50 protein-coding genes, 1 tRNA gene and 1 pseudogene (1 of these 52 cut by a window edge) are annotated in these 56,806 nt (G+C 71.3%); 26 read left to right on the top strand and 26 right to left on the bottom strand.

What is annotated here, in order from left to right; translation table 11 throughout:
- The 4 genes in view from ACWC0C_RS36080 to ACWC0C_RS36065 are tightly spaced (each overlapping or abutting the next) and all read right to left on the bottom strand, a layout consistent with a single transcriptional unit that may run on beyond the window.
- Positions 1-520, bottom strand: partial view of an NAD(P)H-dependent flavin oxidoreductase gene (locus ACWC0C_RS36080; protein ID WP_450868481.1) — the 5' end (the start) only. It extends 542 nt beyond the left edge of the window; the window shows 520 of its 1,062 coding nt (coding positions 1-520); its start codon is at positions 518-520; its stop codon lies off the left edge, out of view.
- On the bottom strand, positions 517-1,299 hold the full coding sequence (locus ACWC0C_RS36075; RefSeq protein WP_450868479.1) for a CoA-transferase subunit beta: 783 nt from the start codon (positions 1,297-1,299) through the stop codon (positions 517-519). Before ACWC0C_RS36075 ends, ACWC0C_RS36080 begins: the two co-directional genes overlap by 4 nt.
- Complete coding sequence (locus ACWC0C_RS36070; RefSeq protein WP_450868477.1) at positions 1,296-2,147, bottom strand: CoA transferase subunit A; 852 nt, start codon at positions 2,145-2,147, stop codon at positions 1,296-1,298. The genes ACWC0C_RS36075 and ACWC0C_RS36070 overlap by 4 nt, the downstream gene beginning before the upstream one ends.
- The gene (locus tag ACWC0C_RS36065) at positions 2,148-2,891 is read right to left on the bottom strand and encodes an enoyl-CoA hydratase family protein (RefSeq protein ID WP_450868476.1); all 744 of its coding nucleotides are present in this window, start codon (positions 2,889-2,891) and stop codon (positions 2,148-2,150) included.
- Positions 2,892-2,978: 87 nt separating this feature from the next.
- Here ACWC0C_RS36065 and ACWC0C_RS36060 point away from each other — a divergent pair, with 87 nt between their 5' ends.
- Together ACWC0C_RS36060 and ACWC0C_RS36055 are read left to right on the top strand one after the other, a co-directional pair.
- Positions 2,979-3,752 carry an SDR family oxidoreductase gene (locus ACWC0C_RS36060; RefSeq protein ID WP_450868475.1) on the top strand — a complete coding sequence of 258 codons (774 nt, stop codon included), beginning with the start codon at positions 2,979-2,981 and terminating at the stop codon, positions 3,750-3,752.
- Between the two features lie 23 nt (positions 3,753-3,775).
- The gene (locus ACWC0C_RS36055) at positions 3,776-4,681 is read left to right on the top strand and encodes an SDR family oxidoreductase (RefSeq protein WP_450868474.1); all 906 of its coding nucleotides are present in this window, start codon (positions 3,776-3,778) and stop codon (positions 4,679-4,681) included.
- Positions 4,682-4,706: 25 nt separating this feature from the next.
- Here the strand turns inward: ACWC0C_RS36055 and ACWC0C_RS36050 are convergent, their stop codons facing one another.
- The gene (locus tag ACWC0C_RS36050) at positions 4,707-5,189 is read right to left on the bottom strand and encodes a MarR family winged helix-turn-helix transcriptional regulator (protein WP_449195993.1); all 483 of its coding nucleotides are present in this window, start codon (positions 5,187-5,189) and stop codon (positions 4,707-4,709) included.
- A gap of 124 nt (positions 5,190-5,313) precedes the next feature.
- On the opposite strand from ACWC0C_RS36050, the gene ACWC0C_RS36045 reads away from it, so the two are divergent.
- Positions 5,314-6,753, top strand: a complete 1,440-nt coding sequence (locus tag ACWC0C_RS36045; protein WP_450868473.1) for an MFS transporter — start codon at positions 5,314-5,316, stop codon at positions 6,751-6,753.
- A 31-nt stretch (positions 6,754-6,784) separates the two neighbouring features.
- Here the strand turns inward: ACWC0C_RS36045 and ACWC0C_RS36040 are convergent, their stop codons facing one another.
- Both ACWC0C_RS36040 and ACWC0C_RS36035 read right to left on the bottom strand, forming a co-directional pair.
- Complete coding sequence (locus ACWC0C_RS36040; protein WP_449195991.1) at positions 6,785-7,666, bottom strand: hypothetical protein; 882 nt, start codon at positions 7,664-7,666, stop codon at positions 6,785-6,787.
- A 58-nt stretch (positions 7,667-7,724) separates the two neighbouring features.
- The gene (locus tag ACWC0C_RS36035) at positions 7,725-9,488 is read right to left on the bottom strand and encodes a glycoside hydrolase family 35 protein (RefSeq protein ID WP_450868471.1); all 1,764 of its coding nucleotides are present in this window, start codon (positions 9,486-9,488) and stop codon (positions 7,725-7,727) included.
- Positions 9,489-9,652: 164 nt separating this feature from the next.
- On the opposite strand from ACWC0C_RS36035, the gene ACWC0C_RS36030 reads away from it, so the two are divergent.
- The 8 genes from ACWC0C_RS36030 to pyk all read left to right on the top strand — a co-directional run bounded on the left by ACWC0C_RS36030 (position 9,653) and on the right by pyk (position 20,265).
- Complete coding sequence (locus ACWC0C_RS36030) at positions 9,653-10,570, top strand: helix-turn-helix domain-containing protein (protein WP_450868470.1); 918 nt, start codon at positions 9,653-9,655, stop codon at positions 10,568-10,570.
- A 5-nt stretch (positions 10,571-10,575) separates the two neighbouring features.
- The gene (locus ACWC0C_RS36025) at positions 10,576-10,920 is read left to right on the top strand and encodes a chorismate mutase (RefSeq protein ID WP_449195988.1); all 345 of its coding nucleotides are present in this window, start codon (positions 10,576-10,578) and stop codon (positions 10,918-10,920) included.
- A 145-nt stretch (positions 10,921-11,065) separates the two neighbouring features.
- Positions 11,066-13,579: an aminopeptidase N gene (gene pepN, locus ACWC0C_RS36020; protein ID WP_450868469.1), complete on the top strand. Its 2,514-nt coding sequence runs from the start codon at positions 11,066-11,068 to the stop codon at positions 13,577-13,579.
- A 111-nt stretch (positions 13,580-13,690) separates the two neighbouring features.
- Positions 13,691-14,521, top strand: a complete 831-nt coding sequence (locus tag ACWC0C_RS36015; protein ID WP_450868468.1) for an NAD(P)H-binding protein — start codon at positions 13,691-13,693, stop codon at positions 14,519-14,521.
- Positions 14,522-14,694: 173 nt separating this feature from the next.
- The gene (locus tag ACWC0C_RS36010; protein ID WP_450868466.1) at positions 14,695-16,071 is read left to right on the top strand and encodes a pyridoxal phosphate-dependent decarboxylase family protein; all 1,377 of its coding nucleotides are present in this window, start codon (positions 14,695-14,697) and stop codon (positions 16,069-16,071) included.
- On the top strand, positions 16,068-17,477 hold the full coding sequence (locus ACWC0C_RS36005) for a lysine N(6)-hydroxylase/L-ornithine N(5)-oxygenase family protein (RefSeq protein ID WP_450868464.1): 1,410 nt from the start codon (positions 16,068-16,070) through the stop codon (positions 17,475-17,477). Before ACWC0C_RS36010 ends, ACWC0C_RS36005 begins: the two co-directional genes overlap by 4 nt.
- 51 nt (positions 17,478-17,528) lie before the next feature.
- Positions 17,529-18,677 carry a GDSL-type esterase/lipase family protein gene (locus ACWC0C_RS36000; RefSeq protein WP_450868463.1) on the top strand — a complete coding sequence of 383 codons (1,149 nt, stop codon included), beginning with the start codon at positions 17,529-17,531 and terminating at the stop codon, positions 18,675-18,677.
- Between the two features lie 151 nt (positions 18,678-18,828).
- Positions 18,829-20,265 carry a pyruvate kinase gene (gene pyk, locus ACWC0C_RS35995; protein ID WP_450868462.1) on the top strand — a complete coding sequence of 479 codons (1,437 nt, stop codon included), beginning with the start codon at positions 18,829-18,831 and terminating at the stop codon, positions 20,263-20,265.
- A 76-nt stretch (positions 20,266-20,341) separates the two neighbouring features.
- Here pyk and ACWC0C_RS35990 read toward each other — a convergent pair.
- Positions 20,342-20,416: transfer RNA gene (locus ACWC0C_RS35990), tRNA-Leu, on the bottom strand.
- 100 nt (positions 20,417-20,516) lie between these two features.
- Between ACWC0C_RS35990 and ACWC0C_RS35985 the strand changes: the two genes are divergently transcribed.
- Positions 20,517-21,173 (top strand): ANTAR domain-containing response regulator, encoded by a 657-nt coding sequence (locus ACWC0C_RS35985; RefSeq protein ID WP_450868461.1) that lies wholly within the window; start codon positions 20,517-20,519, stop codon positions 21,171-21,173.
- A 69-nt stretch (positions 21,174-21,242) separates the two neighbouring features.
- Here the strand turns inward: ACWC0C_RS35985 and ACWC0C_RS35980 are convergent, their stop codons facing one another.
- The 9 genes from ACWC0C_RS35980 to ACWC0C_RS35940 form a co-directional block, all read right to left on the bottom strand.
- On the bottom strand, positions 21,243-21,959 hold the full coding sequence (locus ACWC0C_RS35980) for an ABC transporter ATP-binding protein (RefSeq protein ID WP_449195980.1): 717 nt from the start codon (positions 21,957-21,959) through the stop codon (positions 21,243-21,245).
- Positions 21,956-22,939 (bottom strand): ABC transporter ATP-binding protein, encoded by a 984-nt coding sequence (locus tag ACWC0C_RS35975; RefSeq protein WP_450868459.1) that lies wholly within the window; start codon positions 22,937-22,939, stop codon positions 21,956-21,958. The genes ACWC0C_RS35980 and ACWC0C_RS35975 overlap by 4 nt, the downstream gene beginning before the upstream one ends.
- 5 nt (positions 22,940-22,944) lie before the next feature.
- Positions 22,945-24,786 carry a branched-chain amino acid ABC transporter permease gene (locus ACWC0C_RS35970; RefSeq protein WP_449195978.1) on the bottom strand — a complete coding sequence of 614 codons (1,842 nt, stop codon included), beginning with the start codon at positions 24,784-24,786 and terminating at the stop codon, positions 22,945-22,947.
- Between the two features lie 5 nt (positions 24,787-24,791).
- Positions 24,792-25,724: a branched-chain amino acid ABC transporter permease gene (locus ACWC0C_RS35965; protein WP_449195977.1), complete on the bottom strand. Its 933-nt coding sequence runs from the start codon at positions 25,722-25,724 to the stop codon at positions 24,792-24,794.
- Positions 25,725-25,835: 111 nt separating this feature from the next.
- The gene (locus ACWC0C_RS35960) at positions 25,836-27,074 is read right to left on the bottom strand and encodes a branched-chain amino acid ABC transporter substrate-binding protein (RefSeq protein WP_449195976.1); all 1,239 of its coding nucleotides are present in this window, start codon (positions 27,072-27,074) and stop codon (positions 25,836-25,838) included.
- 313 nt (positions 27,075-27,387) lie between these two features.
- Positions 27,388-28,023, bottom strand: a complete 636-nt coding sequence (locus tag ACWC0C_RS35955; RefSeq protein WP_450868456.1) for a Tat pathway signal sequence domain protein — start codon at positions 28,021-28,023, stop codon at positions 27,388-27,390.
- On the bottom strand, positions 28,020-28,445 hold the full coding sequence (locus ACWC0C_RS35950; protein WP_450868455.1) for a hypothetical protein: 426 nt from the start codon (positions 28,443-28,445) through the stop codon (positions 28,020-28,022). The genes ACWC0C_RS35955 and ACWC0C_RS35950 overlap by 4 nt, the downstream gene beginning before the upstream one ends.
- Before the next feature lie 53 nt (positions 28,446-28,498).
- Complete coding sequence (locus ACWC0C_RS35945; protein ID WP_449195973.1) at positions 28,499-28,990, bottom strand: hotdog fold thioesterase; 492 nt, start codon at positions 28,988-28,990, stop codon at positions 28,499-28,501.
- Positions 28,991-29,051: 61 nt separating this feature from the next.
- On the bottom strand, positions 29,052-31,364 hold the full coding sequence (locus tag ACWC0C_RS35940) for an FdhF/YdeP family oxidoreductase (RefSeq protein ID WP_450868454.1): 2,313 nt from the start codon (positions 31,362-31,364) through the stop codon (positions 29,052-29,054).
- Positions 31,365-31,543: 179 nt separating this feature from the next.
- Between ACWC0C_RS35940 and polA the strand changes: the two genes are divergently transcribed.
- A complete protein-coding gene (polA, locus tag ACWC0C_RS35935; protein WP_450868453.1) occupies positions 31,544-34,270 on the top strand; it encodes a DNA polymerase I in 2,727 nt (908 codons plus the stop codon).
- Positions 34,271-34,934: 664 nt separating this feature from the next.
- On the opposite strand, the gene ACWC0C_RS35930 is transcribed toward polA, so the two are convergent.
- Complete coding sequence (locus tag ACWC0C_RS35930) at positions 34,935-35,855, bottom strand: DUF4184 family protein (RefSeq protein ID WP_450868452.1); 921 nt, start codon at positions 35,853-35,855, stop codon at positions 34,935-34,937.
- A 314-nt stretch (positions 35,856-36,169) separates the two neighbouring features.
- Here ACWC0C_RS35930 and ACWC0C_RS35925 point away from each other — a divergent pair, with 314 nt between their 5' ends.
- The 3 genes from ACWC0C_RS35925 to ACWC0C_RS35915 all read left to right on the top strand — a co-directional run bounded on the left by ACWC0C_RS35925 (position 36,170) and on the right by ACWC0C_RS35915 (position 39,247).
- Entirely contained in the window at positions 36,170-37,930 is a 1,761-nt protein-coding gene (locus ACWC0C_RS35925) for a lytic transglycosylase domain-containing protein (RefSeq protein WP_450868450.1), read from the top strand.
- A gap of 161 nt (positions 37,931-38,091) precedes the next feature.
- Positions 38,092-38,226 carry an SPW_0924 family protein gene (locus ACWC0C_RS35920; RefSeq protein WP_449195968.1) on the top strand — a complete coding sequence of 45 codons (135 nt, stop codon included), beginning with the start codon at positions 38,092-38,094 and terminating at the stop codon, positions 38,224-38,226.
- 28 nt (positions 38,227-38,254) lie between these two features.
- Positions 38,255-39,247, top strand: coding sequence for a DUF3068 domain-containing protein (locus tag ACWC0C_RS35915; protein WP_450868448.1), 993 nt, complete (start codon positions 38,255-38,257; stop codon positions 39,245-39,247).
- Here the strand turns inward: ACWC0C_RS35915 and hrpB are convergent.
- Together hrpB and ACWC0C_RS35905 are read right to left on the bottom strand one after the other, a co-directional pair.
- Positions 39,237-41,762 carry an ATP-dependent helicase HrpB gene (hrpB, locus tag ACWC0C_RS35910; RefSeq protein ID WP_450868447.1) on the bottom strand — a complete coding sequence of 842 codons (2,526 nt, stop codon included), beginning with the start codon at positions 41,760-41,762 and terminating at the stop codon, positions 39,237-39,239. The genes ACWC0C_RS35915 and hrpB overlap by 11 nt on opposite strands.
- Before the next feature lie 70 nt (positions 41,763-41,832).
- Complete coding sequence (locus ACWC0C_RS35905) at positions 41,833-42,669, bottom strand: class I SAM-dependent methyltransferase (RefSeq protein WP_450868533.1); 837 nt, start codon at positions 42,667-42,669, stop codon at positions 41,833-41,835.
- Positions 42,670-43,042: 373 nt separating this feature from the next.
- On the opposite strand from ACWC0C_RS35905, the gene rpsA reads away from it, so the two are divergent.
- Positions 43,043-44,533 (top strand): 30S ribosomal protein S1, encoded by a 1,491-nt coding sequence (rpsA, locus tag ACWC0C_RS35900; protein WP_023551529.1) that lies wholly within the window; start codon positions 43,043-43,045, stop codon positions 44,531-44,533.
- A 111-nt stretch (positions 44,534-44,644) separates the two neighbouring features.
- On the opposite strand, the pseudogene ACWC0C_RS35895 reads toward rpsA, so the two are convergent.
- Positions 44,645-44,781 (bottom strand): annotated as a pseudogene (locus ACWC0C_RS35895) (right-handed parallel beta-helix repeat-containing protein); the annotation flags it as partial.
- A gap of 113 nt (positions 44,782-44,894) precedes the next feature.
- Here ACWC0C_RS35895 and ACWC0C_RS35890 point away from each other — a divergent pair.
- The 3 genes from ACWC0C_RS35890 to ACWC0C_RS35880 are packed head-to-tail and all read left to right on the top strand — an operon-like array spanning position 44,895 to position 46,921.
- Positions 44,895-45,833 (top strand): PAC2 family protein, encoded by a 939-nt coding sequence (locus tag ACWC0C_RS35890; protein ID WP_449195965.1) that lies wholly within the window; start codon positions 44,895-44,897, stop codon positions 45,831-45,833.
- 45 nt (positions 45,834-45,878) lie between these two features.
- On the top strand, positions 45,879-46,490 hold the full coding sequence (gene coaE, locus ACWC0C_RS35885; protein ID WP_449195964.1) for a dephospho-CoA kinase: 612 nt from the start codon (positions 45,879-45,881) through the stop codon (positions 46,488-46,490).
- Positions 46,491-46,540: 50 nt separating this feature from the next.
- The gene (locus tag ACWC0C_RS35880) at positions 46,541-46,921 is read left to right on the top strand and encodes a tetratricopeptide repeat protein (protein WP_449195963.1); all 381 of its coding nucleotides are present in this window, start codon (positions 46,541-46,543) and stop codon (positions 46,919-46,921) included.
- A 64-nt stretch (positions 46,922-46,985) separates the two neighbouring features.
- Here ACWC0C_RS35880 and ACWC0C_RS35875 read toward each other — a convergent pair whose 3' ends face one another.
- Positions 46,986-47,282, bottom strand: coding sequence for a DUF6343 family protein (locus tag ACWC0C_RS35875; protein WP_450868445.1), 297 nt, complete (start codon positions 47,280-47,282; stop codon positions 46,986-46,988).
- Between the two features lie 86 nt (positions 47,283-47,368).
- On the opposite strand from ACWC0C_RS35875, the gene ACWC0C_RS35870 reads away from it, so the two are divergent.
- The 3 genes from ACWC0C_RS35870 (at position 47,369) to ACWC0C_RS35860 (ending at position 49,629) form a co-directional block, all read left to right on the top strand.
- A complete protein-coding gene (locus ACWC0C_RS35870) occupies positions 47,369-48,304 on the top strand; it encodes an acyltransferase domain-containing protein (RefSeq protein WP_450868443.1) in 936 nt (311 codons plus the stop codon).
- Between the two features lie 97 nt (positions 48,305-48,401).
- Positions 48,402-49,085: a class I SAM-dependent methyltransferase gene (locus ACWC0C_RS35865; RefSeq protein WP_450868441.1), complete on the top strand. Its 684-nt coding sequence runs from the start codon at positions 48,402-48,404 to the stop codon at positions 49,083-49,085.
- A 103-nt stretch (positions 49,086-49,188) separates the two neighbouring features.
- On the top strand, positions 49,189-49,629 hold the full coding sequence (locus ACWC0C_RS35860) for a DoxX family protein (protein WP_449195959.1): 441 nt from the start codon (positions 49,189-49,191) through the stop codon (positions 49,627-49,629).
- Positions 49,630-50,043: 414 nt separating this feature from the next.
- Here the strand turns inward: ACWC0C_RS35860 and ACWC0C_RS35855 are convergent, their stop codons facing one another.
- Positions 50,044-50,826: an RNA-binding S4 domain-containing protein gene (locus ACWC0C_RS35855; RefSeq protein WP_450868440.1), complete on the bottom strand. Its 783-nt coding sequence runs from the start codon at positions 50,824-50,826 to the stop codon at positions 50,044-50,046.
- Between the two features lie 162 nt (positions 50,827-50,988).
- Between ACWC0C_RS35855 and ACWC0C_RS35850 the strand changes: the two genes are divergently transcribed.
- Positions 50,989-51,684 carry a uracil-DNA glycosylase gene (locus ACWC0C_RS35850; protein ID WP_450868439.1) on the top strand — a complete coding sequence of 232 codons (696 nt, stop codon included), beginning with the start codon at positions 50,989-50,991 and terminating at the stop codon, positions 51,682-51,684.
- An 86-nt stretch (positions 51,685-51,770) separates the two neighbouring features.
- Here ACWC0C_RS35850 and ACWC0C_RS35845 read toward each other — a convergent pair whose 3' ends face one another.
- The gene (locus ACWC0C_RS35845; RefSeq protein WP_450868438.1) at positions 51,771-52,232 is read right to left on the bottom strand and encodes a GNAT family N-acetyltransferase; all 462 of its coding nucleotides are present in this window, start codon (positions 52,230-52,232) and stop codon (positions 51,771-51,773) included.
- Positions 52,229-52,648 carry a RidA family protein gene (locus tag ACWC0C_RS35840; RefSeq protein ID WP_450868437.1) on the bottom strand — a complete coding sequence of 140 codons (420 nt, stop codon included), beginning with the start codon at positions 52,646-52,648 and terminating at the stop codon, positions 52,229-52,231. Before ACWC0C_RS35840 ends, ACWC0C_RS35845 begins: the two co-directional genes overlap by 4 nt.
- Before the next feature lie 472 nt (positions 52,649-53,120).
- Between ACWC0C_RS35840 and ACWC0C_RS35835 the strand changes: the two genes are divergently transcribed.
- Together ACWC0C_RS35835 and ACWC0C_RS35830 are read left to right on the top strand one after the other, a co-directional pair.
- Positions 53,121-53,927, top strand: coding sequence for a nucleotidyltransferase domain-containing protein (locus ACWC0C_RS35835; RefSeq protein WP_450868435.1), 807 nt, complete (start codon positions 53,121-53,123; stop codon positions 53,925-53,927).
- Between the two features lie 437 nt (positions 53,928-54,364).
- Complete coding sequence (locus ACWC0C_RS35830; RefSeq protein ID WP_449195953.1) at positions 54,365-54,502, top strand: hypothetical protein; 138 nt, start codon at positions 54,365-54,367, stop codon at positions 54,500-54,502.
- Positions 54,503-54,546: 44 nt separating this feature from the next.
- Here the strand turns inward: ACWC0C_RS35830 and ACWC0C_RS35825 are convergent, their stop codons facing one another.
- Positions 54,547-56,613, bottom strand: coding sequence for a DUF2075 domain-containing protein (locus tag ACWC0C_RS35825; protein WP_450868433.1), 2,067 nt, complete (start codon positions 56,611-56,613; stop codon positions 54,547-54,549).
- Positions 56,614-56,806 lie beyond the last annotated feature (193 nt).

The raw sequence follows: 56,806 nt of genomic DNA, 5'->3' as shown, positions 1-56,806 counted from the left end.
CGAAGAAGCCGCCCGCCGCCACGACCGGGATGTCCACCGCGTCCACCACCTGCGGCAGCAGCACGCTCGTCGCCACCTCGCCGGTGTGCCCGCCGCCCTCGCCGCCCTGCACGATCACGGCGTCCGCACCCCACGCGGCCACCTTCTCGGCGTGCCGGCGCGCCCCGACCGACGGGATGACGACCACACCCGCCTCCTTCAGCCGGGCGATCAGCTCGCGCGAGGGGGCCAGGGCGAAGGAGGCCACCCGGACACCCTCCGCCAGCATGATCTCCACCCGGTCGGCCGCGTCGCCCGCGTCGGCCCGCAGATTCACCCCGAACGGCGCGTCCGTACGGGACCGCACCTCCCGTATCGCCTCGCGCAGCCGGTCCGGTGTCATCGTCGCGGAGGCCAGGATGCCGAGCGCGCCCGCGTTCGCCGCCGCCGAGACCAGCCGCGGGCCGGCCACCCAGCCCATCCCGGTCTGCACGAGCGGATGACGCACCCCGACCAGCCGGGTGAGCGCGGTCTCCCTCACTTCGTGCTCACCCCCTCGGGCACCTCACGCGCCCGCACCCCGTCCGGGTCCAGAACCTCACGGATCAGCCGCAGTTCCTCAGCCCCGGGCTCCCGGGTGCGGGGCACCTCGTCCGCAACCGCCAGCTCGAAGCCCGTCGCCTCGCGCACCTGCCCCACGCTCACCCCCGGATGCAGCGCGGCGAGCCGCATCGAGTGGTCGGGCGTGGCGAAGTCGAAGACGCCGAGGTCGGAGACGACCCGGACGAGGTGGTGGAACCGGGCCGTGGCACCCAGGCCGGCCGCCCGGTCGTACCCCACCCCGCACACCATGTCCACGCGCTCCACGAACACCCGCCGCGAGTGTCTCGGGATCCAGTAACTCGTGGGGTTGTTCAGCGTGTTGAGCGGCGCCCCGCGCACCCCGAGCAGCTGCCGGCGCGGGTGGGCCCAGTCACCGACGCAGGAGATGTTCTGGTTGCCGTAGCGGTCGATCTGGCTCGCGCCCATCATCACGTGCCGCCGCCCGCCCGCCACCAGCTCCAGATGCTGCCGGTACGGCAACCAGCCCTCGGGCGTGCCGTCCGGGCGGACCAGCAGGGCCTCGCCGTCGGTCAGCAGCAGGTCCGGCGCGAAGGTGAGCCGGGCCAGCCGCGCGCCCAGGGAGGGGATCAGACCCATCGGACTGGCCAGGATCTCCCCGGCCCCGCGCCAGGCTTCGGCACAGGCGATCACGCAGTACTCGGCGCGGGTGGGTGGGCCCAGCGGGGCACGGGGCGCCGTCGTCTCCGGGATGCTCATTCCTCCTTCTCCTTCCGCCAGTCCCGCACCGCCGCCCGGTACGCCTCCTCGTCCCCGCCGAGGAACCGCCCGGCGAACTCCGGCCAGGGCGTGGACGCGTACAGCCGTTGGAACTCCTCGTCCCTGCCGTAGTCCGGTGCGCAGGAAGTGAAGTGGGCGCCGTTCGGGGCCTCCACCACGCCGGTCACCGTGAGCCGTCTGAGGAGCAGTGACTGCGGGGGCGCCTCCTTGGTCAGCTCGGCCGTGTCCACGATCCGTTCGCAGGAGACGTAGGCCGCGTCCGCCGCCTCACAGAACAGGTCGTCGAAGTACGGATCCGGGCCCAGATACCGGCCGTTGCCCAGCCGGTCCGCGCGGTTGACGTGGACCAGGGCCGCGTCCAGCCGCAGGGCGGGCATGGCCACGAACGTCTCCCCGTCCGCGTACGGCGAAGTGACCGTCCGCAGGTCGGGGTTGACCCGCATCACGTCCGAACCGAGGCCTGCCCGCACCGGCAGGAAGGGCAGCCGGTGCGCCGCCGCCCGCAGGCCCCACTGGAACATCCCCTCGTCGATCTCCGTCAGTTCGAACCCGGCCCGCTCGCGCGCCGCCCTGTAGTGCGGTTCCAGCGGGACGGAGTCGAGGGTGACGAAGGCGGTGACCAGTCTGCGGATCCGGCCGGCCGCGGCCAGCATGCCGACGTCCGGGCCGCCGTACGACACGACCGTGAGGTCGCTGATCCCCGTCCGCAGCAGCGCTCTGACCAGCGCCATCGGCTTGCGCCGGGAGCCCCAGCCGCCGATGCCGAGGGTCATGCCGCTCTCCAGGCGGGAGACCACCTCGTCGGCGGGCATCGTCTTGTCGCCCATCTACGCGTCCTCCTTCCCGAACGTGTCGCGGACCCGGCCGGCCAGTCCGCTGAGGTTGGCCTCGAACGTGAAGCCCTGCTCGAAGCGGTAGCTGCGGCGCACGTCGACCGGATCGATGCCGTTGATGGCGGCCTTCGCCATGCGCAGCAACCGCCCGTCCTTGGCGGCGATCTCGCGGGCCAGCTCCAGCGCCGCCGCCCGTAACTCCACGCGCGGCACCACGCGCCACACCGAGCCGTGCCGGTGCAGCTCCTCGGCGCTCGCCGTGCGTCCCGTGTAGTACAGCGCGCGCATCAGGTGCTGGGGGACCAGCCGGGCCAGATGGGTCGCGGCACCCAGCGCGCCACGGTCCAGCTCGGGCAGCCCGAAGACGGCGTCCTCGCTCGCCACGATCGCGTCCGCGTTGCCCACCAGGCCTATCCCGCCGCCCAGGCAGAAGCCCTGCACGGCCGCGACGACCGGGACCGCGCACTCGTAGACCGCCGAAAAGGCCTCGGCGCAGCCGTGGTTGGCGCCGATCAGCGCCTCCTGTCCCCGCGCCTGTATCTCCTTGATGTCCACGCCCGCGTTGAACCCGCGGCCCTCGCCGGCCAGCACCACGCACCGGACATCGGCGTCGCGGCCGGACTCGCGCACGGCGCCGGCCAGGTCGAACCAGCCGGACACGGGCAGCGCGTTCACCGGCGGGAAGTCGACGGTGACCACGGAAATCCCCTTTTCCGGGGACGAACGGGAGACACCCATGGGCGCATCAGCTACCTTTCCACCAAACATTTGTTAGGTGCGTGAGACTTCGAAGCTAGCAGTCGGCGCAGACAAGCGGGAGGCCCTGTGGATAACCCGACGGCGGCACGCCCTGTGGACGACGTGCCGCGCGACAGGACCGTGGTCGTCACCGGCGGCACCCGGGGCGTCGGGGCCGGGATCGCCCGGGCCTTCGCCGAGACCGGCGCCCGGGTCGTGGCCTGCGCCCGCCGGCCACCCGAACAGCCCCTGAACGGCGTCGAGTTCATCCCGCTCGACCTGCGCGACCCGCCCGCCGTCCGGGCCTTCTTCGGCGCGCTGCCCCGGCTCGACGTGCTCGTCAACAACGCGGGCGGCACACCGTACCGGCGGCTGGCGGACGCCGACGCCGAACGCCACGTCAGGGTCATCGAGTTGAACTTGATCACCCCGCTGACCGCGTCCCTCGCCGCGTACGAGCTGTTGCGCCGCAGCCGGGGCTCGGTCGTGATGGTCGGCAGTGTCAGCGGCGGCCGGCCCTCGCCCGGCTCGGCCGCCTACGGAGCGGCCAAGGCGGGCCTCGCGAACCTGGCCGCCTCCATGGCCGTGGAATGGGCGCCGGAGGTCCGCGTCAACACGCTCGTGGTCGGCATGGTCCGCACCGAGCTGTCGCAGCTGCACTACGGCGGTCCGGACGGCATCGCCGCCGTCTCCGGCACCGTCCCGCTCGGCCGGCTTGCCGCCCCCGCCGACGTCGGCGCCGCCGCCGTCTTCCTCGCCTCCGACGCGGCCGCCTACATCAGCGGAGCCAGTCTGCACGTGCACGGCGGCGGGGAGCGGCCCGCCTTCCTGGATGCCGCAACCGTCAACCAGGAGAAGTGAGATGAGCGGAATGGAGAAGTGAGATGAGCGGAATCTGCGCCGGCCGGGTCGTCGCCGTCACCGGAGCCGGCCGGGGGCTCGGCCGGGCCCATGCCCTCGCCTTCGCGGCCGAGGGCGCCCGGGTCGTCGTCAACGACCTGGGTGTCGGACCGGACGGGGCGCGCGGCGCGGAGAACCCGGCCGAGGACGTCGTGGCGGAGATCCGGGCCGCCGGTGGTCAGGCGGTCGCGCACGGCGGTGACATCGCCACGACCGACGGCGCCGCCTCCCTGGTCCGGACCGCCCTGGAGGCGTACGGCCGGCTCGACACGCTCGTCAGCAACGCCGGTTTCCTGCGTGACCGGATGCTGGTCAATCTCGACGAGGACGACTGGGACGCGGTGATCCGCGTCCACCTCAAGGGCCACTTCCTGCCCCTGAAACACGCCGCCGCGCACTGGCGGGCCGAGGCCAGGGCCGGGCGCGTCCCGCAGGCCCGGATCGTCCACACCGGCAGCGGGGCCGGGCTGCTGGGCTCGGTCGGGCAGGGCAACTACAGCGCCGCCAAGGCCGGGATCGTCGGGCTCACCCTGGTCGCGGCGGCCGAACTGGCCCGTTACGGCGTCCAGGTCAACGCCGTGGCGCCCGCCGCCCGTACCCGCATGACGGAACGTACCTTCGCGGCGGCCATGGCGGCGCCGGCCACCGGTTTCGACGCCATGGCGCCCGAGAACGTCTCCCCGCTCGTGGTCTGGCTGGGCTCGGCCGCGAACGCGGGCGTGACCGGCCGGGTCTTCGAGGCGGAGGGCGGCCGGATCACCGTCATGGAGGGCTGGCGGCCCGGCCCCACCGCCGACAGGGGCATGCGGTGGACACCGGCCGGGGCGGGGGAGGCGGCCCTGAAGCTGCTCGCCGAGGCGGAGGCGCCGGGGCGGGTGTACGGGGCGTAGGGCGTCGTACGACGCGAAGGGCGCCCTATGACGTCAGGCGGGCGGCGGCCTTGCGCTGCTGCTCGCTCATCACGGACAGGAACCGGATCACGGTGCGCAGCTCGTCCGTGCTGAACTCCTCGCAGGCCTCGACGATGTCCCGCGCCCAGTCCTCGAAGAACTCGGCGAACTCGGCGATCTTGTCCTCGTTCAGCTCGACCAGCACCCGGCGCTTGTCCGTCGGGTGCTTGATCCTGCGGACGAAACCCTTGGCCTCCAGCCGGTCGAGCAGCCCCGTCACGGAGGCGGGGGCGAGCCCGGTCAGTTCGGCGAGTTCCTTCGCGGTGAGCGGGCCCTGACGCTGGAGGAAGTCGAGGGTCTTCTCCTCCGTCGCGTTCAGCCCCTGCTTCGCGGCGACGGCCGAGTGGAACATGACCGTGACCCCGCTGTGCGCCCGGCCCACCGCCATGAGCTGCTCCAGCACCTCGGACCGTGCCGCCTCGTCCCGCTTCTCGTCTGCCTTGGCCATGTCCCCAGGCTAACAAAAATTTCGTTCGGTCGAACTAACGACTTGCGGAGACAGTCGTGTCGGTGCAACTCTTTCGTTAGGTCGAACGAAATAAATCTGGAGCCGAGAAGCCGAGGAGACCTCCATGTCCGCAACGCTCACCGAACCCGCCGGCACCACGGCGGAACCCCATCCGCGCCGCTGGGCCGCCGCCGTCGTGATGATGATCGCGGCGCTCATGGATCTGCTGGACACCACGATCGTGAACGTCGCCGTGCCGTCCATCAGCCGCGATCTGCACGCCTCGGCGAGCGACCTGCAGTGGGTGGTCTCCGCCTATCTGCTCGGCTTCGCCGCCGCCCTGATCGTCTCCGGCCACCTCGGCGACCGCATCGGCCGCCGGCCGCTCTTCCTCGCCGGTACGGCCGGTTTCGGGCTGGCCAGTCTGGCCTGCGGGATCGCCCAGTCACCGGGACAGCTGATCGCGGCTCGCGCCGTGCAGGGCGTCCTCGCGGCCGTGCTGGTACCCCAGGTGATCGGCTCGTTCCGCACCCTCTTCCAGGGCAAGGAACGCGGGGCCGCCTTCGGGATGTACGGCGCCGTCGCCGGGTTCGCCTCCGCCGTCGGGCTGCTGCTCGGCGGGGTGCTCACGGACGCCGACCTGTTCGGCTGGGGCTGGCGCTCGGTGTTCCTGGTGAACGTGCCGGTGGCCGTGGCGACCTTCACCGGCGGGCTCCTGCTGGTCCCGGCCACGCGGGAGCGGTCGGCGGGGCGGCCCGACGTCCTGGGCAGCCTGCTGCTGGCCGGCGGCCTGGCGGCGATCGTGCTGCCGCTGGTGCAGGGCCGGGAGAACGGCTGGCCGCTGTGGGGCTGGGTCTGTCTCGGGGCGGGTGTCGTGGCCGTGGTGGGGCTCGGGGTGTACGAGGCCCGGCGGCACCGGCCCGGGACCGTACCGCTGCTGCCCGCGCTTGCCTTCCGGCTCCCCGCGTTCTCCGTGGGCGTGCTCGTCCAGCTGCTGTTCTCCGTCGGCATGCAGGGCTTCTTCCTGGTCTTCGCGGTCTGGCTGCAGGCCGGTGAGGGGTACACGCCGATGCAGGCCGGGCTGGTGACGGTCGCCTTCTCGGCCGGTGGTTTCCTGACCGCGCCCGCCGCCGACGGGCTCGCCGTACGGTACGGGCGGCTGGTGCTCGGTGCCGGGGCGCTGATGATGGCGGGGGGCTTCGGCTGGGTCGCGGCGGTGGTCGACGGCGCACCGGCCGCGCACGTCGGGGCGTGGCCACTGGTGCCGGGGCTGCTCATCGCCGGGGCGGGGCTTGGTTTCCTGGTGGTGCCGCTGGTGAACGTGGTGCTGTCGGCGGTGCCGGGGGAGTTGGCCGGCGGGGCGTCCGGGATCTTCTCCACGGCCCAGCAGTTCGGGGGAGCGTTGGGGGCCGCCGTCGTCGGCACCGTGTTCTTCGGGCGGGTGTCCACGGGGATGACGGGCGCGCTTGTCAGTGCGATGCCGTGGGTTGTGGGGGCGTTCGTGGTGTGCGGGGGGTTGTGCGTGGCCCTTCCCCGGCGGGCGGTGTCCGAGGAACTCGGCTGAGGCACAGAGCCCCCGGCGCGGTGCCGTGAACCTACGTGTCGCACTCCAGCACCGTGCGGCACAACCCGCACCGCGCCCGTACCCGCCCCCTCACCGGGACCCGGATCCGCTGGTGACAGGTCGGGCAGGGGAAGGAGACGCGGAGGTGGCCGGCGGGGTCGGGGGTGAAGGTGTAGGGCGCGTCCGGCAGAGCCGAGGGCGCGTGCCGGCGGTCGTGGGCATAGCGGCGTCGGCCCGCCCAGCCCGCCCCGGTCAGCGGCGGCTGCTGCTCGTCCAGGCGGGCCCGGGCCATCCCCTTGACGTACGCGTCGTAGGCCTGCGGGCTGGTGAACCACACCGAGGGGTCCTCATGGAAGAGCAGCGCCCGCTTCGCCAGGACGTAACCGAACTCCTCCGGGGTGAGGTAGCCGAGCTTCTGCGAGGAGACCCTGTCCTCCCGGAAGGCGTCCAGCAGCAGCCAGCCCGCGCCCAGATACGTCGTCACCGTGTCCGTCAGGATCTCGTTCTCCGCCGTCGTGGGGAAGGCGAGGTCGAGGCGGTGCAGATAGACGTGGGCCACCTCGTGGGCGAGCGCCGCGCCGATGTCCCTGCGGTGGGTGCGGAAACGGTCGTTCAGTTCCACGAAGTACTCCGGCCCCGCCGCCAGTTCGACATTCGCCGCGTGGGTCATCTCCCGGAACCCGACGATCAGCCGCGCGTCCGGCAGCCGGAAGTGCCGCACGATCTCGCGGGCCACCCGCTGCGCGCCCAGATGCAGATCGTCGGTGTCGCAGAAGGCCGCGTCGGCGGGGGCCAGGCTGGTCGAGAACGTCTGGACGGTGTCGTAGGACAGGCGCTTGTACAGCGCGGTGATGGCGGCCCGCACCGTCTCCAGGTGCGGGTAGCCGTGCTGGACCGGTCCGCCGTTCGCCACGTCCGCACCCCCAAAGACGCCGGAACTCCTCTCCACTGTAGGCGGGAAGGGCGGCTGGTCACACGGGCAGGAGCCGGGGCGCCGGGTGGTCCGGGTCCGTCTCCTGGAGCTCCAGCACCCACACCTCGTTCTCGCCCTCGCGCAGCACCGGGCCGGGGACGTACAGGGACCGTTGGGGGCCCACCGACCAGTAACGGCCCAGGTTGAAGCCGTTGATCCAGACGAAGCCGCGCGTCCGGCCGGGCAGCTCCAGCCGGGCGTCCCCGGCCCCGTGGACGATCACGGTCCCTCGGTACAGGCCCGCGGCGCCCGCCCCGGGCAGCGCGCCGAACGGCACCCGCGCCACTGCGCCGGAGGAGGAGAAGGCGTCCAGATCCAGCCCACGCGCGCGTACCCCGTGCAGAAACTGCCGCTCGTGCAGGATGCCGCCGGTGATCCCCTTCGCCTCGCCGAAGCGCGGCCCGTAGTTCACGCGCCCCAGCGACTCCACCCACACCTCCACGCGCGCGGGGCCCGCGACGGGCTCCTTCAGCCGCGGTTCCTCCTCGGTGAGCACGCCGGCCCGCTCACCGTCGACGTACACCACCGCGAGATCCCGCAGCCCCCGCAGGGTCAGCGGGTACGGCTGCCGGGGGCCGGGCACGTCCACCTCGTAGCGCACCAGGCCGCGGGTGATGTGCAGTTCCTCGAAGGTGGGCGGCACGGGTGCCACCGACTCCTGGCCGCCCAGTGCGTCCAGGACGTCCCCCAAGGGCGCCCACGCGTCGAGGGTCACCTCCGCCGGGCTGCCCAAGGGGGTGGGTGTCGGCGGCAGTTCGGGCAACGGCTCGTCGTGGTACCCGGCCAGTACCTCGCGGAAGTGCCAGAACTTCTGCGTCGGGCGGCCGTACTCGTCCACGGGGGCGTCGTAGTCGTACGAGGTCACGTCCGGCTCCAGCGGGCCCTCGTGCAGCTCGCCGCCGCCCCGGTTGGCGCCCGCCCAGCCGCCGAAACTCGTGCCGCCGTGCGCCATGTAGAGGTTCACCGAGGCCCCGCACTCCAGGATCTCCCGCAGGGCACCGGCGGCCTTCTCGGGGGCCCGTACGACATGTTCGCCGGCCCAGTGGTCGAACCAGCCGCACCAGAATTCCATGCACATCAGTGGGCCCTCGGGGCGATGGCGGCGCAGCATCTCGAACGCCTCGCGCGCGTGGGAGCCGAAATTCACCGTGGCGAGCACCCCGGGCAGCGAACCGCCGGTCAGCATGTGGTCCTCGGGACCGTCCGAGGTGAACAGCGGAACCGTGACCCCCTTGGCGCGCAGCAGATCCGCCAGCTCCTCCAGATAGCCGGTGTCACTGCCGTAGCTGCCGTACTCGTTCTCGACCTGCACCAGGATCACCGGGCCGCCGCGGTCGATCTGCCGGGGCACGATCTCGTGCATCAGGTGGTGGAACCAGTGCTCCACATGGGACAGATAGCGCTCGTCACGCGTGCGTACGCGCGTGCCCGGCCCGCCCGTGACCCAGGGCGGCAGTCCGCCGTTCTCCCACTCGGCGCAGATGTAGGGGCCCGGCCGCACGATCGCCCACAGACCGGCCTCCCGGACGGCGTCCAGGAACCGGCCGAGCGCCTGCACGTCCTGGTAGCCGCCCGGGCGCGGCTGGTGCAGGTTCCAGGGGACGTACGTCTCCACGCAGTTCAGGCCCATCGCCCGCAGCATCGCCAGCCGGTGCCGCCAGTGCTCCTCGTGCACCCGGAAGTAGTGCAGCGCCCCGGACAGCAGCCGTACCGGCCACCCGTCCAGCAGGAAGTCGGATTCCCCCACCGTGAACTCGCTCATGCGTCCCAGCCTCACCCCTTCCGGCGATCCGTGCCATGGACGAAGATCGTCGGTGCTTGGACAAAAGCGCCGGGCTCAGACGCCGGGCGCAAGCGCGGAGCACAGACGCCGGGCGCAAGCGCCTGGACCGAAGTCCGCCGTTGCCGACGCCGGGAGGAGCGCCGATGTACCAGACCTGGATGCGGTTCTTCAGCCCCGGCCCCGCACACCACGGCCTCGGCCTGGTCTGCCTCGGCGTCGGCCTCCAGTACGGCGCGCTGCCCACGGTCGGCCCGCGCACCCTCGACCACCACGTGGCCGTCGTGATCGGCTCGGGCCGCGGCTGGTACCGGGGCGCCGACGGCCGCCGCACGGCCGTCACCGCGCCCGCGCTGCTCTGGCTCACCCCCGGCGTGCCGCACCACTACGCGCCCGACCCGGACACCGGCTGGGACGAGGGCTTCGTCGACTTCGCCGGGCCCGCCACCGTGACGTACACCGAACTGGGCTACATCGAACCCGAGCGGCCCGTCGTCCCGCTCTCCGACGCCTCCGGGCCCCGCGCGGTGGTCGCCCGTATCGCCCGCGCCGCCCGCCGCGGCAACCCGCTGCTGGAGGTGGAGACCGGCGCCGCCGTGCACGAGCTGCTCGTCGCCCTGCGCCGCGCCCGCGCCGACCTCGCCCCGGACGGCGACCAGGTGCTCGAGGCGCTCGCACGGGACGCCTGCACGCCGATGAGCGTCGCCGACCACGCGCGCGTGCACGGCATGACCCCTGCCGAGCTGCGCAGTGCCGTACGCCGGGCCGCGGGCTGCAGCCCCAAGGACTATCTGCTCGGCATCCGCCTCGGCCGCGCCAAGGAACTCCTCGCCGCCACCGAGCTGCCCGTCGCGGCCGTCGCCCGCCGCGTCGGCTACGACGACCCCGCGTACTTCTCCCGGCTGTTCACCCGCCGTGTGGGCCTCGCCCCGGTCCGCTTCCGTGCCCAGCAGGGCCGCAGCGTGCCCGGGGGATGGAGCGACCGTGTTCCGGACCCCGACGATCCACCGATGATCCACTCTCCGGACACCGGGGAGATCCGCCCCGGTGAACCCATAGGGTGACGTCCATGACCAGCGACATCGGAACCGGCGACGTGGACCCCGAGGTCCGTCGGGAACTGGACCGGCTGCGCGACAGCATCGACAACATCGACGCGGCCGTCGTCCACCTGCTCGCCGAGCGTTTCAAGGCCACCCAGCAGGTCGGCCGGCTCAAGGCGGTGCACCAGCTGCCGCCCGCCGACCCGGCCCGCGAGGCCCGCCAGATCGCGCGGCTGCGCCGCCTGGCGGAGAACGCCAAGCTCGACCCGGCCTTCGCCGAGAAGTTCCTGAATTTCATCATCGCGGAGGTGATCCGGCACCACGAGCGGATCGCCGAGGACACCGCCAATGGTCAGGACAGTGAGCACTAGGGGAGGGTTCAGCACCGGTCGGGGCCGGTCGGAAGCGGGCTGGAGTGGTCGGGAGCGGTCGCGGGCCAGGATGGTGATCCGGACATAAGCCGTGAACCTGACCACCCCCTGTGCGCTGTCAGTGGGATCAGGCAGCATGGCCTGCATGTCCGTACTCACGCGCGATGAAGCGCAGCTCCGAGCACAGCTCCTCGACGTCCACCGCTACACGGTCGAACTGGACCTGACGACCGGGGACGACACCTTCGGCTCCCGTACGGTGATCCGGTTCACCGTGCGGTCCGCCGGGGACACGTTCGTGGAGCTGAAGCCCGCCGAGTTGCGCGCCGTCACGCTCGACGGAGAGCCCCTCGACCCCGAGTCGCTCGACGACGGCCGGCTGGCGCTCAAGGGCCTCACCGCGGGCGAGCACGAACTGCACGTCGACGCGGTCATGCGCTACTCCCGCACCGGCGAGGGCATGCACCGCTTCACCGACCCGAGCGACGGCGAGACCTACGTCTACACGCAGATGTTCATGGACGACGTCCAGCGTGTCTTCGCCGCCTTCGACCAGCCCGATCTGAAGGCCGTCTTCGAGGTCCGCGTCAAGGCGCCCGAGGGCTGGACCGTGCTCGCCAACGGCATCACCGAACAGCGCGCCGACGGCGTCTGGCAGGCCGCGCCCACCCCGCGGATCTCCACCTACCTCGTCGCCGTCGCCGGCGGCCCCTGGCACTCGGTGCGCACCGAGCACCGCGGACTGCCCTTCGGCATCCACTGCCGCCGCTCCCTCGCGCCGCACCTCGACGCCGACGCCGAGGAGATCCTCGACATCACGCGCGCGTGCTTCGACCGCTACCACGAGAAGTTCGAGGAGCCGTACCCCTTCGACTCCTACGACCAGGCGTTCGTCCCCGAGTTCAACGCCGGCGCCATGGAGAACCCCGGCCTGGTCACCTTCCGCGACGACTTCGTCTACCGCTCCGCCGTCACCGACACCGAGCGGCAGACCCGTGCCATGGTCATCGCGCACGAGATGGCCCACATGTGGTTCGGCGACCTCGTCACCCTCAAGTGGTGGGACGACATCTGGCTGAACGAGTCCTTCGCCGAGTACATGGGCTACCAGACCACCGCCGAGGCCACCCGCTTCACCGGCCCCTGGACCGAGTTCGGCGTCACCCGCAAGGCCTGGGGCTACGACGCCGACCAGCGGCCCACCACCCACCCCGTCGCCCCCGAGAAGGTCGACGACACGGCCTCCGCGCTGCTCAACTTCGACGGCATCTCCTACGCCAAGGGCGCCTCCGCGCTGCGCCAGCTGGCCGCCTGGCTCGGCGAGAAGGACTTCCTCACCGGCATCAACACCCACTTCGCCCGGCACAAGTTCGGCAACGCCACGCTCGCCGACTTCATCGACTCCCTCGCCTCCGCGACCGAGCGCGACGTGCCCGCCTGGGCCGACAGCTGGCTGCGCACCACGGGCGTGGACAAGCTCACGCCCGTCGTCGCCCCCGCCGACGGCACCTGCACGCTGACCGTCGACCGCGCGGGCGGCCGCCCGCACCGCCTCACCGTCGGCCTGTACGACCACGACCTCGCCGACGAGGGCCGGCTGGTGCTGCGCGAGCGCCTCGACCTCGACGTCCCGCAGAGCGCCCCGCAGCCCATCGGCAAGCGTCCCGCGCTGCTCCTGCTCAACGACGGCGACCTCACCTACGCCAAGGTCCGCTTCGACGACGGGTCCTTCGACACGGTCCGCGCCGGCCTGTCCGGCCTGCCCGACCCGCTCACCCGCGCGGTCGTCTGGAACGCCCTGCGGGACGCGGTGCGCGACGGCGAACTCCCGCCCGCCGCCTACCTGGAGACGGCCCGTACCCACCTGCCGCGGGAGACCGACCTGGCCCTCGTCCAGGGCGTCCTCGCCTTCGCCTCCGGCCAGATCGCCGACCAGTACCTGAAGCCCGAGGACCGCCCGACCGCCCTGGCGACCCTCACCGCCCTCTGCCGCGACCTGCTGCGGCGCACCGAGGACGGCGACCACCCCGACCTGCGCCTGATCGCCGTACGGCACCTGATCAGCGCGGCCGCCCACCCCGACACCATCGCTGCCTGGCTCGCCGACGGCACGGTGCCCGGCGGGCCGGAACTCGACCCCGAGCTGCGCTGGCGCATCCTCGGCCGGCTCGCCGTGCTCGGCGCCGCCGACGAGGCCGCCATCGCCGCCGAGCTGGAGCGCGACCCGAGCGCCACCGGCCAGGAGGGCGCCGCCCGCTGCCGTGCCGCCCTGCCCGACCCGGAGGCCAAGCGGGCGGCCTGGGAGGCGATGTTCGCCGGCGACGACCTGTCCAACTACCTGTTCACAGCCACCGCGCAGGGCTTCTGGCAGCCCGAACAGGCCGATCTGGTACGGGAGTACGTGCCGCGCTTCTACGCGGACGCGGTCGCCGTCGGCGCCCGGCGCGGCCCTGCCATAGCCGTCGCCGCCGGCCGCTGGGCCTTCCCGGCCCACGCCGTCGACACCGGGAACCTGCGGCTCGGCGAGGCCTGCCTGCGCGAGGCCGACCCCACCCCGGCGCTGCGCCGCACCCTTGCCGACCGCCTCGACGACCTGGCCCGCGCCCTGCGGGTGCGCGCCGCCGAATCGGCAGAGGCGCAGGTGGAAAGGGCGGAGTAGGTCCGTCGGCCTAGGGCGCGGCTGGTCCTTGCCGACGATGCCGCGATCCGGACCGTCTCCCTAGGCTCGAGCTGTCAGGAACGAACAGCCGAGCCTTCGGAGGTAGTTTCCGTGATCGTAGTGACCGGCGCGACCGGCAATGTCGGCCGTGCCCTCGTAGACCGTCTGCTCGCCGCGGGCCGGCCCGTGCGGGCGCTCACCCGCGACCCGCAGCGGGCCGCCCTGCCCGAGGGCGCCGAAGTGGTCCGGTTCCAGCCGGACGACCCGGCCGCCCTGTTCGGCGGGGCGACGGCCCTCTTCCTCTACGCCCAGGCCGGCACGCCCGACCTGCTGGCGGCGGCCCGCGCCCAGGGCGTACGGCACGTCGTGCTGCTCTCCAGTGGCATCATCCAGGAGGGCGCCGACGAGACCCATCCCATCCACATCATGCACGCCACCGCCGAACGGCAGATCCGTGACAGCGGGCTCGACTGGACCTTCCTGCGCCCGAACGCCTTCGCCACCAACGCCCTGCAGTGGGTGCCGCAGATCCGCGCCGGCAACGCCATCCGGGGCGTGTTCGCGGACGGGCTGTCCGCGCCCATCCACGAGGACGACATCGCGGCCGTCGCGGAGCGGGCCTTGCTCGACGGCGGACACGAGGGCGCCGTGCACCGGCTGACCGGACCTGAGGCGATCACCAACGACGGGCAGCTCGCGGCGATCGGCGCCGCTCTTGGCAGGGAGCTGACGTTCGTGGAGACGGACCCCCGCGAGGCGGGCCCCGAGCTCTTCCCGCACGTCCCGCCGCACATGCTGGAGCGGCTGCTGCGGACGTTCGAGGAGACGGTCGGCGTCCCGCCGGAGATCACCGGCACGGTGGAGAAGCTGACCGGCACCCCGGCCCGTCCGTTCGCCCAGTGGGCGCGCGACCACGCCGGGGACTTCGGGGGCCGGGCGTAAGTACCACCCCAACGTGTTTTCTTCGTACGGCGATACCCCCTTTCGGGTTCTGATCGTTGGGCTTTTTGGACGCACGGGCCTCTTTCCGTACAAGCTGGAAGTCCAGCCACAAGCCGGAAGGCAACCGGCGCCGGAAACCCCCTGAGGGTCAGTCCAGGAGCGGAGGACAGCCGATGAGCGGTGAAGGACCTCTGCGCACTCCGCCCCTCGCCTCGGGCCCCCACGGTCCCGCCGCCCTGCGCCCCCTCCTCGGCACCGTCCTCGACGCGCTCGCGGCCGGTGCCCGGGCGCGCGGCGGGCCGGTGCCCGCCGGGGGGCCGGAGGCCGTCGCCGAGCGCGTCGCCGAGGCGCTCGGCGACGTCCTGCCGGACGACGGCGACCCCGACGCCCTGCGCGCCCTCGTGCACGCCCTCGCGGAGGGCGCCGCCGACCCGGCCGACCCGCTGTGCTCGGCCCATCTGCACTGCCCGCCGCTCGCCGTGGCCACCGCCGCCGACCTCGCCGTCAGCGCCCTCAACCCGTCCCTGGACTCCTGGGACCAGGCCCCGGCCGCCTCCGCCCTGGAGGCCGCCGTCACCCGCGCCCTCGCCCACGCCGCCGGTCTCGCCGACGCCCTCGTCACCACCGGCGGCACCGAGTCCAACCAGCTCGCCCTGCTGCTCGCCCGCGAGGCGCACGGCGGCAGTGTGCGGCTCGTGTGCGGGGCCAACGCCCACCACTCGCTGCCCCGCGCCGCCTGGCTGCTCGGCCTGCCCGACCCGGTCGTCGTCCCGGCGGCGGGCGGCACCCTCGACCTCGCCGCCCTCGACGAGGCCCTCACCACGCTCTCCGGCCCCCTGCTGGTCGCCGCCACCGCCGGCACCACCGACGCCGGCCTGATCGACCCGCTGCCCGAGATCGCCGGCCTGTGCACCGCCCACGGCGCCCGTCTGCACATCGACGCGGCCTACGGCGCAGGCCTCCTCTTCAGCGACCGGCACCGGGACAAGCTCGCCGGCCTCGAGACCGCCCACACCGTCACCCTCGACCTGCACAAGCTCGGCTGGCTGCCGGTCGCCGCCGGCCTCCTCGCCCTCGCCCGCCCCGGCGAACTCGCCGTACTCCACCAGCGCGCCGACTACCTGAACGCCGACGACGACACCGAGGCCGGACTCCCCGACCTGCTCGACCGCTCCCTGCACACCACCCGCCGCCCCGACGTCGTCAAGATCGCCGTCACCCTGAGAACCCTCGGCCGCACCGGACTCGGCGCCCTCGTCGACCAGGTCTGCGCCCGGGCCCGCGAGTTCGCCGTCCTCGTCGAGGAACACCCCGGCTTCGAGCTGTACCACCGGCCCGTGATCAGCACGGTCCTGTTCCGGCCCGCCGGGGCGGCCGACGACGCCGTGGCCGACGTACGCCGCAGGCTGCTGCACGAGGGACGGGCCGTCCTCGGGCGCGCCCGGCTCGACGGCCGCCTCTGGCTCAAGGCCACCCTCCTCAACCCCCACACCCGGCCGGACGACCTGGCCCAGCTCCTGAAACTCGTCACAGAAGGCACCCTCGTATGAGCAACCCTCCACGGAACGAGCCCTCATCCCCCCGCGACCTGGTCGGTGTCGGCATCGGCCCGTGCAATCTCTCCCTGGCCGCCCTCGCTCATCCGCTCACCGAACTCGACGCCGTCTTCTACGACCAGCGCCCCGGCTTCGACTGGCACCCCGGCCTGCTCATCGAGGGCGCCACCGTCCAAGTGCCGTTCCTGGCCGACCTGGTGACCCTCGCCGACCCGACCAGCCCCTGGGGCTTCCTCAACTACCTCAAGTCCCGCGAACGGCTCTTCCCCTTCTACTTCACCGAGCGCTTCCACATCCAGCGCGCCGAGTACGACGCCTACTGCCGCTGGGTCGCGCAGAGCCTGCCCCGGCTGCGCTTCGGCCACCAGGTCGACGCGGTCCGCTGGAACCCCGAACGGGACGTGTTCGAGGTCGACTTCACCCAGCTCGACGCCGAGGGCGAGGCCGAGGCCCTGGGCCGTACCTACACCCGCAACGTCGTGCTCGGCGTCGGCAGCGCCCCCCATGTGCCCGACCCGCTCAAGCCGCTGGTGGACGCCCCGGGCGTGCCGGTCATCCACGCCGCCGACTATCTCGACCACCGCGACACCCTCCTCGCCGCCGACCACGTCACCGTCGTCGGCTCCGGACAGTCCGGCGCCGAGGTCTTCCTCGACCTGCTGCGCCGGCGTCCCGCAGGCCGCGAGAAGCTGCACTGGATCGGCCGTACCGAGACGTTCGCGCCGATGGAGTACTCCAAGCTGGGCCTCGAGCACTTCACCCCCGACCACACCCGCTACTTCCACGCCCTCGCCGAACCCGTCCGCGACCGGCTGGTCGCCGCCCAGTGGCAGCTGCACAAGGGCATCGACGCCGGCACCCTCGCCGCCATCCACGACGAGCTGTACCGGCGCTCCCTCAACGGCGGCTGGCCCGACGCCGTCCTCACCCCGGCCGTCCAGGTCCGCACCGCCGGCCGGATCGCCACCACCAAGATCGAACTCCATCTGGAACACCTGCAGCAGGGCACCCGGTCCCGGCTCACCACCGGCGCCGTCGTCCTCGCCACCGGCTACCGCGAGCGCCCGCTCAGCCGCGTCCTCGCCGGGCTCGACCCCTACATGCGCCTCGACAGCAGCGAACGCCCCCGTATCGACCGGGAGTTCCGGCTCGTCCTCGACCCGTGCGTGACCGGCTCGGTGTACGTCCAGAACGCCGAGCTGCACACCCACGGCGTGGGCGCGCCCGACCTCGGCCTCGCCGCCTGGCGTAGCGCCACCATCCTCAACTCGCTCATCGGAAAGGAGCGTTACCGGCTTCCTGCCCGGACCGCCTTCACCACCTTCGGACTCGAGCTGTCCGCCCAGGTGCCGCGGCCCCGGAAGCCGTTGCGGCTGACTCCGCTTGTCGAGGGAAGGTAAAAAGGAGGCAGGCCCGGAAGAGGCCCACCGACGGCGGTGTTGGCGACTGACATGACAAAGACCTGGATCGCCGCCCACCGCACCGCCGTCGTCAGCCCGTACGAGTCCTTCCACGTGTTCGAACCGCGCGGCTTCACCGACCAGACGGTACGACAGCCGCTGCGCCTGGCCGGGGGAGGTGAGGCCCTGCGCATCAGGCTCAGCAATCGTTTCGGCAAGGAACCCCTGGAGATCGGCGGCGCCCACCTGGCCCGGCGCGCCCGTGGCAGCGGCATCGCCCCGGCCACGGGCACTGCGCTGACCTTCTCCGGCTCGCCCGCCGTCACCGTCCCGGTCGGCGAGGAGATCGTCAGCGACCCGGTCGAGCGGGCGGTGACCGCGGGCGAGGAGTTCTCGGTCACCCTTTACCTTCCGCGCCCCACGGGCCCGAGCACCTACTCCACCCAGCCCTACGACATCGGGTACGCCGTGCCGGGTGACCGGCTGGACGCCGAAGTCCTGGAAGGCGCCGAGGAGTTGCCGACCGGTCACTACCTCACCGGTGCCGATGTGCTCGCGCCCGAAGGCACCCGCATCGCCGTGGCCTTCGGCGACTCCTGGATCGCGGGCGCGTTCACCACCCCGGGCGCCGACAACAGCTTCCCCGGGCAGCTCACCCGCCGTCTGACCCGCGGCTGGATCGTCAATCAGGGCATCTCCGGCAACCGGCTGCTCACCGACGAGATCGGCGATCATCTGCTCGCGCGCATCGACGACGACGTCCTCGCCGTCCCCGGCGTCAGTCACGTCCTGGTCCACATCGGCCTCAACGACCTCGGCATGCCCGGCTTCCGCGCCCACCCCGAACCCGCCGAGGGGGCCGGCGCGGCCGATCTCATCGCCGGGTTCACCCTCCTCGCCGAGCGCCTGCACGCCGCCGGTCTCCGAGTCGTCGGCTCCACCATCGGCCCGTACGGGGGCACGGTCTACGAGGGTTACGACACCGAAGCCGGCCAGGCCGCGCGGCGCGAGGCCAACGCCTGGCTCCTCGGGGACACACACCCCTTCGACGGCATCGTGGACGTGGCCACCGCCGTCGCGGACCCGGCCCGACCCGAACGGATCCGCGCCGAATTCGACAGCGGCGACGGCCTGCACGTCAATGACGCCGGCGCGAAGGCGATCGCCGACGCCGTCGACCTGAGCCTCCTCGACCTCTAGAAGGCGCCCCGGAGTACTCGGAGAATGAAATTCGCTCATCGGAGCGAGTGGCCGCACAATTCAACACTTGTCAATGACCCTTCACTCAAAGGTTGTTGAGTGGTCATGTGCGGCCGATTCTCTACCCGCGGGTAAGGCCTAGGCTCGACATATGCGCCGAGCAAAGATCGTCTGTACTCTGGGGCCCGCCACCGACTCGTACGACCAGATCAAGGCACTGGTCGACGCCGGAATGGACGTCGCCCGCTTCAATCTCAGCCACGGCACCCACGCCGAACACGAGGAGCGTTACCGGCGGGTGCGCAAGGCCGCCGACGAGACCGGTCGCAGCGTCGGAATTCTCGCCGACCTTCAAGGTCCGAAGATCCGCCTCGGCCGTTTCGTCGAAGGCCCCGTACTCCTTGAACGCGGCGACATCTTCACCATCACCGTGGAGGAGGGCGTCGAGGGCGACCGCCACCGGTGCGGCACCACCTACGCCGGCCTCGCCGCAGACGTCACCCCCGGTGAGCGTGTCCTCGTCGACGACGGCAAGGTCTGCCTGGAGGTCACCGCCGTCGACGGCCCCCGCATCCGCACCCGCGTGGTCGAGGGCGGCATGATCTCCGACCACAAGGGCCTCAACCTCCCCGGCGTCGCCGTCTCCGTCCCCGCACTGTCCGAGAAGGACGAGGAAGACCTGCGCTGGGCGCTGCGCACCGGCTTCGACGTCATCGCCCTCTCCTTCGTCCGCAGCGGCGACGACGCCGCGGACGTGCACCGCATCATGTCCGAGGAGGGCCGCCGCCTCCCGGTGATCGCCAAGGTCGAGAAGCCGCAGGCCGTGGAGAACCTCGACGGCATCGTGGCCGCCTTCGACGGCCTGATGGTCGCGCGCGGCGACCTGGGCGTGGAGGTGCCCCTGGAGCAGGTGCCGATCGTGCAGAAGCGCGCGGTCAAGCTCGCCAAGCGCAATGCCAAGCCGGTCATCGTGGCCACCCAGATGCTCGACTCGATGATCGACAACTCCCGGCCGACCCGCGCCGAGGCCTCCGACGTGGCCAACGCGGTCCTCGACGGCACGGACGCGGTGATGCTCTCCGGCGAGACCAGCGTCGGCAAGTACCCGGTCGAGACCGTGCGCACCATGGCGAAGATCGTCGCGGCGGCCGAGGAGGACATGCTGGCCAAGGGCCTGCCACCGCTGACCGAGCGGAACAAGCCGCGCACCCAGGGCGGCGCGGTCGCCCGGGCCGCCGCAGAGATGGGCGACTTCCTCGGCGCGAAGTTCCTCGTGGCCTTCACCCAGTCCGGCGACACCGCCCGCCGGCTCTCCCGCTACCGCTCGCCGATCCCGCTGCTCGCCTTCACCCCGGAGCCCGCGACCCGCTCCCAGCTCAGCCTGACCTGGGGCGCCGAGACCTTCCTCGGCCCGCATGTCGACTCCACCGACGCCATGGTCGACCAGGTGGACGAGCTGCTGCTGAAGTACGGCCGCTGCGAGAAGGGCGACGTCGTGGTGATCACGGCGGGCTCCCCGCCGGGGGTCTCCGGCTCGACCAACATGGTCCGCGTCCACCACATCGGCGAGGACGACAGCCCGAGGTAACGAGGCCTACGACGGCGAAGGGCCCCTCACCGAGAGGGGCCCGCCAGAACTGCTGACCTTGGAATCCAAGGAAAAGTGCCCCGGGTCGGACTCGAACCGACACTGTACGGGTTTTGAATCCGTTGCCTGCTGCCAATTGGGCTACCGGGGCTCGCAGAATCCAAGGTTTCCCCCGACCCTCCGCGCGTCCACCATACCGTAGCTAGGTAGGCTCTTGTCAGCAGTACCCCTGCCTGGAACGAGGAGCCCCCGTGACCCCCGAGTCGCCCCAGCCCGTAGACGCGCCCGACGACGACAAGTCGCACGTGCCTCCGCTGACGACCCGAGTCGTCATCGCCGAGGACGAGGCCCTGATCCGGCTCGACCTGAAAGAGATGCTGGAGGAGGAGGGGTACACCGTCGTCGGCGAGGCCGGGGACGGTGAGCAGGCCGTCGAGCTGGCCCGCGAGCACCGGCCGGACCTGGTCATCATGGACGTGAAGATGCCCAAGCTGGACGGCATCTCGGCGGCCGAGAAGATCGCCGAGGAGTCCATCGCCCCGGTCCTGATGCTCACCGCCTTCTCCCAGCGCGACCTCGTCGAGCGCGCCCGGGACGCCGGTGCCATGGCGTACCTGGTCAAGCCGTTCAGCAAGAGCGATGTGGTCCCGGCCATCGAGATGGCCGTCTCCCGCTTCACCGAGCTGAAGCAGCTGGAGAAGGAGGTCGCCGACCTCACCCTGCGGCTGGAGACCCGCAAGCTGGTCGACCGCGCGAAGTCGATCCTCCAGACCGAGTACGGGCTGACCGAGCCGGCCGCGTTCCGGTGGATCCAGAAGACGTCCATGGACCGGCGTATGTCGATGCAGCAGGTCGCGGAGGCGGTCATCGCGGACAACGAGGAGAAGAAGGCCGCGAAGAAGGCCTGATCTCGCAGCCGAACGAAGAGGCCCGCGCCCCGGAGAAGGGGGCGCGGGCCTCTTCGTCTGCCCCGGCGGTCAGTCCTCGCCGAGGTACGCCTTGCGGACCGACTCGTCGTGCAGCAGGTCCTGGCCCGTGCCGGACAGGACGATGTTGCCGACCTCCATGACATGGCCCTGGTCGGCGAGCGAGAGCGCCGCCTGGGCGTTCTGCTCGACCAGCAGGATCGTCGTGCCCTGGGACTTCAGCTCGGCGATCGTCGCCATGATCTTCTGCATCATGATCGGCGACAGACCCATGGACGGCTCGTCCAGCATGAGCAGCTTCGGCTGGGACATCAGGGCGCGGCCCATCGCCAGCATCTGCTGCTCACCGCCGGAGAGGGTGCCGGCGGCCTGCTTCCTGCGCTCCCCGAGGATGGGGAAGAGGTCGTAGGCGCGCTGGATGTCCTTCTCGACGCCCGGCTTGTCGCTGCGCAGAAACGCGCCGAGGCGCAGATTGTCCTCGATGGTCATGCGCGGGAAGATGTGCCGCCCCTCGGGGGAGTGGGCGAGGCCCAGCGCGACCACCTGGTGGGCCGGGACCTTCTTCAGCGACTTGCCGTCGAACCGGATCTGTCCGCCGACCGGCTTCAGCAGACCGGAGAGCGTGCGCAGGGTGGTCGTCTTGCCGGCGCCGTTGGTGCCGATGAGGGTGACCACCTGACCGGCCTCGACCTTGAAGGAGATGCCCTTGACGGCCTCGATCTTGCCGTAGGCGACCCTCAGGTCCTCCACTTCGAGCAGTGCGGTCATCGGTCGTTCTCCTTGCCGGGCGCGGCGTCGGTCGTGGTCTCGGCGTCCGCGTCGGCGGCCTCCGCCGTGGCACCGGCATCCGCCTGAGCAGACCCGGCTGCCTCACCGGCCTCGGCGTTGGCCTCGGCGGCCTCCACCTCGGCCACCTCCTCGTCGCCGGGCGCGTTCTCGAAGGGCTCGCCGAGGTAGGCCGCGATCACGCGTTCGTCGCCCTGGACGGTCGCGCTGTCTCCCTCGACCAGCTTCTCGCCCTGCACCAGGACGGCCACCCGGTCGCAGAGGTTGAAGATGAAGCGCATGTCGTGCTCGATGACGAGGACGGCGATGCCCTTGTCCCGGATGGCGAAGACCAGTTCCTCGGTGGCCCTGGTCTCCTGCGGGTTCATGCCGGCCGTCGGCTCGTCGAGCAGCAGCAGTCCGGGCTCGCTGGCGAGGGCGCGGGCGATCTCCAGCTTGCGCTGCTCGCCGTAGGGGAGGTTGCGGGCGAGGTGCTCGGCCTTCCGGTCCAGGCCCACGAACTGCAGCAGTTCCATGGCCCGTTCGCGGGAGGCCTTCTCGGCACGGTGGAATCCGGGGCCGCGCAGCAGCGCGGACCACAGGCCCTCCTTGGTGCGGGTGTGCCGGCCGACGAGGACGTTCTCCAGGACCGTCATGTTCGCGAACAGCCGGATGTTCTGGAAGGTACGGGCGATGCCGGCCGCCGTGACCTTGAAGGACTTCGGCGGGAGCACCTGGCCCTGGTAGCGGACCTCGCCCTCGGTGGGCACGTAGAGACCGGTCAGGCAGTTGAAGAAGGTCGTCTTGCCGGCGCCGTTGGGGCCGATCAGGCCGACGATCTCCCCGCTGTTCACGGTCAGGTCCACGTTCCGTACGGCCGTCAGACCGCCGAAGCGCATGGTCACGCCGCGGGCGTCGAGGACGGCCTCGCCGGAGGCGGGGACGTCGGGGGCGGCGTCCTGGGTGGTGGTGTCGGTCGTCATCGTGATCAGGCCCCTGCCTTGCTGAGGACGGCGGGCGCTTCGGTCTCCTCGTGGAACTCGAGCTGGCGGCGCCGGTTGGGGATGAGGCCCTCCGGGCGGAAGCGCATCAGCAGTACGAGCGCGACGCCGAAGGCGAAGAGCTGGTAGTCGCCCAGGAACTGGAGCTTGGCCGGGATCAGGTAGAGCAGGGCCGCGCCGACCAGCGGACCGGCGATGGTGCCCATGCCGCCGAGGACCACCGCGGCCAGCAGGAACGCCGAGTTGGGCGGGACGACGTGGGCGAACTGGTACTGCTCCGGGGTCACCGTGTAGGTGACGTGGGCCTGCACGGAGCCGGCGAGACCGGCCAGGCAGGCGCCGAGCGCGAACGCGATGAGCTTGACCCGGAAGCCGTTGATGCCCATGGCGAGCGCGGCGGTCTCGTCCTCGCGGATGGCGATCCAGGCGCGTCCGATGCGGGAGTCGCTGCTGCGGCGGAACACCACGACCACGATGAGCGTGATGAGCAGCATCAGCAGGAAGTAGTTAGCGAAGCGGCCGATGGTGGCGCCGAGGAACTGGTGCTCCTGGCCGAAGTCGAAGCCGAGGATGTCCAGGTTCGGGATCGAGGAGATGCCGTTGGAGCCGTTGGTGACGTCCGGGCCGGAGGTGCCGTCCATGTTGAGGACGGTGATCCGGAAGATCTCACCGAAGCCGAGCGTCACGATGGCCAGGTAGTCGCCGCGCAGCCGCAGCGTGGGGGCGCCGATGAGGACGCCGAAGACCATGGCGACGGCCGCGCCGAGCAACGCCGAGGCCCAGAACGGCCAGGTGACGTGCAGCGGCGAGGACGGTGAGCCGGAGACCAGGGCCGAGGTGTAGGCGCCGACGCCGAGGAACGCGACGTAACCGAGGTCGAGGAGGCCGGCGAGGCCGACGACGATGTTCAGGCCGAGCGCGACGGTGGCGAAGATCAGGATGTAGACGCCGATCGTCGCGTACTGGTCGTCGGACTGGGTGAGCGGGAAGGCCGCGGCGGCCACGAACGCACCGGTCATGGTGAGGGTGCGGTGCCGCGCGGTGATCGCCGAGACCCGGGCCACGAGCCCGGCCTTGGCGAGGGTCGCGAAACCGAAGCCGGCGGTGATCAGGAAGCCGATGAACAGCTCGTCGTACGAGGTGTCGATGCCGTAGGAGAAGACGATCAGGCCGACGGCCATGGCCGCCACGATGACGAGGATCTCCGCGTAGGCGGGCAGCTTGCGGGCGGGGCCGGGGGTCTCGGCGGTGAACGCGGCCTTGAACACGTTCCAGTTCTGCCGGCTGTTGTGCCGGAAGAGCTCCCAGCCGGTGTCGTCCGGGTCGGCGGGGTCCGGCTCCGGCCGTTCGAACGGCAGGGCCAGCGCGCCGAGCAGGGCGACCAGTGTGGCGACGGCGACGACGAAACCGCCGGGCTCCAGGTTCACCAGTCCGCCGAGCTCGGAGCTGATGGCGATGACGGTGTACCAGGCGGTGGCGAAGGTGCCGAGCGCGGCCGTCTTCAGGGCGGCGTCGGCGCCGCCGGGCGTCAGCCACCCGAGGCCCTTGATGCCGTAGGAGGCGAGGCCGAAGAGGGTGGTGAGGATGCCGCCGATCAGCACCAGGACCTGCAGGCCGCCCGGGTAGCCGTAGACGGTGAGGTCGCCGGGGAAGTCGGTGGTCCAGGTCCAGGAGAGGAACGTGGAGACGATCGCGAGGGCGCCGCCGCCGGTGGCGAGGGCCCGGCCGAGCGGGGCCGGCAGGCCGATCAGGCCGGAGCCGGGGGCCGCGGGCGCGGTCGTGGTTTCCGGGGTCTCGGGGGACTCGGATGCGGTGGTCTGTGTGGTCATCGCTGTCACGCCCTGTCCGCCACGCGCTCGCCGAGCAGGCCCTGCGGCCTGAACAGCAGCACGAGGATGAGGAGTACGAACGCCCAGACATCTGCCCAGGACTGGCTGCCGAACTTGTCCATGCCGGGGATGTCCGCGATGTAGGCGGTGGACAGGGCCTCGGCCACACCGAGGACGAGACCGCCGAGCATGGCGCCGTAGATGTTGCCGATACCGCCGAGGACAGCCGCGGTGAACGCCTTCAGACCGAGGATGAAGCCCATGCGGAAGTCGATCTGACCGTACTTCAGGCCGTAGGCGACTCCCCCGACGGCGGCGAACGCGGCGCCGACGGCGAACGCGATCACGATGATCCGGTCGGTGTTGACGCCCATCAGCTTCGCGGTGTCCGGGTCCTGCGCGGTGGCCTGCATACCGCGGCCGGTGCGGGTGCGCATCACGAAGTAGGCGAGGACCGCCATGCTGATCGGGGCCGCGGCGACCAGGAAGATGTCGCCGGTCTGGATGGTGACGTTGCCGATGTTGAAGGGGCCGCCCGGTATGTTCGGGAACGTGCGGGCGGACTTCGCCTCCGGGTACCAGGCCCACACCGCCTGCTGCAGAGCAAGGGAGAGGCCGATGGCGGTGATGAGGGGCGCGAGGCGCGGGGCGTTGCGCAGGGGGCGGTAGGCGAACCGTTCCGCTCCGACGGCGACGGTGACGGCGACCAGGATCGCGCCGACCAGCATCAGCGGCAGGGCGACCCACATCGAGGTGCCGTCGGGAAGGATGTACGCGTAGACCGTGAGCGCGCCGAACGCGCCGGTCATGAAGATCTCGCCGTGGGCGAAGTTGATGAGCTGGACGATGCCGTAGACCATTGTGTAGCCGATGGCGACCAGCCCGTACATGGATCCAAGTAGCAGGCCGTTGACCAGCTGCTGCGGCAGTTCGTTCACCGCATGTCCTCCGGGACGTGAAAGTGCGACGGATGGGGCCGGATGCGAGTCCGCGCGGGGCGCCAGTGGTGCAGCGCGCCCCGCGCGGCTCTTCGCAGGTGCGGTGTGGGATCAGCCGCCGTTGTAGGTGCCGGACTCCACGGCCTTCCAGGCGCCGCTCTTCACGGAGTAGACGGTGAGCTGCTTGTTGGTCGCGTCGCCGTACTCGTCGAAGGAGACCTTGCCGGTCACACCGTCGAAGGAGACGTTCTGCATCGCGGCGGTGACCTTCGCGCGGGCGTCGGACGGAAGCTTGCCGCCGTTGCCGTCGACGACCTTCTTCACGGCCTCGATGATCGCCCAGGCCGAGTCGTAGGAGTAACCGCCGTAGGCCGCGTACTCCTCCTTGTAGCCCGCCGCCTTGTAGTTGGCGACGAAGTCCTTGGCAGAGGGCAGCGTCTCGACCGGCGCGCCGACCGAGGTGGCGAAGTCGCCGGTGGCGGAGGAGCCGGCCAGCTTGATGTAGTCGTCGGCGTAGATACCGTCACCGCCGATCAGCGGGATGTTGGCGCCGGCGGACTTGATCTGCTTGCTCAGCGGGCCGGCCTGCGGGTACTCGCCGCCGTAGTAGACCACCTGGGCGCCGGAGTTCTTCACCTTGGTGGCGACCGCGGAGAAGTCCTTGGTGTCGGGGTTGATGTGCTCGGTGCCGACCACCTTGCCGCCGAGCTTCGTGAACTCGCCCGTGAAGGTCTTGGCGAGACCGGCGCCGTAGGTCTTCTTGTCGTCGATGACGAAGACCTTGGTCTTCTTCGCCTTGTTGTAGATGTACTGCGCGGCGAACGGGCCCTGGATGGCGTCCGTGGTCGCGGTGCGGAAGTACGACTTGTACGGGCGCGCCTTGGTCGTCTGCCAGTTGGCCCCCTGGGTCAGGTCCGGGCTGGTGTTCGCCGGCGAGACCTCCACCAGCTTGGCGTCGTCGAAGACCTTCTGCATCGACTGGGCGACGGAGGAGTTCAGCGGGCCGACGACACCGAGGACGGACTGGTCGCCGACGAACGCGGAGGCGTTCTGCTGGCCCGAGGAGGGCTGCGCCTGGTCGTCCTTGGCCTCGATCTTGAAGGTGACGCCCTTGACGTAGTTCTTCTTGTTGGCCTGATTGACGGCCAGGTCCACGGAGTTCTTGATGCCCAGGCCGAGCGCGGACAGGTCGCCGGTCAGCGGGGCGTCGACACCGATGACGACGGTGCTGCCGCCGCCCTTGCCGGAGTCCGAGCCCTTGTCGCCGCTGTCGCGCGAGCCGCAGGCGGTGAGGGTGAGTGCTCCCGCTGCCAGCGCGGCGGTGATGGCGATGAGCGAACGTTGACGCACGATCAGTCCTTTCCCACAGGACGGCCGCATCCCCATGGAAGCGGTCGAGCCGCGCGCCTGCCCGAAGAGACAAAGCCGAAAAGGCGAGTCGGTGAGGCTGTGAGTCGGCGCGGTGACTGGCGGTGACTCTAAGCGTGTGCAGGGAACGTGGAGGAGTGTCTGACCAAGGCTGTGACTCTCTTGTTATGACACGACGTAATGCAGAGCGGTACGCGCTGGGCGGTAGGGCGGAATTCCGGCCGATTCGCCCCGTCCGGAATGTGAGAACCCGCAGGACTCACCATGATCAATTCAGGCGTCTCAAGGGTTTTGGTCATGACGTGGTGCTGTTGCTGCAGGCGACTTTCAGGGCTTGGGAGAGATGCTGTGCGTAGCGCGAACCGAGGATGTAACTGTGAATCTGCATTGCGCGCGTATTACGCAGAGTTACGTCCAGGAAAGGCATCCCGGCGTCCATGGGTACTTTTCCGCATTGTGTCACGTGCATGGTTATCGTGATCTTGCGGCTCGAACCCGCCTTTGTCCGAAAGGGTGTACGCGGGTCGGTCACCAGCGCGAGTCCCGCGTACGGCTGGGTCACCCGGGTCACGGTGACCGGTGGGCCCGACTCCACGCTCAGTAGCACGACGAAGCTGAAACTGCGGGGTGCGGCGTCCGCCGCGGTGGCCGCGCCGCCCGTGTAGCTCATGTCCACCACCTGGGCCGGGTAGGGCGTCGGGGGCTGGGGTGGCGGGGGCGGCGGCTTCGGCCGGGTGGCGTAGAGGTAGCCGCCGCCGGCCAGGAGGGCGGCCGCGGCGGTGACCGCCAGGGTGGCGCGCCGGTGGCGGGCGTACCGGGCCGCCAGGGCCGAGCGGATCCGGCCCGGGAGGCGGGGAGTTGGGGTCGTCGAGTGCCGGGTGTCCCACGCGTGCGTGCCCTCGCCGGGCTCCAGTGGACCGATGCCGCTCATTGCCAGGGGCCTCCGCTCGGGGAGCCGTGACGGTAGCGCTCGGTGCAGGCCGCGCGCGCCTGACGGGCGATCAATTCCTCTGCGGCTCTTGTCCCTTGACGTCGCTTCACGGCTCGGGCGGCGTCGACGACATCCCGCAGGATCGCGTACTGGCCGTTGGACAGGCCCATCGACTGGTAATCGCCGTAGGTGCGGCTGTCGAGCACCTCGCGGGACCAGTGGGTGACGAGCCGGGTGCACAGGTCGGTGTCGGAGGTCTTCGAAGGGGAGGGTGCCGAGGGTGAGGATGTCGGGGGTGAGGGGCGGGCCGCGTTCCCGGCGCCGGCGGGCCCGGCGCAGGCCGTCGCCCACAGCAGGGCGGGCAGCGCCGGCCCGAACACCAGGAACCTCACCCCCGGCCGGGGGTCCCCTCGCCGTCCCATGAGCCGAAGCTACGGGGAGGGACGGCGGGGGGCAACGGTCCGGTGCCGGGTGGTCAGTCCGTGGTGGGCGGCACCTGCGCCGCGTCGCCCGGCCGGGCGTCCCGCAGCAGGCAGGTCAGCCGGGCACTGCACACCCGGCGGCCCTCCTCGTCGCTGATCACGATCTCGTACGTCGCCGTCGAACGGCCCCGGTGCACCGGTGTGGCCACACCGGTCACCAGACCCGAGCGCACCCCTCTGTGATGCGTGCAGTTCAGGTCCACACCGACCGCGATCTTCGAGCTGCCGCCGTGCAGCATGGAACCGACCGAGCCCAGGGTCTCCGCCAGCACCGCGGAGGCGCCGCCGTGCAGCAGGCCGTACGGCTGGGTGTTGCCCTCCACCGGCATGGTCCCGACGACCTTCTCCGCCGACGCCTCCAGAATCTGCACACCCATCCGCGTGCCGAGATGTCCGGCCGAGAACAGGGCGGGCAGGTCGACACCGAGTGCTGCGTACTCGTCGATGACCTCCTGCGGGAATTTCACCTGCTGCTGCTCGCCCATGGGCCCGGCTCCAATCGTCGTACAGCTGTCTCTTGCGGCTGTCTCCTGGCTGAGCAAACGCTCAGTCGGTCGCCGATTGTTCCAGACGGCTCCCGGCGGTCCCGGTGTGACCTTCGAGGCGTACGACCACGGACTTGCTGGCCGGGGTGTTGCTGGTGTCGGCCGTGGCGTCGAGCGGGACCAGGACGTTCGTCTCGGGGTAGTACGCCGCCGCGCATCCCCGGGTCGTCGGATAGTGCACGACCCGGAAACCGGGCGCCCGCCGCTCCACGCCGTCCTTCCACTCGCTCACCAGGTCGACGTACGACCCCTCGGCGAACCCCAGCGCCCGCGCGTCCTCGGGGTGCACCAGCACGACCCGGCGGCCGCCCGTGATGCCCCGGTACCGGTCGTCCAGGCCGTAGATCGTGGTGTTGTACTGGTCGTGTGAGCGCAGGGTCTGCAACAGCAGCCGGCCCTCGGGCAGTTCGGGATACTCCACCGGCGCGGCCGTGAAGTTCGCCTTGCCCGTGGCGGTCGGGAAGCGGCGCTCGTCGCGCGGGGCGTGCGGCAGTACGAAGCCGCCCGGCCGGGCCACGCGCGCGTTGAAGTCCTCGAAACCGGGGACCACGCGTGCGATGCGGTCACGGATCGTCGCGTAGTCCTTCTCGAACTCCTCCCACGGCACGACGCTGCTCTCACCGAGCACACGGCGCGCGAGAGCGCAGATGATCGCGGGCTCGGACTTGAGCCGCGGGCTCGCCGGCGCCAGCCGCCCGCGCGAGGCGTGCACCATGCCCATCGAGTCCTCGACGGTCACGAACTGCTCGCCACTCGCCTGCAGGTCCCGCTCGGTGCGGCCCAGCGTGGGCAGGATCAGCGCCCGCGCACCCGTGACGACATGCGAGCGGTTGAGCTTGGTCGACACGTGCACCGTCAGCCGCGCCCGCCGCATCGCGGCCTCCGTCACCTCGGTGTCGGGAGAGGCGGAGACGAAGTTGCCGCCCATGGCGAAGAACACCTTCGCCTCGCCGTCGCGCAGCGCGCGGATGGCCCGCACGACGTCGAAGCCGTGCTCGCGCGGCGGCGCGAACCCGAACTCCTTCTCCAGCGCGTCCAGGAAGGCCGGCGCGGGCCGCTCGAAGATGCCCATGGTGCGGTCGCCCTGGACGTTGCTGTGCCCGCGCACCGGGCACACACCCGCGCCCGGCCGGCCGATGTTGCCCCGCAGCAGCAGGAAGTTGACCACCTCGCGGATGGTCGGCACGGCGTGCTTGTGCTGGGTGAGGCCCATGGCCCAGCACACGATGGTCCGCTTCGAGGCGAGTGCCATGCCGAGGGCCTGCTCGATCTCCGCGCGCGTGAGGCCGGTCGCCCTGAGCGTCTCGTCCCAGTCGGCGGCACGCGCGGCCGCGGCGAACTCCTCGAAACCGTGGGTGTGTTCGCGGATGAACTCCTCGTCGACCGCGCCGTCCGTCTCGAGGACGAGCTTGTTGAGCAGCCGGAAGAGCGCCTGGTCGCCGCCGATGCGGATCTGCAGGAACAGATCGGTGAGCGCCGCGCCCTTCAGCAGGCCCTGGGGCGTCTGCGGGTTCTTGAACCGCTCCAGGCCGGCCTCGGGCAGCGGATTGACACTGATGATCTTCGCGCCGTTCGCCTTGGCCTTCTCCAGGGCGGTGAGCATGCGCGGATGGTTCGTCCCCGGGTTCTGCCCGGCGACGATGATCAGGTCGGCCTTGTACAGATCCTCCAGCAGGACGCTGCCCTTGCCGATGCCGATGGTCTCGCTGAGCGCCGACCCGGACGACTCGTGGCACATGTTGGAGCAGTCCGGCAGATTGTTCGTGCCCAGCTCGCGCGCGAAGAGCTGGTACAGGAACGCGGCCTCGTTGCTGGTACGGCCCGAGGTGTAGAAGACAGCCTCGTCGGGGGAGGAGAGCGCGGCGAACTCCTCGGCGACGATGTCGAAGGCGCGCTCCCAGGTGACCGGCTCGTAGTGCGTGCCGCCCTCCGGGAGGTACATGGGATGGGTGAGCCGGCCCTGCTGCCCCAGCCAGTAGCCACTGCGGCCGGCCAGGTCGGCGACGGCGTGCTCGGCGAAGAACTCCGGGGTGACCCGGCGCAGGGTGGCCTCCTCGGCCACCGCCTTCGCGCCGTTCTCACAGAACTCCGCCTTGTTCCGGTGGTCCGGCTCCGGCCAGGCGCAGCCCGGGCAGTCGAAGCCGTCCTTCTGGTTCACCCGCAGCAGCGTCAGCACCGTGCGCCGCACACCCATCTGCTGCTGGGCGATACGCAGCGTGTGCCCGATGGCGGGCAGCCCCACGGCCGCGTGCTTCGGCTCCGCGACCTGCGGCGCGTCCTGAACCGGATCACCCTTGGGCGGCTTTGTCGCCATCGCACGCTCCCCTTCGACTGTGCGTGACACGTACGATGCCGATCCTCCCACGGGCCACCGACAACAGCGCCGCCCCTCCCGCCCCCCTCAGCCGCCGACCGGCAACACAGTGCGTAGCGGCCCGGCAACCCCCGGCACCCCGGAACGGACTGTCAGTGCGGCGTGGCAGGATCGGGGACGTGGCAGAGACAGCATCGAAGAAGACCGACAAGACCTCCGGCGGCGCCCGTCCCCGGCTGATGCTCATGGACGGGCACTCGCTGGCCTACCGCGCGTTCTTCGCGCTGCCCGCGGAGAACTTCACGACCGCGACCGGCCAGCCGACGAACGCGATCTACGGCTTCGCGTCGATGCTGGCCAACACCCTGCGTGACGAGGCCCCCACGCACTTCGCCGTGGCCTTCGACGTCTCGCGCAAGACCTGGCGCTCCGAGCGGTTCACCGAGTACAAGGCGAACCGCTCCAAGACCCCCGACGAGTTCAAGGGCCAGGTCGAGCTGATCGGCGAGCTGCTCGACGCGATGCACGCCCCGCGCTTCGCGGTCGAGGGGTTCGAGGCGGACGACATCATCGCCACCCTCGCCACCCAGGCCGAGGCCGAGGGCTTCGAGGTGCTGATCGTCACCGGCGACCGCGACTCCTTCCAGCTGGTCACCGAGAACACCACCGTGCTCTACCCGACGAAGGGCGTCTCGGAGCTGACCCGGTTCACCCCGGAGAAGGTTTTCGAGAAGTACGGATTGACGCCCGCCCAGTACCCGGACTTCGCGGCCCTGCGCGGCGACCCGTCGGACAACCTCCCCGGCATCCCCGGCGTCGGCGAGAAGACCGCCGCGAAGTGGATCAACCAGTTCGGCTCGTTCGCGGAGCTGGTCGAGCGCGTCGACGAGGTCAAGGGCAAGGCCGGGCAGAACCTCCGCGACCACCTGGAGTCGGTCAAGCTCAACCGCGTTCTCACCGAGCTGGAGCGCCAGGTCGAGCTGCCGAGGTCGGTCTCCGACCTGGAGCGGGCCGCGTACGACCGCAAGGCCGTCGTGATGGTCCTGGACACCCTGGAGATCCGCAACCCGTCCCTGCGCGAGCGCCTCTTCGCCGTCGACCCCGGTTCCGAGGAGGCCGAGGCCACCCCGGTCACGACGGACGGCGTGGAGATCGACGGCAGGATCCTGCGCACCGGCGAGCTGACCGCCTGGCTCGCCGAGCACGGCACCGAGACCCTGGGCGTCGCCACCGTCGACACCTGGGCGCTGGGCACCGGCTCGGTCGCCGAGGTCGCCCTGGCCGCGGGCGGGGGAGCGGCCGCCTGGTTCGACCCGGCCGAGCTGGACGAGGCCGACGAGAACGCGTTCGCGGCCTGGCTGGCCGACGCGGGCCGTCCCAAGGTGTTCCACAACGCCAAGGGCGCCATGCGCGTCTTCGCCGAGCACGGCTGGTCCGTCGAGGGCGTGGCCATGGACACCGCGCTCGCCGCCTACCTGGTCAAGCCGGGCCGCCGCTCCTTCGACCTGGACGCGCTGTCCCTGGAGTATCTGCACCGCGAGCTGGCGCCCGCCGCCGCGGCCGACGGCCAGCTGGCCTTCGGCGCCGACGACGGAGCCGAGGCCGAGGCCCTGATGATCCAGGCCCGCGCGGTCCTCGACCTGGGCGGGGCCTTCGAGACCCGGCTGCAGGAGGTAGGCGCGGCGGACCTGCTCCGGGACATGGAGCTGCCCACCTCCGCCCTGCTCGCCCGCATGGAGCGCCACGGCATCGCGGCCGACCGGGCGCACCTGGAGGCGATGGAGCAGACGTTCGCGGGCGCGGTGCAGCAGGCCGTGAAGGAGGCACACGCGGCGGCCGGCCACGAGTTCAACCTGGGCTCGCCCAAGCAGCTCCAGGAGGTCCTCTTCGGCGAGCTGGCCCTGCCGAAGACCAAGAAGACCAAGACCGGCTACACCACCGACGCCGACGCCCTGGCCTGGCTCGCCACCACGACCGACAACGAACTGCCGGTGATCATGCTCCGGCACCGTGAGCAGGCGAAGCTCCGTGTCACGGTGGAGGGCCTGATCAAGACGGTCGCGGCCGACGGCCGTATCCACACCACGTTCAACCAGACGGTCGCGGCGACCGGCCGCCTGTCCTCCACGGACCCGAACCTCCAGAACATCCCGGTCCGTACGGACGAGGGCCGGGCGATCCGCCGCGGTTTCGTGGTCGGCGAGGGCTTCGAGTCCCTGATGACCGCCGACTACAGCCAGATCGAGCTGCGCGTGATGGCCCACCTGTCCGAGGACGAGGGCCTGATCCACGCGTTCACCTCCGGCGAGGACCTGCACACCACGGCCGCCTCCCAGGTGTTCGGTGTCGAGCCCGCCGCGGTGGACGCGGAGATGCGCCGCAAGATCAAGGCGATGTCGTACGGCCTGGCCTACGGCCTCTCCGCCTTCGGCCTGTCCCAGCAGCTGAACATCGAGGCGGCGGAGGCGCGCGCCCTGATGGACGCGTACTTCGAGCGCTTCGGCGGCGTCCGCGACTACCTTCGCCGGGCGGTCGACGAGGCGCGGGCGACGGGCTACACGGCGACGCTGTTCGGGCGCCGCCGCTACCTCCCCGACCTCAACAGCGACAACCGCCAGCGCCGCGAGGCGGCCGAGCGCATGGCCCTCAACGCGCCCATCCAGGGCACGGCGGCGGACATCGTCAAGATCGCCATGCTCAAGGTGGACAGCGCCCTGCGGGCGGCGGACCTGAAGTCCCGCATGCTCCTCCAGGTCCACGACGAAATCGTCCTGGAGATCGCCCCCGGCGAGCGGGCGGCCGCGGAGCAGATCGTCCGCGACGAAATGTCCAACGCCGTCCACCTCCGCGCGCCCCTGGACGTCTCGGTGGGCTCGGGCCCGGACTGGGAGTCGGCGGCGCACTAGCCTGCGGCGCTCGTACGGAGGGGGCGCTGCAACCGGCCTCGGCTGCAACGCCCCCTCCTCCGGCACCGGCACCCACGCCGGCACCTGTCCCCGCCGTAACGGTGCTCAGCCCTCACGGCGCAATCCGGCGCTGCCGAACCCACCGCACGGACCGCCAACGGGCCACGGCGCAATCCGGCGGTGCCGAACTCATCTCGACCCCGACGCCCACCCACCCCCACCAGCACAAGAACCCGGCGCCCACACAGAGCACGTCGGCCGAACCCCGCAGGGCCCGTCACTCACGTGGCCCCCGCCAAAACGCCCCCCACCCCCCACAGCCGCAAAACTGCGGGCATGGGTATACGCACGCTTCACCGCCGGACGCCCGAGGCAGACCTCCGGGCCTGGGCGGACACCGCCTCGGCGCAGGCCATGCCCGCCCCGCCGGTCCCGGCCCTCGCGGCCGACGCAAGCACCGCCCGCATCCCCGCCGACCTCGCCGTGACCGTCCGCAAGGCCGCCACGGACCTCCGGCACAGACTCACGGGCCTGACCGGCCACGTGGCCCTCGCCCCGGACTGGCGCCAGTGGGCCGACCTCGCCCGCGGCTACCTCGCCCTCGCGCTCACCGTGATCCCGAGACCGCGCCCCAGGCGCACCCTCACGGTCTTCGTCGCGTCCCTCACCGAGCGTCCGGCCGCCCCCGGCCCGCACCGACCACCCCACCGGGATCACCGGGATCACCGGGACCATCAGGATCACCGTGATCACCCGGACCTGGACCCCCTGGACCGCCCGGAACCCGGCCCGGACGCCACCCCCTGACCGCGGCGGCGTACAGCACCAGCCCCAGGGCCAGCCCGGCGCCCACACCGAAGCACAAGGTGGGCAGCAGATCCCACAGCCGCCTCGGCGCGCCCAGGACAGCCCACGACCGCGCCACCCGCTGCACCGCCCCGGCCGCCGCACAACCGCCGATCACCGCGCCGGCCCACCACCGGTCCCGCACGGACAGCGCGGGCACCCCCACCGGCTCCCCGCCCGGCGCCCGCCGCAGCGCACGCGCGGCGAACAGCGCGACCACGAGGGCTCCCGCCACGGACGAGCCGTACTGCAGCCACGAGAAGAGCGGCAGGCCCGCGAGACGGTCCCGCTCGATGGCCGGAATCAGCCGCGTGCCCCACCGCCCGTCATGCGTGAACGCGTCCCACACCACATGGGTCAGCCCACCCAGCACGGCGGAGACGTACCACCACATCACCGTGACAGCCCGTACACGCGCGCGTGGCGCAGCGCAGCGCAGCAGCGGCGCCGGCCGCCCCTGCCAGGCCCGGGGCAGCAGCGCGAGCAGCGGTTCGCGGACGAGCAGCCACAGCCCCACCAGCGCCCACGAGATGAGCACGTCGACCGTGAAGACGCCGGCGAACGAGTGCGTCACCGCACCGAATTCCATGCCGCCCGGCAGGACATTCGCTGCGTAGAAGGTCATATCGGGCGCGAAGGATCCCGCGACGAGCACCACCGGCACCAGCGGGCCGCGGCCGCTCCCGTCCCGGCGGACCGCGGGCAGGACGGCCGCCGCATGGCTGAGCGTGAACGGCAACGGAACTCCCTGGAACGGTCGTCGGCCCTGGCGCCGAGCCGGTGACCACGTCCGTCCAGTATGCGGGACCGTCGTCCGGGTCCGTAGGTGGCAACGAGAGTTGGCCAATCGGTAAAAAACGGGCGTGAACGGGTCCCGGCACACCACAAGTTGCCGTAGGGTCACCTGCGGCGCTGTGCCGGGCACACGGCGAACACGCATCGCACAGACGGAAGGGCGCCACACAGGAACCGGAACACCGGGTCAACCGTCACACCAGGGCGAGGCAGACAGGCGGAGACGGACGCGGGGCGTCCACGGGAGGGGTTCACTCGATGGCGGCGCATTTCGGAAGGCGGCTGCGCAAGGGGGCGGCGACGACCGCCGTGGCCGCGGCAGCGGTCGCGGCCCTGTCCGCGTCCCAGGCTCCGGGAGTGACCGGCGAGGACCAGGGCAGACAGGCCAAGGCCGGCGCCTCCGCCCCCGTACCCGCGGCCTCCGACGGCAACGCCACCGGCAACTCGCCGTACTACACGGACCTGCCGCCGCTCAACAGCCCCAATCCCAGCCCCTCGCCGAGCGCCACCGGCACCCCCGTCGCCCAGGGCGACGCCGAGGCCGGCATCCCGGCGACGGTCCTCGACGCCTACAAGAAGGCCGAGGCCGAACTGCGTTCCGCCAAACCCGGCTGCAACCTGCCCTGGCAACTGCTGGCCGCCATCGGCAAGGTCGAGTCGGGCCAGGCCCGCGGCGGCGAGGTCGACGCGAGCGGCACGACGATCAGCCCGATCCTGGGCCCGGCGCTCGACGGCAACGGCTTCGCGCTCATCAAGGACACCGACCACGGCGCCTACGACGGCAACACCGAGTACGACCAGGCCGTCGGCCCCATGCAGTTCATCCCGTCGACCTGGGCCTGGGCCGGCCGCGACGGCAACGGCGACGGCAAGAAGGACCCCAACAACGTCTACGACGCCGCCCTCGCCGCGGGCCACTACCTGTGCCGCAACGGCTTGGACCTCTCGAACGAGGACGACCTGCACAGCGCGATCCTCGGCTACAACCACTCGCAGGACTACCTGAACACCGTCCTGTCCTGGCTGGAGTACTACCGCAAGGGCACCCACTCCGTGCCCGACGGCACCGGCGGCGTGCCCAGCCACCGCAGCGACGACGGCAACCGGCACCCCCACTCCCACTCCCACTCCCACTCCCCGAAGCCCTCCAGCCCGCCGAGGACCAAGCCCGAGCCGAAGGACCCGAAGCCGGACCCGAAGCCCAGCAAACCGGGCGGCGGGAACGAGAGCCCCACCCCGAAGCCACCGAAGCCACCGAAGCCGCCCGTCCCGCCGACGCCTCCGCAGACCCCCACCGACACGGTGGACCACCTCGAGGACGCGGACACCGCCAAGCTCACCGCTATGGCCGGCCACGCCTTCACCGAGCGGATCGGCACCCGCGCCGAGACCAAGGCCGACAAGTCCGTCGCCAAGGTCAGGATCCGGTTCACCATCTCCGGGGACACCGACGCCACCTTCACCGGCGGCGAGACCGTGGCCACGGTCGCCACCGACGCCCAGGGCGTCGCCCTCGCACCGGCGCTCCAGGCGGGCGAGAAGACCGGCGACTTCAAGGTCACCGCCACCGTCGTGGGCCGCTCGGTCAAGGGTGTCGACTACACCGCCACCGTCACCGCGCGCGCCGCGGACACCCTGACCCGCACCAGCGACACCCCGCTGACCTGCACCCCGGGCGGTGAATTCGCGGACCAGGTCGAGGTGAAGGCGACGTACAAGGGCGCCGTCGCGGACAAGGTCGCGGCCACGGCCACCCTGATCAAGTCCGACACCGACGCCACCGAGAACGACAAGGGCCCCTACTTCAAGGACGCCGACGGCAAGCCCGTACGCACGCTCACCAACCTCCAGACGGACGCCAAGGGCCTGCTGACCCTGCCGAAGCTGTACGCGGACGACACCACCGGCACCTTCCTGCTGCGCATCACCACCACCGGCGGCGCGACGCTCACCGTCGAGCTGAAGGTCGCCGCCGACGACTCCTCGGCGAGCCCGTCCCCGAGCCCGTCCGCCTCCTGACGCCACACGCACCGGCAGGGCGCCCTCTCCGCACCGGCGGGGAGGGCGCCCTCGTTCGTCCGTGCACCGCTGTTCTCATCTCACCCGCCCGTTGCTACGGTGCCGAACCTGACGGTCCATCAGGAATCTGTGAGGACACGACCGCCCGCCGGGAGGCCCGTATGCGCGCCCTGATCGCCGCCGCGACCGGTCTCGCCCTCGCGTTCGCCCTGGTCCTGGCGATGACCGCCATGGGTACGCCGTCGGGCCGGACGTCCCCCGAACCGCTGCTGACGACGGTGCCCTCGCACCCGTAGCCGAGCCCGTCCGGGAGGGAGGCCCGCAATGCGCCGCAAGGCAAGCCTGGTCCTGCTCGCCTGCGCCGTCTTCTGCGCGGCGCTGTCCCCGCTCATGCGCTGGTACGCCTTCCCGCGCCTGGCCAGGATCCCCGCGAACCAATACCAGGACATGGTCCTGGAGGCCCGGGGCGCCACCCTCCTCGACTACGGCACGATGCGCGCCAAGAAAGTCTCGAAGGTCACCATCGTGCAGACCCTCAAGGGCGATGTGGAGGCCGCGAAGAAGATCGAGAAGACGGCAGGCCGGCCCGTCGTGGTCTGGGACAGCCTCTCCTACGTCCAGGGACCCGACGGCAAGATGGTCTCCAAGGTCCCCGAGCGCTACATCTTCGACGCCCACAGCCAGGACCCCGTGCACGCCACCGGCGAGATGGTCGACGGTGACCCCGTCACCCGCGAGGGCATCGAGTTCAAGTGGCCCTTCCTGACCCAGAAACGCGACTACGAGTACTTCGACGCACAGACCCGCACCACCAGCCCCATCCACTACAAGGGCACCCGGACCTTCCGCGGCCTGAAGGTCTACTACTTCGAACAGACCGTCCCCTGGACCAAGGTCCCCATGCCGAAGACCATGCCCGTCCAGGGCATCACGCCGGAATCGGTCGCCAAGACGGGCACGACCCGCTGGTACAGCACGGTCCGCAGGTTCTGGGTCGAACCGGTCACCGGCGCGCCCGTCTACGGCGAGGAACTCCACCAGGAGGAGCTGCGCGGCGGCACCCTGCTGGGCGGCCGGGACAGGGTCACGGCGTTCGCCGGGGACGTGAAGATGCGCGAGGACTACATCGAGCACACGGTCGCCCTGGTCAAGCACAACCGCACCCTGGTCCTGATGCTCACCTCGTACGTCCCCTGGGGCTCCCTGACCGCAGGCCTGCTGCTCCTCGCCCTCTCCCTCTACCTGGAGGCCCGCACCCGCCGCCCCCAGGACCCGGCGCCCACGGAACCGGCCGACCCCGAACCGGTCAGCGCCTGAGCCGCGCGTTGGTGTGCCGGGTGGGCTCCGCGGCCGCCGGGTCCTCGGGCCACGGATGCTTCGGATACCGCCCGCGCAGGTCCGCCCGTACGCCCTTGTAGCCGTCCCTCCAGAAGGAGGCGAGGTCGGCGGTGACGGCGGCGGGCCGCCCGGCGGGGGAGAGCAGATGCACGAGCAAGGGCACCCCCGCCACCGCCGGAGTCTCCCGCAGCCCGAACATCTCCTGCAGTTTCACCGCGAGCACCGGCCGCTCCGGATCCCGATAGTCGATCCGGATTCTGGACCCACTCGGTACGGCGATCCGCTCGGGTGCCAGCTCGTCCAGCCGGCCGGCCTCCCCGCTCGCCCACGGCAGCAACCGCGCGAGCGCCTGCCCGGCGTCGATCCGCGAGAGATCCGCCCGCCGCCGGGTCCGTCCCAGCTCCGGCTCCAGCCAGTCGTCCACGCGCGCGTACAGCGCGTCGTCGGACACGTCCGGCCAGGCCTCGCCCAGGCGGGCGTGCAAGAACGCGAGCCGCTGCCGCAGCACCTCCGCCTCCGGCGACCAGCGCAGCACCCCGAGCCCTTCCTGCCGCAGCCCGTCGAGCAGAGCCCCGCGTACGAGCTGTGGATCGGCGTCCTTCAGGGGCCGTACGGCCAGCTCGATGGCACCGAGCCGCTCGACACGCCGGGCCACGACGTCGCCATCGGCCCAGTGGACCTCGTCCCGCTCGTCGAACAGGGTCCCGGCGGCCGCCCGGGCCACGTCCTCGGTCACGGCGGCCCCGAGCAGCACGCGCGCGTGGCCCGTACCGGAGGGCCGATCGGCGACGGCCACGACGATCCAGGGCGACCCACGCAGCCCCGACCCTTCCCGGAGCTCGGCCCGGGTCCCGGACGCCATCAGATACGACCCACCGTCGAGCCTGGCGACCCGCTCGGGAAAGGCGAGCGCGGCAACAAGCGCAGCGAGCGTGTCATCAGCGGTGCCTGGGCCGACCTGGACGGCGCCTTCTGTCCGACGGTCACGGGTCGGCGGGTGGGAGAACTCCCTCGGGACGGCCCGCAGCCGCCGTACTTCCGCAGCCCACCGCCCCCCATATGCGTCCCCACCACGCCGCGCACGACGCAACGCACCGGCGAGATCATCCCCGTAGTCCCGCGGTACCTCTTCAGAGAGCAGGGCGACAACCTCCGCTCCCTCACCACCGGTGTCCAACAACGCCCGCCCCAGCCGAGGGTGCACCCCCAGCCGAGCCAACCGCACACCGACCGGCGTGGCCCGACCGACGGAGTCCACCGCCCCCACCGCCGCCAACGCGGAGCGCGCCGCCACCATCGCCCCACCCGGGGGAGGGTCGAGCAACGCAAGCCCGGAGGCGTCCGGATCGCCCCAGCAGGCCGCCTGCAAGGCAAACGCGGTCAGGTCGGCCACCTTGATCTCCGGCGCCGGAAACGCCGGCAGACGCCCGTCCTCGGCCTCCGCCCAGCACCGGTACACCGCCCCGGGCGCCTCTCGCCCGGCCCGCCCCGCCCGCTGCCGCCCGGCCGCCCGCGACGCCCGTACCGTCGTCAGCCCGCTCAGCCCGCGCGCGTGGTCCACCCGCGGCTCCCTCGCGAGCCCCGAGTCCACCACCACCCGGACCCCGGGCACCGTCAGCGACGACTCCGCCACCGAGGTCGCCAGCACCACCCGGCGCCGCACCCCGGGCGACAGCACCGCGTCCTGCACGGCGGCCGGCGCCCGCCCGTGCACCTGGAGCACGTCGACCTCACCGAGTCCGCCGAGCTGCCCCGCCACGCGCGCGATCTCGCCCACACCGGGCAGGAAGCACAGAACGTCACCGTCCCGCTCGGCCAGCGCGCGCCGCACCACCGACGCCACATGGGCCAGCAGCGCCGGATCGACGCGCATTCCGTGCGGCGGTCGTACCGGTCGCACCGGAGGCGCCCACACCACCTCCACCGGGTGCGCGGCACCCGCCGCCTCGACCACCGGCGCCCCGCCCAGCAGCCGCGCCCAGCCCTCGGCGTCCGTGGTCGCCGACGCGGCCACCAACCGCAGCTCCGGCCGCAGGGCCTGCCGTACGTCCCACAGGAACGCGGCCGCCGTGTCGGCGTCCAGATGCCGCTCATGGCACTCGTCCAGGACGACGACGTCGGCGCCCGGCAGCTCCTGGTCCCGCTGCAGCCGCTGCAGCAGCACGCCGGTCGTCACGACCTCCACGCGCGTGTGCCGCCCCACGGCCCGCTCGCCGCGCACCGTGAAGCCCACGCTCTCGCCGGGCTTCTCACCCAGCAGCCACGCCATCCGCCGGGCCGCCGCCCGCGCCGCGATCCGGCGTGGCTCGGCCACCACGACCCGCCGTGCGGGCCCGCCGCCGACCAGACCCGCCAGCACGAGCGGCACCAGCGTCGTCTTGCCGGTGCCGGGCGGCGCCACGAGCACGGCGGTGCCGGCACCCTCCAGGGCCTCGGTCAGAGCGGGCAGGGCGGAGCGCACGGGCAGCGCGTCCAGGGCGTCGTAACGGATCACGCCGACCAGTGTCGTACGTTCGCGGAAGTGCCGGGCGAGCCTGTGGACAACTCGGCTACGCGCGCGTGCCTCAGTCGCGCTCGCACACGAAGATGGCCGTCCCCGGGATCAGGTTGCCCCGCAGCGGGGACCAGCCGCCCCACTCCGAGGTGTTCCAGGACGGCCACTCCGGCTCCACCAGGTCCACCAGGCGGAAACCGGACGCCACGATGTCCCGGACGCGGTCGCCCAGCGTCCTGTGGTGCTCGACGTAGACCGCGCGGCCCTCCTCGTCCTGCTCCACGTACGGCGTACGGTCGAAGTAGGAGGACGACACCGACAGGCCCTCGGGGCCCGGCTCGTCCGGGAACGCCCAGCGGATCGGATGCGTCACCGAGAAGACGAACCGGCCGCCCGGCCGCAGCACCCGGCGCACCTCGCGCAGGACCAGCCGGGGGTCGGCGACGAACGGCAGCGCGCCGTACGCCGAGCAGGCCAGGTCGAAGGAGCCGTCCGCGAAGGGCAGCGCACCGGCGTCCGCGCAGACCAGCGGAAACGATCCACCGATCCGCAGGGCGTGCTGGAGCTGGCGGTGCGAGAGGTCCAGGGCCACCGGGCGGGCGCCCTGGGCGGCCAGCCAGCGCGCGCACTGCGCCGCGCCCGCGCCGATCTCCAGGACGTCCTTGCCCTTCAGCTCCTCCGGCGGGCCGAGCAGCTCGGCCTCCACCTCGTCCAGTCCCTCCGGGCCCCACACGAAGCGGTCGTCGCCGAGGAACGTGCCGTGGTCGATCTGGTACTCGTCCGCGTTGCGGTCCCACCAGCCCCGATTGGCCCGTGCGCTCTCCGCGACCCCGGCGTCACGTCGCGTGGCCTCCGGCTCGTGCGCCTCGGGTCCTTCCGGCTCATACGCTTCCGGCTCTTGGATGATCGGCTCCCTCGTCGTACTCTTCCGTCCAACCCGTCAGGGGTCCCTCACGGAAGCGGTCCCGCAGGCCTGCCTGGCCTCAAAGGACTTTTCTTCTGCCGGATATGGGGCGATCCGCCCCGGGTGTGCGCCTTCGCGCATTGACCCTGTCCGGCTGCCCCCGTATGCTACAAGTTGCGCTGCGGGCCTGCGCACCTCAGACGTAGCAGGCTGCGCTCGCATCTGTTGTATGTCCCCTCGGTTGTCGAGGCGCCACCGGGCACCCGGTGTCCATAAGGTGGCGCTTCCTTGGCTGTCCGGCTTCTGCAGAGCGAAACGGGCTCCCGGCGTAAGCAGTACCTACGACTTCAATGTCCGTACCGGAGCCCTTTCCCACATGACGAGCAGCACCGAGACCACCGCCACCACCCCGCAGGTAGCGGTCAACGACATCGGTAACGAGGAAGCCTTCCTCGCAGCGATCGACGAGACGATCAAGTACTTCAACGACGGCGACATCGTCGACGGCGTCATCGTGAAGGTCGACCGGGACGAGGTCCTGCTCGACATCGGTTACAAGACCGAAGGTGTCATCCCGAGCCGCGAGCTCTCGATCAAGCACGACGTCGACCCGAACGAGGTCGTCGCCGTCGGCGACGAGATCGAGGCCCTGGTCCTCCAGAAGGAGGACAAGGAAGGCCGCCTGATCCTCTCGAAGAAGCGCGCCCAGTACGAGCGTGCCTGGGGCACCATCGAGAAGATCAAGGAAGAGGACGGCATCGTCACCGGTACCGTCATCGAGGTCGTCAAGGGTGGTCTCATCCTCGACATCGGCCTCCGTGGCTTCCTTCCGGCCTCCCTGGTCGAGATGCGCCGCGTCCGCGACCTTCAGCCGTACGTCGGCAAGGAGCTCGAGGCGAAGATCATCGAGCTGGACAAGAACCGCAACAACGTGGTCCTGTCCCGCCGCGCCTGGCTCGAGCAGACCCAGTCCGAGGTCCGCCAGACGTTCCTCACGACCCTCCAGAAGGGTCAGGTCCGTTCCGGTGTCGTCTCCTCGATCGTCAACTTCGGTGCCTTCGTGGACCTGGGTGGCGTCGACGGTCTGGTCCACGTTTCCGAGCTGTCCTGGAAGCACATCGACCACCCGTCCGAGGTCGTCGAGGTCGGCCAGGAGGTCACCGTCGAGGTTCTCGACGTCGACATGGACCGCGAGCGCGTCTCCCTGTCGCTGAAGGCGACCCAGGAAGACCCGTGGCAGCAGTTCGCCCGCACCCACCAGATCGGCCAGGTCGTGCCCGGTAAGGTCACGAAGCTGGTGCCGTTCGGTGCGTTCGTCCGCGTGGACGAGGGCATCGAGGGTCTGGTCCACATCTCCGAGCTGGCCGAGCGCCACGTGGAGATCCCGGAGCAGGTCGTCCAGGTCAACGACGAGATCTTCGTCAAGGTCATCGACATCGACCTCGAGCGTCGTCGCATCAGCCTCTCGCTGAAGCAGGCCAACGAGTCCTTCGGTGCCGACCCGGCCTCGGTCGAGTTCGACCCGACCCTGTACGGCATGGCCGCGTCCTACGACGACCAGGGCAACTACATCTACCCCGAGGGCTTCGACCCGGAGACCAACGACTGGCTGCCGGGCTACGAGAAGCAGCGCGAGGAGTGGGAGCGCCAGTACGCCGAGGCGCAGGCCCGCTTCGAGCAGCACCAGCAGCAGGTCATCAAGTCCCGCGAGGCCGACGCGGCTGCTGCCGCCGAGGGTGGCGAGGCTGCGGCTCCGGCCGCGACCGGTGGTTCGTACTCCTCCGAGGGCGCGGACACCTCCGGTGCGCTGGCCTCGGACGAGGCGCTGGCCGCGCTGCGCGAGAAGCTCGCCGGTGGCCAGAGCTGAACGCTGCCGCTGAGGCTTAGCCGATAGCTGGCTGAGGGGCCGTACCTTTCGAGGTGCGGCCCCTCAGGCATTTCGCGCGACGTCGACCGCCGGCTGGGTGGGACCGGCCGCCCCGTCGTCTCCGGTGTCGTAGATCTTCGGATGCCTGATCACGCCGTCCGTGCTGGAGTTGCGGAAGTGCACGCCCTCCATGGCGAGGCCGTGCCGACGCCGTCGGCGATCACTCCCTTGGCCGTGTCGATCACGATGCTGACGAGGCGTCAAGGCGCCTCGCACGAGAGCCCTGATCAGTGGCCGGTTTCGGGAATGCCCCCGGTTCAGGGCGCGTTGTTCATGACGAACACGAGGAGGAGCGGTCACAGTGCTTGATCCGCAGGGTTTGTACGCATGGGAGCCGAAGGGCCTCGCCGTTGTCGACATGGCGCTCGCCCAGGAGTCGGCCGGCCTTGTCATGCTCTACCACTTCGACGGATACATCGACGCGGGCGAGACCGGAGACCAGATCGTCGACCGGCTGCTCGACTCCCTGCCCCATCAGCTCGTCGCCCGGTTCGACCACGACCGGCTCGTGGACTACCGGGCCCGTCGGCCCCTGCTGACCTTCAAGCGGGACCGCTGGACCGACTACGAGGTCCCGGCCATCGAGGTCCGTCTCGTCCAGGACACCACGGGCGCCCCCTTCCTCCTGCTGTCCGGGCCCGAACCGGACGTGGAGTGGGAGCGGTTCGCGGCGGCCATACAGCAGATCGTGGAGCGGCTCGGCGTCCGCCTGTCCGTGAACTTCCACGGCATCCCCATGGGCGTCCCGCACACCCGCCCGGTGGGCCTCACCCCGCACGGCAACCGCACCGACCTGGTCCCGGGCCACCGCAGCCCCTTCGAGGAGGCGCAGGTGCCGGGCAGTGCCGAGTCCCTGGTGGAGTACCGCCTGATGGAGGCCGGGCACGACGTCCTGGGCGTGGCGGCGCACGTCCCGCACTACATCGCCCGCTCGGCGTACCCGGACGCCGCCCTGACCGTCCTGGAGGCCATCACCGCCGCCACCGGACTGGTCCTTCCTGGAGTCGCGCATTCGCTGCGCACGGACGCGCACCGCACACAGACGGAGATCGACCGGCAGATCCAGGAGGGCGACGAGGAGCTCACCGCGCTCGTCCAGGGCCTTGAGCACCAGTACGACGCCGCCGCGGGCGCCGAGACCCGCGGCAACATGCTCGCCGAGCCGGTCGAGATCCCGTCGGCGGACGAGATCGGGCGCGAGTTCGAGCGGTTCCTGGCGGAGCGCGAGGGCGACAACTGAGCTCCGCCGGTCCGGTTGTCAGTGGCAGCGCCTAAGCTGGCGCTCATGCTGAAAGTGGGCCTGACCGGTGGGATCGGCGCCGGCAAGAGCGAGGTGTCGCGGCTGCTCGTGGAGCGCGGGGCGGTGCTGATCGACGCGGACCGCATCGCGCGTGAGGTCGTGGCGCCCGGCACTCCCGGCCTCGCCGCCGTGGTCGAGGCCTTCGGCGAGGACGTCCTCACCGAGGACGGCAGCCTGGACCGGCCCCGACTCGGCGCGATCGTCTTCGCCGACCCCGAGAAGCTCGCCGTCCTCAACGCGATCGTGCACCCCCTGGTGGGCGCCCGCTCCCGTGAGCTGGAGGAGGCCGCGGCCGACGACGCCGTCGTGATCCACGACGTCCCCCTGCTCACGGAGAACGGCCTGGCGCCGCTCTACGACCTCGTGATCGTCGTGGACGCGAGCCCCGAGACCCAGCTCGACCGGCTGGTCCGGCTGCGCGGGATGACCGACGAGGACGCACGCGCGCGTATGGCCGCGCAGGCCACCCGCGAACAGCGCCGCGAGATCGCGGACATCGTGATCGACAACGACATACCCCTGGACGCGCTGCACAAGCGCGTCGCCGAGGTGTGGGAGGACCTCGTACGGCGGGCTCGCGAGGGTTCCGCGGAATAGCGGCCCCCTCCGCGGGCGTTGAAACGCTGAAGTGAGGGAAGGACTCTGCCGTGCCCGAGACCAGCGGTTCCACCGGACGTAGTCCGGAAACGCATGTCATCGACTTCCGCGCAGCCGAGCATCTGCTCAACTCGCGGGATCCGCGGGGCGCGGTGAAGCTGCTCGACGGAGTCATCGCCGCCCACCCGGAGAACACCGCGGCCCGGCTGCTCCGCGCGCGTGCGTTCTTCGCCGCGGCGCAACTGCGGCCCGCCGAGCTGGAGTTCACCATCGTGCTGGAGCGCGAGCCGGACAACGCGTTCGCGCACTTCGCACTGGCCCGCACCTACGAACGCCAGGGCCGTCCCGACCAGGCCAAACGTCATTTCCGGCTCGCGGCCGCGCTGGACCCCAACCCGCAGTACCTGAAGGCGGCACGCTTCGACGACTGAGCCGACCACCGAGCCGGCTGAGCGCCGTGAACGACTGAGCGCCGCTCACCCGCGTGTGTCGTCCTCATGGATGCCGATGCCTCGGTGGCCCCGGGAACGGCGGTCCGTTCTCCGGCGGCGGGTACGGCGGTACGTCACGGCCCGGCTGGTAGTGCGGACCCTGCCGGATGTGCCTGAGCACCATGGTCATGTCCACGGTGACCACCAGCCACAGCACCCCGCAGGCCGCCGCCCAGCCGGGGCGCCCGGCGAGCGCGAACGCCGCCGTGCCGAAGACCGCCCAGACCAGTCCCCACACGCACAGCCAGAACCGCGCCCGCAGAGCACTGCGCGCGGTCGCCGGTTCACTGCCCGTACGCATCGGACCACCACTCCTCCTCGCAACGTACTCTTCACCGACGACGTTCACCAACGGCGCTCGTCCGCCGCTCGTCGAAGGGGGACCCCTTGCTGCCGGACGCCGACGACCTGCCCGAACTGCTCCTCGACCTGGCCGTGCCGCACGAGGACATCAATGAACTGGTGGCCCGGCGGCGCCTGCTGACCGGCGACCCGGGAGCGCTGAGACTCCTGGAAGAGAGCGTCGAGGAGCTGTTCCGCGACCCGGAGGACACCGGCCGCACGCCCGACCTGGCCGAGCTCTTCGCCGCGGCGCCGACCGAGCTGACCGGCACCTTCGCCGTGTACGTCTTCGTCGCCGCGCTCCCGCGCACCCTCGCCCGGCACCGGGACCGCGGCATCCCGGCCGAGATCTCCCGGCGCACCCTGGCCGACCTGGGCCGCCAGATGGCGGTGCACCGCAGACGGCACGGCACGACCGGCGTGCACTCGCGGCGCTGGCTCGTCCGTCACTTCCGGGGCGAGCTGTTCCAGCTGGGTCGGCTGCAGTACGAGCGCGCGCGGCTCGGGCAGCGCACGGCACCCGTGATCGCGGCGGCCGGACTGGACGCGGTCGCGGGCACACCCTGCCTGAACCTGCACATACCCGATTTCCACGGCCCGCTGACCCCGTCCGCCTGCGACCGCTCCCTGGCGTGGGCCCGCGAGTTCTTCGCCGTGCACTTCCCCGAGGAGCGGCCGGTGGCGGCGCTGTGCCACTCCTGGCTGCTCGACCCGCAGTTGAAGCGCTACCTGCCCGCCGACTCCAACATCGTCCGCTTCCAGGAGCGGTTCCGCACCGCCCGCGAGGACACCGAGCCGTCCGACACCGACCCCGTCCAGTTCGTCTTCGGCGACCCCGAGCTGCCGGTCGCGGAACTGCCGCGCCGCACAGCCGTGGAACGGGCCGTGGGGGACCATCTGCGGGCGGGCGGCCACTGGTTCATCGGGCGCGGCTGGTTCCCGTTCCGGACCGAACCAACTCCCCCCGCCCCACAGCCGTGATCGCCGCGGGCCCCGCGAAGTAACTCGAACGGGTGAACCGGTGTCGAACGGGAACGGGCGTGCGGAGGCGGGCCGTTGTTCGGACATGACGGTCGAAATGCGTGAGGGATACGAGGGCACGGGACCCGGTGCGATCACCCCGGACGGCTGCGCGGTCGAGCTGTACGCACGGCTGCCGGTGGGCGCCGAGCCAGACGTCATCGCGGGGGCGGTACCGGCCGGGGCACACATCCTGGAGCTGGGCAGCGGAGTGGGCCGCGTGACCCACCCCCTGCTCCAGCGCGGTTTCACGGTCACGGCGGTGGACGAGTCCGCCGACATGCTGAGCCGGGTCCGCGGGGCGCGCACGATATGCAGCCCCATCGAGGAGCTGGACCTGGGCGGCGAGAAGTTCGACGTGGTGATACTCGCCTCGTTTCTTGTGCACGCCGGTGACGAGGAGGTCCGCAGGGGCATGCTGCGCACCTGCGCCGGCCATGTCGCGGACGGAGGCTGTGTGCTCATCCAGCGGGAGGGCGCGGACTACCACAGGAACGTCCCGAGGGAACGCGTCGACCCGAGCGGCTTCACCGTGCGGATCGCCTTGGTGGAGCCCGCCGGAGACGGGGTGAATTCGGTCCGCGCGGAGTATGTGTTCCCGGACGCGGTCTGGACCCAGACATTCCTGGCCCGGCCCCTGACGAAGGAGCAGTTCGAGTCGGCACTGGAGGAAGCGGGGCTGGAGGTGGACGCGTATCTGACACCGGACGGGACATGGGTGCGGGCGATACCGAAGGCATAGCGGGCACTCAGTCACACCGGACGGCCGAAGAGCGATGAGTTTCCGGATCGTGCCGGGTCTACCCAGGTGAAAGCAACGGGCACCGCTTCCCCAGGAGACCCTCATGTCCGAGACCACCACTCCCGTCGTCCCCACCGCTCCCGTCGCCTCCGCCGGCGGCCGGAGGCGCGCGGCCCGGATCGCGCTGCGGACCGTGCAGGTGCTGCTCGCGCTGTTCTACGGCATCGCAAGCGCACTGCCCAAGCTCATCGCGCACCCTTCGGCCGTCGAGTCCTTCGACAAGATCGGCTGGGGTACCGGGGCCATGTACACCATCGGCGCGCTCGAACTCGCCGGAGCCGTCGCGCTGTTGATCCCTGTGCTGCAGTCCGTGGCGGCGATCGCCCTCAGTGCGCTCATGGTGGGCGCGTTCATCGTCCAGCTCACGGTCTTCGACGGCCAGTACGCCGCGACCCCGCTGATCCTGATCGTGCCGCTCGCCCTGATCGCCTGGGCCCGGCGCGGGCACAACGCGGAGCTGCTGCGGCTGGTACGGCGGCGGTGACCCTGACGAGCGACACCGACACCGCCGACCGGGCGCGGGAGTCCGGTCGGCGGTATCGGCGGGCGCTTGTGGGGTGAGCCTTCCGGTCACGGCCCGCGGCGACGCTTGTCGGCCGGGCGGACCGGGACTCATGTGGGCCGGGTGTGGCGGTCCGGTTGCCGGCGTTGGTGGGTGCCTGTGGGTATCGCGTTCGGGTCATGGTCCGTCGGGGTGCCCTCCGCTCCCGCTGGCCCTGGATCCATGTCGGCCGGGTGTGGCGGTCCGATTGACGGCGTTGGTGGGTGCCTGTGGGGTAAGGCTTCGGGGCACGGTCCCTCGGGGTGCCCTCCGCTCCCGCCGGACCCGGGTCCATGTCGGCTGGGTGTGAGGTCCGGTCGACGGGGTTGGTGGGTGCCTGTGGGGTACGCCTTCGGGTCACCGTCCCTGGGAACGCCCCCCGCTCCCGCCGGACTCGGATCCACCGCGCCTGCCGGTTCCGCGGCGCCCGCCGGAGCCGCGCCCACCGGAACCCTGGCGGCCGCTCGACCCGGACCCGCGCGGGCCACTGGATCCACCGGGCCCATCGAGTCCGGCGAAGCCGTCGGGGGCTGCGGCGGCGCCGAAGGCCCCGAAGCCGCCGGGGCCGTCGAGGCTCCGGAGGCGTTCCAGTTCGCGGCGGTCACGCTTGGTGGGGCGGCCGGTGCCTCGGTCGCGGAGGCCGGCCGGGGCGACGGCCTCGCGGGGCGGGGGTGGAGGGGAGTTGTCGATGTAGCACTGGGCGGCGACGGGCGCGCCGACCCGCTTGCGGATCAGGCGCTTGACGATCACGATCCGTTCCCGGCCCTCGTGCCGCAGGCGCACCTCGTCGCCGACGCGCACGGAGTAGGCGGGCTTCACCCGGTCGCCGTTCACATGGACATGGCCGCCCCGGCAGGCGGTGGCGCCGAGGGAACGCGTCTTGATCAGACGCACGGCCCAGATCCAGCTGTCGATCCGGACCGTCTCACCCTTGGCCGGCCCCGCGGCCTCGGCGGCGGCCACCGCGGCGGCGATCTTCGGATCGGCGGGCTGGTCGGCGGAGGCGTCGGAGCCCTTGGTGACCTGGGCGTCCGGGGCGATCTGGGCATCCTGCGTGTCGGGGCTGGTCGCGTCGGGGCCGGTCCCGCCCGGTCCGCCGGTCCCACGGTTCACGTTCTCGTCCGCATCCTCGGAAGCCATGTCCCGACCTTAACGCCCTCGGCCGGGCGAGCCGGAGGCGTTTTTCGGGGGCGCCGTCCGCCCCTGCGGTGGCAACGGCCGTCTTGCGGGTGTGGCGGGCAACCGCGTTCATGGCGCCGGGTGCCGCGTTCACCTGAGCTCCTGCAGGCATACGGTGGCCGTATGGACGACAGCAGCCCCCTCGCCCGGCTCGACGGGCGCGTCGCGGACTGCCGGGCCTGCCCCCGGCTGGTCGCGTGGCGCGAGGAGGTGGCTCGTACAAAGCGGGCCGCGTTCGCCGACTGGACCTACTGGGGGCGCCCGGTACCCGGCTTCGGTCCTGCCGACGCCCGACTCGTGATCATCGGGCTCGCTCCCGCCGCGCACGGCGGCAACCGCACCGGCCGGATGTTCACCGGCGACCGCTCCGGAGACGTGCTCTACCAGGCGCTGTACGACGTGGGGCTCGCCTCGCAGCCCACCTCCGTCAGTGCCGACGACGGGCTGGAGCTGTACGGCGTCCGCGTCACCGCGCCGGTGCACTGCGCACCGCCCGCCAACAAGCCGACCCCCGGCGAGCGCGACACCTGCCGCCCCTGGCTGGTCCAGGAGCTGAGGCTGCTGCGCCCGACGCTGAAGGCCGCGGTCGTGCTCGGTGCCTTCGGCTGGCAGGCCGCGCTGCCCGCGTTCACCGAGGCGGGCTGGACCGTGCCCCGGCCCCGCCCGGCCTTCGCCCACGGCACCCGGGTCGCACTCGACGGCCTGGACCTCTTCGGCTGCTTCCACGTCAGCCAGCGCAACACCTTCACCGGCCGGCTCACCTCGGAGATGCTGCGCGAGGTGCTGCGCACGGCGGCGGAAGCGGCCGGGCTGCCGTAACCGCCTGACCACCAGCCGGGCGGGCAGCTACGCGAAGCCGCTGCCCAAGGGGAGGAGGTGGGGGCGGCCATCTCGCTGAGCCGTGATCACTGCTGTGGCCGCCAGACGTACCGCACGTCCGGCTCCCGCTCCTCGTTGCCGCTGCCGGCGGTGAACTCCACGGCCGTGAAGCCGTGGCGCTCGTAGAAGCGGTGGGCGGGCTTGTTGACCTGGAAGGTCCACAGGGTCAGCCCGCCCGGGCTGCGCTCCTTGGCCAGTGCCACGAACCGGTCGCCGATGCCGCGCCCCCGCCACTCGGGGTCCAGATACAGCTGGGACAGCAACTCCCCGTTCAGCACCATCAGTCCGACGACACCGCCGCCGGCGGCCTCCGCCACCCAGGTCTCCCGCAACGGCACGACGACATCCCGGATGTACTCCCGCACCTCGTCGTCGGTGTGCGGCCGCACGACGCCGGGCAGGGCCGTGTCGAAGGACCGCAGATACACATCGGCGGCGGCACGGGCGTCCGCCGCCCCGGCGCGGCGCAGCACGACCGCGTCCGTCACCGGTCCTCCTCCTGCCGCTCCGGCACCACGGCCGTGGCCGTGATCTCCACCAGCTGTCCGGTGTAGCCGAGGCAGGCCACGCCGAGCAGCGTGGACGAGTGCGGCCCCGCACTCAGCCCGGAGGCCTCCACGACATCCCACACCGCGGACAGCACCGAGGGCTCACCGCTCACGACGTACACGTCCGTGACGACCACATGCGCCAAGTCGCTCCCCACGGCCCGCAGTTGTTCCTCCAGGTTGGTGATCACCTGCTCGGCCTGCCGTACCGGGTCACCCGGGCCGACGATCTCCCCCTTCTCGTCGAGGGGCACGGACCCCGCGAGGAAGGCCAGCTTCGTCCCGGCCTCGACGACGGAGGCGTGGGAATAGCGGGGCGGCGGGAAGAGGGCTGGAACGGTCACGCGCTGGATCATGCGGGCTACTCCTACGGCGGCAGGGGACAACCTCCTGATGATCGGTCTGGCACGGCCCTGCCCGCATCCGAATTCTCAGGGCGCCCCCGCTGCCGGGACACCGACGGCGCAGATGTCGGCGTACGTGCTCTCCACCCGTCGGCCCTCCTCGCGCGCCACGCGTTCGAGCACCCCGGTCTTGCTGGCCGGCCCCTCCGGCTCCCCGATGCCGCAGGAGTGCCCGACACGTCGCCCGCAGGGCGGGAGCGGGCCTCAGGCGGCAGTCGTAAACCACCTGGCACCCCGGGCTCGCCGCGTACGAGGCCCGCCGCCCCGCCGACGTCGCGCCGCTCGACCACGAACCCGCCTGGCCGCAGGCGGGCGGATATGCGGGCCGATCTCGCGGCGCTGCGCGAGCCGTTGCGGCGCATCGCGGAGAGACTCGCGGAAATCTCGGGAGCGGACTTCGGGATGGCTGCGGCAGGCTGAGGGCATGCCCCAGTCTTCCGAAGCCGGCTTCCTCGCCCGCACCGCCGACCGCCTCGCCGCCCTCCCCACCGTCCGGGCGGTCGCCCTCGGCGGCTCCCGGGCCCAGGGCACCCACCGCCCCGACAGCGACTGGGACCTGGCGATCTACTACCGCGGCGCCTTCGACCCGGACGACCTGCGCGCCGTCGGCTGGGAAGGGGAGGTGTCCGGCATCGGCGACTGGGGCGGCGGGGTGTTCAACGGCGGCGCCTGGCTGACCGTCGAGGGCCGCCGGGTCGACGTCCACTACCGGGACCTGGACGTGGTCGAGCACGAGCTGGCGGAGGCGGAGGAGGGCCGCTTCCGGGTGGAGCCCCTGCTCTTCCACCTGGCCGGCATCCCCACCTACCTGCTGGTGGCCGAACTCGCCGTCAACCAGGTCCTGCACGGCGAGCTGCCCCGCCCGGCGCGGTACCCGGCCAAGCTGCGCCTCGCCGCCGCCGGCCACTGGCACGCCACGGCCCGCGCCACCCTCGCCTATGCGAAGGCCAACCACGCCGCCCACGGCCGCCTCACGGAGACCGCCGGTGCCATCGCCACGGCCGCCGCCCAGGCCGCGCACGGCGTACTCGCGGCACGCGGAGAGTGGGTGACGAACGAGAAGCGGCTGCTGGAACGGGCCGGGCTGCGTTCGGTCGACGCCATCCTCATGGAGGCGAGCGGTACCGACACCGACTCGTTGACGACCGCGATCACCAGGACCGAATCCCTCGTCGATACGGCGCATGCCACCGCGTCCCCGCCCGCTCACCAGACTGCCCGCGAGACCTGACGCGACCGAGGGCGAGGCCAACGACCGTGGAACCACAGCGGGAGGACGACCCGGCGGAGATCGGCGAGTACACGCTGCGTGCCCGGATCGGTGCCGGGGGATGGGCCAGGTATATCTCGGTCGTTCCTCACCGGTGCATGCCGCCCGAGCACGTCGAAGCGGCCTGTGGACCAGAAGTGATCGGGGTCGAGGCCCATCTGGCACCGCCGAAGCGAACCGGACGAACGGCAAGTCACACCGTGAGCACCTGAGCTGAGTTACGGTTGACTCGCGCCGCCTCACTTCTTCGGAAGGTGTGGTCGGGACTGAAGAGGCTCGGCAGTGGAACGCATCCCTCGTGGACGCCACTTCGGTGGTGTGGACCGCCCGGTAGGGCAGGACCGCTTCTACCGCCTCAGCGGGGGGCTACCTCGCGGCCTCTGCAGAAGGGCTGTTGCATGAGCATCGCCTCCGACAAGAACGCACAGATGCAGCGCGCGTGGTACCGCGAGCTCGCGCTCCGCATCGCCGCTGGCCTTGTGGCCAAGGCGTTGTGGAGCGTCGTGCAGACGGCAGCACGGGTCTGCGGCTTGTAGCCGCAGGGTGGTGGGGTCCTCGGACCCCACCACTGAACCAGCCGTCAGCCCAGGGAGTCGAAGCTCAACTGCAAATCCTGCGAGTCGGCCTTCGGGCGCTTCCTTCTCCTGCGCCTGCGCTTGGGGACCGGCGGAAGCCGCACACCGCGCGCCTCGGGCGGCAGGCTGTGCCACGTGGGGCGCAGACCCGCGTCCTCAACCGGACCGACCATTTGCTTGAGATACGCCTGCGTCTCGGCGTCTGTCGAATACAGCACCGTGGCCCGGCTGGCCCGAGTCAGCAGTACGTGGTAGGCGTTGCGTACACATTCGTCGAAGCGTTTGTTGCTCCTGGACCGGATGCTCTCGTCGGCCGAGCCCGGCGTCCGCACCCGCCACACACCGCGCTCCTTGTCGCGAGTGAGTGTCGCGCGTCGGTACTCCCAGTGGTCTTGTCGCCAGACCATGTCGTCACCCATGATCACGCCGCACCAGTCCCACTCCAACCCCTGTGCGGTGTAGACACACCCGATCTGCTCCACGCCCTCGCGCCGTACGCCCCAGAGCTTGGCGGGAGGCTCGTCGTGCGCGCCGGGCCTGTCCCCTTTGACGTTCCACGGCCTGTGCCAGTCCCCGATGCGCACGTCCGGCTCCAACGTCCTGTCCTCTCGGAGCGGCGTCCAGGGCCAGCAGAAACCACCAACCATGCGGGCGCTCGCTCCTGCCTCGTGCTCCTCCAGGATGATCCGCTCCAGCTCCTCCGGGCTGTCCGCCACCTCTACGTGCATGAGCCCGTCGGGTATCCAGACGTCCGGTTCGCGGTCGGAGATACCAAGGAGATCGTGGACCCAGTCCCGGTAACGGTCGCTGCCTCCGCAGCGGAACTGTTTGTGGAGCTCGTACATTCTGGGGGTGATGTGACGGGTCTCCGCGGCATCCCTGATCAGTCCTGCGGTCCCGACCTCGTTCGGGCGTACGACCTGGCTTCCGTCCAGCAGGAAGACGGTCACGCGGGCGGCGTCCAGAAGGTCGTCCACCTGTGGCTGCTTCCCCCACTGCTCCTCCGGCAGGTAACGGGACGTCGAGCGCTCACGCAGGCGGTGTGCCTCGTCACAGATGAGCAGATCCAGCGGCGGCTGCGGTGGGGTTATGAAGCTGCTGAAGAACGCGAACCTGTCCTGGAACTCCCCGTCCCCGTAGCCGACGTGGTTCCTCATCGCGGCATCGAACGCGCGGGAGCCGCTGGCGTACTTGACCTTTCGCCCCGCGGCCGAGAAGTGCTCCAGCAATTCCAGGCCGATCGCGCTCTTGCCGCTCCCGGCCCCGCCTTCCACGATGAAGACGGCACCCTGCTCGTCCCCGGAGAGGCGCTCGACGGCCATACGGATATCCCGGAAGACCCGACGCTGCTCGCCTCGCAGTGTGAACACGGTGTCTTCGCCTCGCGACGACATCATGGCGGCCAGCAGTGGCGTGTTCCGGATCGCCAGCCGCTGCAGGACCCTCTCCGCCGCAGAGGCGCTCCCGTTCTCCGCAAAGCGTTCCCGCAGGTCGTCGAGGAGATCGGCGCGTGTGTCGGCTGTGACGGTCAACGCATGCGGTCCCGTCGAGGCGTGAGCGGAGAACAAAGGGGCCACATCGGAATCGCGCGCATTGTGCAGGTAGGAGAGACCCGCGTACTCGATTTGCATGCCTTTCAGCGGGCCCTCGTCGCCGGTGAAGAAGTCATACGTGGCCTTGAGCTGATCGCTGGGACGCGACTTGGGGGACGACAAACCGGGCACAACTACCCTTTCGGGTTTCTCGGCGCTGCGCGAGACCGAGCTCCATCGTTTGAGTTCCACAAGCAGGACGGACTCCCGGTCCGTTTCCGGGTGCCGCCCCACCAGAACCACATCCACCGGTGCGTCAGCACCCTCAGGCTTGCATTCCACGAGCATGCGCACATCGCCACGCCCCGCAGATATCAGGTCGGTGGCGAGCTGGATGAGGCTTTCCTTCCAGGCTGCTTTCTCTCCTTCGCTGGCTTCCTTTTCATTGAAAGACAGCCAGCGCGCCGCCAGATGGGACAGCAGCAGGCGCCGCTGATCAAGTCTGAGAAGGTCCACCGCAGGAAGCTGCAGCAGGAGCACGAGGACATCCCCCAGGGCACGAGAAACTCGTGCGGGTGGGGGCATGTCCTGAGGGAAGCCCGTCGGGCCGCATCCAACAGCGATCACTCTACGGTGACTGAAGCGCTCCGGGGTCGGTGGAGGCTCTATGTGTTGGCTCCAGCCGCCGGTTGGGGCTGGTGTTGAGCGTAGTGGTTGGTCTCGTGTTCGTGGG

Source organism: Streptomyces sp. NPDC001709, from assembly GCF_053596375.1.
This window is presented reverse-complemented; position numbering and strand designations above follow the sequence as displayed.

Coding starts and splice junctions, on each gene's coding strand:
- ACWC0C_RS36075 (WP_450868479.1), bottom strand. CDS start 1,299: ATGAGCATCCCGGAGACGACGGCGCCCCGTGCCCCGCTGGGCCCACCC.
- ACWC0C_RS36070 (WP_450868477.1), bottom strand. CDS start 2,147: ATGGGCGACAAGACGATGCCCGCCGACGAGGTGGTCTCCCGCCTGGAG.
- ACWC0C_RS36065 (WP_450868476.1), bottom strand. CDS start 2,891: ATGGGTGTCTCCCGTTCGTCCCCGGAAAAGGGGATTTCCGTGGTCACC.
- ACWC0C_RS36055 (WP_450868474.1), top strand. CDS start 3,776: ATGAGCGGAATCTGCGCCGGCCGGGTCGTCGCCGTCACCGGAGCCGGC.
- ACWC0C_RS36050 (WP_449195993.1), bottom strand. CDS start 5,189: ATGGCCAAGGCAGACGAGAAGCGGGACGAGGCGGCACGGTCCGAGGTG.
- ACWC0C_RS36045 (WP_450868473.1), top strand. CDS start 5,314: ATGTCCGCAACGCTCACCGAACCCGCCGGCACCACGGCGGAACCCCAT.
- ACWC0C_RS36035 (WP_450868471.1), bottom strand. CDS start 9,488: ATGAGCGAGTTCACGGTGGGGGAATCCGACTTCCTGCTGGACGGGTGG.
- ACWC0C_RS36030 (WP_450868470.1), top strand. CDS start 9,653: ATGTACCAGACCTGGATGCGGTTCTTCAGCCCCGGCCCCGCACACCAC.
- ACWC0C_RS36025 (WP_449195988.1), top strand. CDS start 10,576: ATGACCAGCGACATCGGAACCGGCGACGTGGACCCCGAGGTCCGTCGG.
- pepN (WP_450868469.1), top strand. CDS start 11,066: ATGTCCGTACTCACGCGCGATGAAGCGCAGCTCCGAGCACAGCTCCTC.
- ACWC0C_RS36010 (WP_450868466.1), top strand. CDS start 14,695: ATGAGCGGTGAAGGACCTCTGCGCACTCCGCCCCTCGCCTCGGGCCCC.
- ACWC0C_RS36005 (WP_450868464.1), top strand. CDS start 16,068: ATGAGCAACCCTCCACGGAACGAGCCCTCATCCCCCCGCGACCTGGTC.
- ACWC0C_RS36000 (WP_450868463.1), top strand. CDS start 17,529: ATGACAAAGACCTGGATCGCCGCCCACCGCACCGCCGTCGTCAGCCCG.
- pyk (WP_450868462.1), top strand. CDS start 18,829: ATGCGCCGAGCAAAGATCGTCTGTACTCTGGGGCCCGCCACCGACTCG.
- ACWC0C_RS35980 (WP_449195980.1), bottom strand. CDS start 21,959: ATGACCGCACTGCTCGAAGTGGAGGACCTGAGGGTCGCCTACGGCAAG.
- ACWC0C_RS35975 (WP_450868459.1), bottom strand. CDS start 22,939: ATGACGACCGACACCACCACCCAGGACGCCGCCCCCGACGTCCCCGCC.
- ACWC0C_RS35970 (WP_449195978.1), bottom strand. CDS start 24,786: ATGACCACACAGACCACCGCATCCGAGTCCCCCGAGACCCCGGAAACC.
- ACWC0C_RS35955 (WP_450868456.1), bottom strand. CDS start 28,023: ATGAGCGGCATCGGTCCACTGGAGCCCGGCGAGGGCACGCACGCGTGG.
- ACWC0C_RS35950 (WP_450868455.1), bottom strand. CDS start 28,445: ATGGGACGGCGAGGGGACCCCCGGCCGGGGGTGAGGTTCCTGGTGTTC.
- ACWC0C_RS35945 (WP_449195973.1), bottom strand. CDS start 28,990: ATGGGCGAGCAGCAGCAGGTGAAATTCCCGCAGGAGGTCATCGACGAG.
- ACWC0C_RS35940 (WP_450868454.1), bottom strand. CDS start 31,364: ATGGCGACAAAGCCGCCCAAGGGTGATCCGGTTCAGGACGCGCCGCAG.
- ACWC0C_RS35925 (WP_450868450.1), top strand. CDS start 36,170: ATGGCGGCGCATTTCGGAAGGCGGCTGCGCAAGGGGGCGGCGACGACC.
- ACWC0C_RS35920 (WP_449195968.1), top strand. CDS start 38,092: ATGCGCGCCCTGATCGCCGCCGCGACCGGTCTCGCCCTCGCGTTCGCC.
- ACWC0C_RS35915 (WP_450868448.1), top strand. CDS start 38,255: ATGCGCCGCAAGGCAAGCCTGGTCCTGCTCGCCTGCGCCGTCTTCTGC.
- rpsA (WP_023551529.1), top strand. CDS start 43,043: ATGACGAGCAGCACCGAGACCACCGCCACCACCCCGCAGGTAGCGGTC.
- coaE (WP_449195964.1), top strand. CDS start 45,879: ATGCTGAAAGTGGGCCTGACCGGTGGGATCGGCGCCGGCAAGAGCGAG.
- ACWC0C_RS35875 (WP_450868445.1), bottom strand. CDS start 47,282: ATGCGTACGGGCAGTGAACCGGCGACCGCGCGCAGTGCTCTGCGGGCG.
- ACWC0C_RS35865 (WP_450868441.1), top strand. CDS start 48,402: ATGCGTGAGGGATACGAGGGCACGGGACCCGGTGCGATCACCCCGGAC.
- ACWC0C_RS35860 (WP_449195959.1), top strand. CDS start 49,189: ATGTCCGAGACCACCACTCCCGTCGTCCCCACCGCTCCCGTCGCCTCC.
- ACWC0C_RS35855 (WP_450868440.1), bottom strand. CDS start 50,826: ATGGCTTCCGAGGATGCGGACGAGAACGTGAACCGTGGGACCGGCGGA.
- ACWC0C_RS35850 (WP_450868439.1), top strand. CDS start 50,989: ATGGACGACAGCAGCCCCCTCGCCCGGCTCGACGGGCGCGTCGCGGAC.
- ACWC0C_RS35840 (WP_450868437.1), bottom strand. CDS start 52,648: ATGATCCAGCGCGTGACCGTTCCAGCCCTCTTCCCGCCGCCCCGCTAT.
- ACWC0C_RS35835 (WP_450868435.1), top strand. CDS start 53,121: ATGCCCCAGTCTTCCGAAGCCGGCTTCCTCGCCCGCACCGCCGACCGC.
- ACWC0C_RS35830 (WP_449195953.1), top strand. CDS start 54,365: ATGAGCATCGCCTCCGACAAGAACGCACAGATGCAGCGCGCGTGGTAC.